The following is a 56,686-nucleotide window of genomic DNA, read 5'->3' on the forward strand; positions in this document are numbered from 1 at the left end:
TCTAACTGTACAGGATGGGGTGATGACACACCCCTGAACTTGAGCGTTGTCCAAAACGGAAACGGATTGCGGACGCTAACGACTCAAGAATCCCATTCGGCTTCAGCCATAGGAGTGTCAATCTCCTTATGTATTCGTTTTGTGGGGATTAGCCGATAGAGTAGTGCTCCCAATAAAGCCCCTATAGTATTGAGTCCAATGTCATCCACATCAAAACTGCGGTAGTTGGTGTGGACAGATAATGTGATGGTTAGTTGAAGAAATTCGATACCAAGAGCGATCCCAAATGATAGAAGAATGGTGCGGGGTAAGTGATTCCACCAGGGTGAGATCCAAGGAAGCATAAATCCAAAGGGAAGAAAGAGTGCTAGATTTCCTCCAACTTGAGTGAGAGCGAACTTGGGACTAGCGTAACGGAGTATGTCCTTCGTACTATGAAAGGGAACCCATGAGTTTTTAGTAATATTGTAAGAGGAGCCCGAATGATCCAGTGGGATCGGAAAAAAGGTTAATGCTACAATGACAATAAGATAAAGAATGAAACTTAGATGGAGAAGATGACCTCCAAGTGAGTGGCGTTTTCCCCACTTCGTTAAGAACGCGAAGGATAGATAGATTAATAGGATTGGTATTGAAAATAATGGATTAAAAGTGAGCTCCATATCTGTGTCATTCCTACCTTATCTATAATTAATGTTTATATCATTATAAAGATCTTACTTTCGGATGTCCAATGGAACATTTTTTCATCTCTTTATATGAAAACCTTTCAATGGCAGGAAATGCTGGTTTAGAGACTGAATATGTAAGAGGGAAGGGGATGTCCATAAGATTGGGGAAGGCGGGTGGGTATATTTGATCCTGACAAAGGGTTTGCTGACCTCTGCGCACAACCGAGCCTCACAGGCTGCCGTCTTCGATGGAGAATTTACTCTCACCTATCAGGAGCTTCATGATCGGGTCAGCCAGTTAAAAGGCGCACTACGGGATTGCGAGATTGGCAAAGGAGACCGAATAGCGTTATTAATGTTGAATGATTTTCGTTATTTGGAGCTTTTTTATGCTGTTACCGCCTTGGGAGCGATTGTTGTCCCATTAAATGTTCGCCTTTCAATTCCTGAGTGGACGCTAATTTTACAGGATTCGGAACCGAAAATGGTGTTTATCTCCCGGGAGTTTCTACCCGTAGTTACAATTTTACAAAGTAAAGTGGATTCCATTCGGCGCTTTGTCCTTGCGGAAGATCGGGGTGAGGAGACAGGGAATACGCTTCCCTATGAACACTTGATTCAATCTCACATTAGAGAACCTCTTACCTATGAAGGGGTGGAAGAGAGAGATACAGCGGGTCTTTTCTACACTGGAGGAACAACAGGGCGTCCCAAGGGGGTAATGCTCTCTCATCGTAATCTAGTATCCAACGCATGGCATATATTGCTAGCCTCCGGTTATGACAGTAACACCCATTATCTTCACGCCGGGCCGATGTTCCATTTAGCTGATGGGGCGTCGACCTTCGCTGTGACACTTGTTGGAGGGACCCATTCCCACCTAAGAGTTTTTCGGCCACGTGAATTTATGCAGGTGGTACAAAGAGATCGTCCCAACACGGTGTTGTTGGTGCCAACCATGATTCACTCTCTTCTCCAATCACTGGAGTCTTCAAACTACGATCTATCCTCTATACAAAGGATTCTTTATGGTGCTTCTCCGATGCCTGTAGAAGTGCTGAAAAAAGCATTTCAAATGTTACCTGATGTGGAATTTCAGCAAGCGTATGGAATGTCCGAGGCCTCTCCAGTGCTTACCACGTTAGCACCAAAGGATCATCAGGTATTAGGTACGGATCGTGAGGGCTTACTTGCTTCCTGTGGGAAGGCAATTACCGGTGTAGAAATGAAGATTGTGGATTCGGAAAGAAAGGAAGTGCCCGTAGGCGTAGTAGGGGAGATCGCGGCGCGTGGTCCCAATATCATGAAAGGGTATTGGAACATGCCAGATGAGACGGATCGTGTCTTACAAGATGGTTGGTATTTCACAGGAGATATGGCAAGGCGGGATGAAGAAAACTATTACTATATTGTCGACCGCAAAAAGGATATCATTATTTCAGGTGGAGAAAACATCTATTCGGTGGAAGTAGAAAATGTACTCTATACCCACCCTGATGTGCTAGAGGCCGCTGTCGTGGGCATTCCTGATCAGGAATGGGGAGAACGTGTTCTTGCGGTGATTGTGAAACGAGAGGGTTCACCTCTGAATGAAAAAAAATTGATCCAATTTTGTCGCCCTTCTTTAGCTGGTTATAAGGTGCCTAAATCCGTTGAATTTGTCACTAATTTGCCTAAATCGGGAGCTGGGAAGATCTTAAAACGAAGCCTACGCTAAAAATATTGGGCAGGACAGACTCGGAGAGTGCACTAAGGAACCTCATTTTTTTGCAAGCGCTTACGCAAGTGATATATGTCCGAATAATGTGTCACATAGACGCAGGATCAACGGTATTTAAAGGAGGAGTAGGATGGAACGGGGGTTATTCACCCAAGAGCATCAGATCCTTCGACAGGCCTTTCGCCGCTTCTTGGAGCGGGAGGCAGTCCCCTATATGGATGAGTGGGAGGCCAATCGCTTAATCCCACGGGAGTTTTGGCAGAAGCTTGGGGAAGAAGGATATCTTTGTCCATCCGTAGAGGAGAAGTATGGTGGGATGGGTGCTGATTTTGCTTTTTCCGTTGTGATTCAAGAGGAATTGGAAAAGGTAGCCTCCGGTTTGATGGGTGTGGGCCTACACAGTGATATCGTAGTTCCCTATATTGAGCGGTATGCAACCGAAGAGCAGAAAGAGCGATGGCTCCCCGGTTGTCTGACAGGGGAGACGATTACCGCCGTGGCGATGACCGAGCCGGGGACAGGGTCTGACTTGGCAGCCATCACAACAACAGCCAAACGCGAAGGGGATCACTATCTTTTAAATGGTCAGAAGACCTTTATCTCCAATGGTATTCATGCAGACCTCATTATTGTTGCTTGTAAAACTGACCTTAGCGCGGAGCCTGCTCATCACGGGGTAAGTCTACTTATAGTGGAAAAGGATACTCCTGGCTTTTCCCGTGGAAGAAAGTTAGATAAGATCGGTCTTCATAGCCAAGATACAGCAGAATTAATTTTTGAAGATTGTCAGGTGCCTGCAACCAATTTGCTCGGGCAAGAGGGTGCAGGATTTCGTTATCTGATGCAACAATTGCAGCAAGAGCGTCTGGTTGTGGCAATTACCGCTCAAGTGGCAGCAGAAGAGATGTTTCGCATGACGGCGGAATATGTAGGTAGTCGCAAGGTTTTTGGTCGTCCACTTGTACATTTTCAAAACACCCAGTTCTTATTGGCTGAGATGGCAACGGAGATCCAGTTGGGACGTACCTTTGTAGACACGCTGATCAAAGAGCATATGGCTGGGCAGTCCATCGAACAAAAGGTGTCCATGGCCAAATGGTGGATTAGCGAAAAAGCAAAGGAAATTGCTGCGAAGTGTATGCAGCTTCATGGGGGATATGGTTACATGGAGGAGTACCCCATCGCCCGTCGCTATCGGGATATCGCAGTTACTTCGATTTACGCAGGAACTACCGAAGTGATGAAGGGGATTATCGCTAAGGGTTTGCAAAAAGGTATCCCATTGTTTGAATGAGCATTCACTCATGAAAAGGAGAGATCCATGTGAATATTCGACGTATAGCCGTGGTTGGTGCTGGGTTGATGGGCAGTGGGATTGCGCAGGCGCTTGCTACTCCTGGATATGAGATTCATCTTTGTGACGTGGCAGAGGAAGCCTTGAACAAAGGCTTTGCTGGGATTGAAAAGAGCCTTTCCCGTTTTGTGAAAGCAAAGCATCTTACAGAAAAAGAAGCTGAAGAAGTGCGGAGCAGGATTACCGGTTTCACGGATATGGAAACGGCCCTTCGTGAAGTTGATCTTGTAGTGGAAGCAGCCCCTGAGAATATGGAGTTGAAAAAGCAGATTTTCCATGACCTCGATCGTTTTACCAGACCCGATGCTATCTTAGCAACCAATACATCTGAGCTATCTGTAACGGCCATCGCCTCTGCCACGACTCGTCCAGAAAGAGTTGTGGGGATGCATTGGTTTAACCCTCCTCCTGTCATGCGCTTAGTTGAAATTGTACGGGGTACAGATACCTCGCAGGAAACCATCGAGATGATTATGCAAGTTTCAGAGCAAGCGGGTAAAGAGACCGTTGTGGTGAAGGATGTCCAAGGTTTTGTCACCTCCCGGGCGATCTCCGCCCATATGCTGGAGTGTATGCGGATATTAGAAGAAGGTGTTGCTTCTGCGGAGGATATCGATAAAGCGGTTCGACTTGGACTTAATTATCCAATGGGTCCCTTTGAATTAGCAGACTACGTTGGGCTCGATACCATGTTATTTGCTAGCGATGGAATGGTAGAAGCCTATGGAGATCGATTCCGTGCCCCTCAAACCCTTCGAAAGTTAGTAGAAGCTGGCCATTTGGGTCGGAAGACGGGGAAAGGATTTTATGATTATACAAAGAAGCCGGAAACGGTCTCGGCTAAAAAATAAGCATCAACCTAGAGAAAGGGGTCGTACACCATGAGAGAAGTGGTCATCGTAGGAGCTGTTCGTACAGCTGTAGGAAGAAGAAAAGGATGTTTTCGCAATGTGCATCCCGTAGAATTGGGTGCACAGGCTTTGGAAGAAGTTATCCGGCGAGCAGGAGTAGAAAAGGGTGATGTTGAGGATATCGTGATGGGGTGTGTCTCTCCATTAAAAGAACAAGGGTACAATATTGGTCGATTATCCGCTCTTCGGGCTGGCTTTCCTATCGAAGTTCCCGCGGTTCAAATCAATCGGATGTGCGGCTCAGGGCAACAAGCGATCCATTTTGCTGCCCAGGAGATTCGCTCTGGGGATATGGATATTACCATTGGTGCAGGTGTAGAAAATATGACCCTTGTCCCCATAGGGAGTGATGGAGATGGAAGCACCATCCCTGGAACACTTGCGGAACAATACGAATTCATCCATCAAGGGTTATCCGCAGAACGGATCGCGGAGAAGTATGGCATGACTCGGGAAGAAGTTGATGCGTATTCCTTCGAGAGTCATCAGCGGGCATTGACCGCTATTCGCACAGGGCGGTTTGAAGATGAAGTAATGCCGGTGATGGGTGAAGATCAAGATGGTCAATCTATCAAGATCACCCAGGATGAAGGGCCGCGCGCCGATACATCCCTAGAAAAGCTGGCAACATTGAAACCTGTGTTTAAAGAAGATGGCCTCATCACTGCAGGAAATGCCAGTCAGATGAGCGATGGAGCCGCGGCTGTACTACTCATGGATCGAGAGCGAGCGGAAGGGATGGGTATCCGTCCGCGGGCTCGGATTCTTAAGCAAGTGGTCATCGGTTCAGATCCGACGATGATGCTGGATGGTGTGATTCCTGCTACACGAAAAGTACTTCAAAAAGCAGGACTTACATTGGATCAGATTGATCGGGTAGAGATCAACGAAGCCTTTGCCCCTGTTATCCTTGCATGGCAAAAGGAGCTGGGTGCCGATCTCTCACGGGTCAATGTAAACGGGGGGGCTATTGCTCTTGGCCATCCCCTCGGGGCTACAGGGGCAAAATTGATGACTACCCTTCTGCATGAGTTAGAGCGTATCAAAGGGCGATATGGATTACTTACGATCTGCATTGGTCATGGGATGTCTACAGCGGCAGTGATTGAGCGTTTATAGGCTTATTGAGGAGCAGAGAGTGGTAGGAAAGGAGTAGTTGAGAAATTTCGTAGTCATTGTAGCTGATGCCTTTGTTGGGTGCATAGGTTATGAGTGAGTGACCGATAAGCAATAGTTGCAGGTTAGGAGGGGTCCGTGATGCTACAAGGCATCCGTGTGCTTGATTTTACGCAGAATCTTCCGGGTCCCTTCGCAGGTATGCGCCTGGCTGAGCGTGGTGCGGATGTAGTGAAGGTGGAGCCACCCAGTGGAGATCCTGCACGCTATGCTGGTGAGAAAAAAGGAGAGAATGGTCTCGTTTTTCTTGCCAACAATCGAGGGAAAAAGAGTGTGTGCCTCGATCTGAAAAATATGGCTGGAAGACAGGTCGCTCAACGACTCGCTCAGCAGGCAGATGTGATCTTGGAGAGTTTTCGGCCGGGTGTGATGGATCGGCTTGGATTGGGGTATGAATCCATCATAGCTAGGAACCCGACAGTGATTTACGCTTCCTTGACTGGGTATGATCCAGAAGGTGAGGTGGGTCACTTGGGGAGCCATGATCTAAATTACATGGCGCTAAGTGGTATGCTGGCCCAGTTTAAGGAGCAGGGAAAACCAATCCACCCGACGATCCTACTTGCGGACTTGGTTGGTGGAGTGACCGCTACGGAATCCATTTTGGCTGCACTTTATCAGCGGCGGGCTCACGGAAGAGGTGCGCATCTTCACCTAAGTTTGACGCATGCGATGCTAGGATTGATGGGTACCCATGACATGATCTGGAGAGAGACCGGCCAACAAAATGGGGTGGCGCTGTTAGGTGGAAGCCTTCTCTCCTATGGTCTCTATCAGACGAAGGATGATAAGTGGATAGCAATAGCTGCTCTGGAGCCAAAATTTTGGCGTAACTTTTGTGAGGGCTTGGATCAGCCTCACTGGATCGATGCACAGTATACATCGCCTCATGAGGAAAATGAAATCTATCGTGAGGTGTGTCGCACCTTCGCTAGTCGTACACGAAAGGAATGGACGCAGTTTGGCCTGTTGACGGATTGTTGTCTCACTCCTGTATTGGAAGTAGGCGAACGGCAGGAGCATCCAGGAATCCCTTCCTTCTCAGAAGGCATCGATGCACCTACTGTGTTGGGACAGGATACTGAAGGTGTTTTAACAGAATGGCTGAATACTTCTGACTCTCAGATGCAAGAGTGGCAAAAAGGTGGAGCCTTTCGTTAATTTAAAGATCCACCCCATTCCGGGTATAGCTTCCGGGAGGGTGGATCTCTTGGTGCTAGCGAAGCTTACGAATATTGAAGTTGTCGGTAAGTAGGGTCCAATTTTGCGGGAATTCTCTGCCAAGGAGCCAGTAGCTGATCCCACGAAGACGATACTCTCGGATGAGGTCGAACTTGGCCTGGATGCTGCGTGCATCTTCAAACCAGACGACGTGTTCTTTCTTTTGCCCGTCGTAATAATGGAAGTAAGGCGCTTCTGCGTTTTGATCATAATGAATCTCAGCTCCTTTCACACGAGCGAGATTGACAGCTCCTTGAGGGCTAAGGGTTTTGGCAAAGGGGCCGCCTTTTACATAGGGGAGGGTCCAATCATATCCGTATATGGAACCTCCCATCAAAATTTTATTGGGAGGGATGACCTGAGTTGCGTAATCTAGCACCTTACGCATTTGGGGAATAGGGGAGACTGCCATCGGAGCTCCTCCCGACCAGCCCCATTCGTAGGTCATTAAAATGACGAAATCAACGATTCGTCCATGAGCTGGATAATCGTGAGCCGTATACCACGCTCCTTTTTGTTCAGCACTTGTTTTGGGAGCAAGAGCAGTGGAGACGAGATAAGAACTCCGTGCTCGCTTTACCCGCTGAGTAATAAGTTGAATGAACTGGGTATAGGCGTCTCGATCATCTTCACGTAGATTTTCAAAATCGATGTTTAATGCTTGATACCCCTTGATTCGCATCAAGTTAATAACATTGGCAATCAATCGCTCTCGTACTTGGCGTTTGGTAAAGATACTGTGTGCTACCTCGGGGGAGAAGTTGCCCTCGGTAAAGTTGGTGATAGAAACCATCGGTGTCGACTTGGTCTTATTGATCGCCTTGAGTGTAGGCGAATCTTTGAGGGGTTTAAAGTGACCATTGGGCTGTACCTGATAACTAAATAATGTGAAATAAGTGAGATCCATGTTTGTCTCTCGAACAATCTGTTGATCCCGATCGACAGTGCTGGGTTGTAAGTAACCATTGGACTCGATTGTTCGTTTAATACGTTGGGGAAGATAAATGCGCGTTCCCGGGGAGAGCATTTGTGGGTTGACGGTGTAGTTCAATTTTTGTAGAGCTTCTACTGTTACATGATATTGCTGAGCAATGGACCAAAAGGTGTCCCCTGATTGGACGACGTGTACTCCAGAGAGGGTGGGAACGACTAGGGATTGGCCAATGACAAGATCAGCTTTTTCATTGAGTCCGTTAACCCGGATCACATCGGCGGGACGAACTCCAAAGCGATTGGCAATTTCCCAGACGGTATCCCCTTTGTGTACCGTTACGATTTGCATCGTTATCCTCCGTTCCCAGACAGATTCCAGATAAAATATTCACTGGGTGGGCGCAAGGTGAATATAGGGGAACAGCTTGAACCGATAGTGATGAATGTTCTTTGTTGAAGTTGAGATTTAGTGAGGTGAGGAGTGAATCCATCATGGAACAATTAAAAAAGCACGTTACAGAAAAGCTTCAACTACTTGATTGCACCATTCACTCAGAATCCTATGGAGAAGGTGAGACGATCGTGTTTCTCCATGGGGGACCGGGAGATGAACATCGCTATTTTCTTCCCCACGTTCTTCCCTTGGCAGAAACCCATGAGATCTTCTTCTACGATCAACGAGGATGCGGCCAATCTCAGCAAGTGAATGATCCATCTCTTTATACCATGATGCGTGAAGTAGAAACGTTAGAGGCCTTACGGAGAGAAAAGGGCTGGGATAAGATGAATTTGCTCGGCCAATCCTGGGGGACGATGCTTGGCCTACTCTACGCTAGCCAATACCCAGAGCGAGTGCGTAGATTATTATTGGTATCGGCAGTGGGAGTTCAAGGAAAGGATCTTCATCGGTTTATCGTGAATCTCCAACAACGGATGTCGCCAGAGGAGCAGAAGGTAATGGCTCGCCTCGAATCCGAGAAAGATGCGCTAGGATTAGAAAGATACCATGAACTGGAGAAAGAGATTATTTTTCCATGGTATGTCTATGAACGTAGTAATCTAACTCGATTGACTGAGTCAAAGGTGAATGAAAAGGTTCATGATAGAATGTGGACCGATATTTCTACCCATTTTGATCTTAGGGAAAAGCTCCATGGATTAAAGGGGCTCCCCCTGCGAGTAATCCAAGGGAAATGGGATCTCATCACACCTGAGGACTTAACTGAGACCTTATTTCCCTATTTGCCAAGTAAAGATTTAGTCGTTTTTGAACAATCAGGTCATTGGCCCTTTCTAGAGGAGCCAAAGCACTTTATAGAAGCAGTACGAGAGTTCTTTCCTGCATAACACAGAGGAGTGAAAACCGATGGATAACATGCGAGTTACGGATACGTTAATGGAGACACTGGGAATTGAATCAGTTGAATTGGAAAAAGATCGTGTAGTAATGACCATGCCTGTGGAAAGTCGCCATCACCAACCCTATGGTATCTTACATGGAGGAGCATCGGTTGCTTTAGCAGAAACCGCAGCAAGTATCGGTGCTTGGCTCAACTGTGATCAAGAGAACGAACTAGCAGTTGGATTGGAGATCAACGCCAATCATCTCCGACCCAAACGTGATGGCATTGTTACCGCCGAAGCCACTCCATTACATAAAGGCAAAAAAACGATGGTGTGGGATGTTAAAATCCGCGATGAGCAAGAGAAACTGATCTGCATTTCCCGCTGCACGATGGCCATCGTGCCGAATTCGAAATAATCAATAGGGGACAAAACGCACCTAACTAAAATAGCGGAGAAGGGGCTGAAAACGCTCTGCCCTTCTCCGCTATTTTATTGACTCTCGATCAGCATTACATCAATTAATCTTGAGGTGTATCTCCATCAATCATGGGTCGAAGCTCTTTTCTAATGTGTTTACTTTGTGGTTCGGCTTTACGTACTGCTTTTCGGATCTCTTCGATGGATTTCCCTTTCGTGTCGATGCCCAATCTTTTTGCGTCATTATAGAGTTGTTTGGTGCGGACGGCTTTGTGAATCTCTTTGATCGTTTTCCCTTTGGTATCAATCCCTAGTTTTTTAGCCTGATCGTGAAGGTATTGATTACGAATCGCATTGCGTAAATCGTTGATGGATTTTCCCTTGGTGTCAATCCCTAGTCTCTTTGCTTCTTGTTCTAGGTATTTGAAATGTACTTCTTTACGAATTTCTTTGTAGGATTTTCCATCGGTTTGGATGTTTAGGCGTTTTGCTTCTTTAAGAAGTAATGCGTGAAAAACTTCTTTGCGGAGTTGATCCGTGGATTTCCCCTTTGTGCTAATGCCTAGTTCGTTTGCCTTCTTTTTGAGCTCATCGGGTGAAAAGGCACAGGGACGGTGCTTATATCCTTGGTATTGAGGTTTACTTATCCCTTCTTTGATGGTGGCAGGTGAATCGGCGAAGGCGATGTAGTTCCCTAAAGCACCAGCAAGGGCTAGGGCACCTACTAGAGATAGTGCTATGATCTTCTTTTTCATCTTGAAACCCTCCTACGAAAATAGTGATGGTGAAACACATCGATATCGTACGAATCGCACGTGCACTCAAGATGTACTAAACGTAAATGAGCAAGCAAAGCCCCCTACCCTTACAAGTGAGTGGGATTTAAATAGCTGGTGATGCAAAGAGTCGGTAAGATAATTGGGAAGGATGGTCCGTGTTTACTAGATGGTAGGGTCGAGGGTTCGTTTTATTGTGTGCTCAATAAAGAAAAAACAAACACCCTCTAATTATTTTTTGAGATGAGGGTGTTTGTTGATAAGGATCTGATTTTTAGAATGGTCCTTGATGATTCAATATTGGAATTCTGATATGTAAAAAAGATAAGTTTTGGGAGTCCTAGTAGGTTGCTTTATTGGATAGAGGAGAGAATTTATGCCTTAGCTGGCCACAGGTTTTTTTCATTGACCGCACGCTTTAAGCCATTGATAAATCCATGGTGGTATCCCTCATGCCAAGTAGCAAAGGCTACCATGTGACCGAAAGTCTCGATGGTATATGATTTAACCGTGAAGGGTTTCGGTAGAGGTTTTTCTAATTGATCATTAAAAGCATTGGTGATCCGATCTTTCTGGGAATCTAGAAGAGTGTGTAGTTCTTTTAAAGAGGGTACTCCACCTGTTTCTTTCCAATTGGAGGGGCTAGTATCTCTCCCGAAAAGGGCAATGTAATGCTCGGGAATTCCAGAGTTTTCTTGTAATTTACCGAATAAAAGTTGATCTTGGGTGACAAGGATATGGCCGAGGTGCCAACGGATATTGTTGGTTGAAGTTTTAGGGATGACGTCTGCAATTTCTTCACTTGTACTGGCTAAAGTAGCTATGGTGATATCACGTGTAAATAGTAAATGTTGAATGAGGAACGATTGGCTCATGAAGATCACTCCTTCATAAAATGGGTAAGGATTTTGAGAAAAAAGTTTGTCTGTGTTCTTTAATAGTATATAGCAATTTTAGTTTGGGTGGTAGAAGGTATCATTTTTAAAATTAATTATTGTGCACAGAGCGGAATGATCGTGTATGCTGATTTTGAAACATTGAGTGGGGTGAGAATGGAGGGAGAAAGATGTCTCAAGCGGAAAACGAATCACAGATAGAAAACCAATCAGAGAAAAGGAAGCCGGTGGATGCTGGAATTCATACGAATTTTAAGAATGATATGACCTATGGAGATTATCTTGGGTTAGATAGCATCTTGTCGAGTCAAAAACGACTATCGGAGCATCATGATGAGATGCTGTTCATTGTCATTCACCAGACGAGCGAACTATGGATGAAATTGATCCTTCATGAATTGGAAGCGGCCACTGCTAGTATTGCTGGTGGGGAGTTGGAGCCTGCCTTTAAGATGTTGGCTCGTGTTGCCCGAGTACAGGAACAACTCATTCAATCCTGGGATGTTTTATCCACCTTGACACCTACTGAATATATGGAATTTCGTGATCATTTGGGTCACTCCTCCGGGTTTCAATCCTGGCAGAATCGATTGATCGAGTTTTGCTTGGGTCATAAAAATCAAAAAGTGCTAAGTGTATACGCGCATCAACCAGAGTTACATAGTCGATTAAAGAAAGCGCTTTATCAACCAAGCTTGTACGATGTTTCGATAAAAGTGTTAGCTGAGCGAGGGCTTCCTATCGATCCAGCGCGTCTACAAAGAGACTTCTCTGAAGATACTACGGCAGATGCGAGTGTCGAGGCGGCGTGGCTGACAGTCTATCGCAATGTGGACAAATATTGGGATCTTTATGAGCTGGCGGAGAAGCTCGTTGATGTGGAAGATCGGCAACAACGATGGCGATACAATCATCTGAAGACGGTCGAGAGGATCATTGGCTATAAAAGGGGTACGGGCGGTTCTTCAGGGGTGATGTATCTAAAGCGGGTACTAGATCATCGCTTCTTCCCAGAGTTGTGGAATTTGCGTACCCAGTTATGAGGGGGAGGGGTAAATAGGGTGAAACATGACATCAAGCCTACACGTGCATGGGCAGAAGAGATGGATCAAAGAGATGGCTTAGCTCGATTTCGTGAAGAGTTTTATTTAAAAAAGGGATCGATCTACCTAGATGGCAATTCTTTGGGTTTATTATCACGGCGAGCGGAGAATTCGTTACTAGAAATGTTATCCTCCTGGCGTGAGCGTGGGATTGATGGATGGACTGATGGAAAGCACCCCTGGTTTCATCTCTCTGAACAATTGGGAGCTCAACTTGCTCCCCTGGTGGGTGCCACACCAAAGGAAGTGATTGCTACAGGTTCAACAACGGTCAATTTGCACCAGCTCCTAGCTACGTTTTATCAGCCAGAGGGGAAACGGATCAAGATTGTGGCGGATGCGTTGACGTTTCCCTCGGATATCTATGCGATGAAGAGCCATGTGAAGCTCCATGGATTGGAGTTAGCAGAAGGGTTGATTCAAGTTGAGAGCAAAGATGGTCAGGTAGTAGAGGAGGAAGCGCTGATCGAGGCTATGACGGATGAGGTAGCGATCATTGTGTTGCCCTCGGTCCTTTACCGGAGTGGACAGATTCTTAATATGGAACGCTTGACAAAGGCGGCACATGAGCGTGGAATTTTGATCGGTTTTGATTTATGTCATTCCATTGGGGCGATTCCCCATCACTTATCGGAGTGGGGCGTGGATTTTGCTTTTTGGTGCAATTACAAGTACGTAAATGCTGGTCCAGGTAGTGTAGGGGGCTTATATGTAAATCAGCGCCATCATGGACAGTTCCCAGGATTGGCGGGTTGGTTTGGTTCTGCGAAGGATGTTCAATTTGACATGGATCACACTTTGCAACCCGCTTCCCATGCAGGGGCATTTCAAATCGGCACACCCCATGTACTTAGTCTAGCGCCTTTACTTGGTTCGCTAGAGATATTCCATGAGGCGGGGATCGATGAATTGAGGAAAAAGTCACTCTTGTTGACCCGCTATCTGATGAACCTCGTAGACACTCAGTTGGCGGATATGGACTTTTCCTTTGGAAACCCACTAGAGGATACGCGCCGGGGTGGTCATATTTGCCTGATCCATAAAGAGGCTGTGCGGATTTGTAAAGCATTAAAAGCTCGTGGGGTAATTCCTGATTATCGAGCACCCAATGTGATTCGTCTTGCACCGATGGCCTTATATACTTCCTACATCGAGGTGTGGGAAGCTGTAGAGCGGTTGAAGGCAATCATGGAAAATAAGGAATACGAAGGATATAAAAAGGAGAGAGGAGTAGTCGCATGACGAAGTGGATCGATATTTCGCAACCTTTAACGAAGGATATTCCAATCTGGCCTGGGGATACGGGCTTTATTTGTGAAACAGCCCATCATAAATCGGTGACGGGATCTGTCAATGTAGGGAGCCTGACCATGAGTCTCCATACAGGAACCCATATTGATGCTCCCTATCACTTTGATGATGATGGCAAGCGGGTTTCAGATTTGGATATTTCCGTATATGGGGGACGAGCAAAAGTGATACGTCTGCCAGAAGGGACAAAGGTGATCAGTCCTGAAGCATTAGCCAATGAAAAGGTAGAAGGGGCGGAGCGTTTACTTCTCCACACAAAGGCTTGGCCAGACCGGGGAGGATTTCCTGAGTGGATACCCCCTGTAGCTCCAGAGCTTGCTCCATGGTTGCAGGAGCGGGGTATTTGTCTTTTGGGCATAGATATTCCTTCGGTAGATTCATTGGATAGCAAAGATTTACCCGCTCACCATGCGCTTGCCTACTATGGGGTTTATATTTTGGAGGGTGTGGTGTTGGATCATGTGGAGCCAGGGGAATACGAACTCTTTGCCTTTCCCCTCGCATTAGAAGGTGCTGATGGGAGCCCTGTGCGAGCCGTCTTGCGTCAAATTTAAACGTCTTCGTTAGCGATATATTCTGGAAACTCTTCGAGGAAGGTGCGGGCGATATTTTCATAGTCTACCTCTGGGATATCTCGCAATTCATCTTCTGCTAACTCAAAAAAGTAGGTCCCTGTGCTACTATCCCGGTCATAGAAGAGACCATATAGTTTTGTTTGTATCCGAAGGGTTGCACCAAGAACGGCGGATAACGTGTCATCGCCCGTCACCAATCGCTGAAAAAAATAAGGTTCCACCTGGGCGAGTACCATCTCTTCATACGTTTCTCCAGGGTGGGTGAGAAGGAGTAGGTCCTCTCCTTGCTCTTCAGCGATAAAAAGTTGCCGTTTATTCTCCTTCGGCCACAGGAGGAAAAGGTGCTTTACATTTTCGTGAATAAAGACGTATTGGTGCTGAGTAGAGAAATGAAGGTTCATTATAGGTCTCCTTTCATGTTCCAAGTTGTTTGTACTATACCATGGAAAAAAGGACGCGAACATAAGAAAACCCCTCTCCGTCTTGAAGAGGGGGAAGAGAGGATCTCGTGTCCCGATACTTTATTCTCCTGAAGGGAAGCTTGAGGCGGCATTTGTCCTGGGGAATATGCCCGTTCTTAGGTACGGCAAGCTATCGATTATTTTTTAACTGAATCCAATACAGTGATGTAGGCCGTCATCGGCCCATTGGATGTGGGGGTTTGATGATTGTGGCAGACCAATGCAAAGGTGCCCACCTTGTTTGCTGTAAAAGAGACTTCTGAGGTTTTCCCCTTATGGATCGTTCCTGAACGGTTAAAATCCTGGAGAGACCATTGATGTTCCTTCCCATGGATGCCATGAAGGACCAACTTTACTTGGTCCCCTTTATGGACGATGATCGTGTCAGGATTCCAGCGGTATACTTCAAGTTTCTTCCCATTTACTTTGGTGGTGTATTCCGTTGTGATCAGGTGAAAGGTTTGTGTTGTTCCTGATGGAGGGGAGAATTGTTGTAGAACGGTCTTTCCTTCAAACCAGGGTACGGGAAGAAGTGTAGAGGTAACAATCAAAACAAGGGCGAAAGCGATGCTGAGAATCAGCCATTGCCGTGATATCGTCATTGAACATCTTCCTTTTCTTTTTTTGTGTTCAGTTTCGCCGGATTAGGAGGATATTAACCCTTTTTAATTTTGATCCAGAGGGTGACATGATGCTCCTCTTTCTGCATAATATAAGAACAAACGTTCTTATATAAGGGGGCAACCATGACGGATCTCTTATTAAAATGGGCTGTTCGTGATGAGAGGGATATTCGCCTCATTTATTTAGATGATGAGGGTAAGATAACAGTACGGAAAGTTCGTATCTTACATCTGACAGATTATGATCTCTTGGCTTGGTGTAGAGAGCGAAGAGCTTGTCGCCGTTTTCTGAGGAGTGGAATTTTGGCTGCTGAAGCATGAGAATAAGGTAGTAGCAGGAATGTGGTATTTTCGTCCAATCGAAAGAGTGCTATACTGAAAAATGACATCAAGAAGTTCGTTCGATATGGTCGACCGTACAGCGTACAGAGCAGGAGGGTTTATACAATGTCCCAATCAAAAGGTACTAAACTAGAGGAAACCCACGACAACGATTTATTGGACATGATGAAGGGAACCATGATTTTTACTGGCTTATTTATGGGAATCGCTCTAGTGGGCGGTATTTTGGCTTACTTCTATCAATAAGGGGTAAGTAGCAAGTTAAGGGGGCTTACAAGAGTAGCCCTCTGTTTTTTTGTGTCAATGAGAACGATGGAATTCTCCAAAGATGGCATAGAATGCTTGGCAAACCTTCGATGCAGAGTTATACTTTCAAGGGGTTACCTGACCTCATTGATTGTAGGGTGATGAGGGATTTTGGGGACACCAATTATTCTTTTAAATATCCCTTTCCCGCATCGTGACTTCTGTAAGATGTGAAGGTACGGGTAGCGGATTGCAAAAGATTAGTCCTGCCGCAGAGCGGCGAGGACGCTCAACCAGGCAACCATTTGATGGATAGGAGGATGGGCATGAACGTACATGAGTATCAAGGAAAAGAACTCTTGAAGCAGTACGGGGCTGTAGTACCCCGGGGTCAGGTGGCCTTCACTGCGGACGAGGCTGTGGATGCCGCAAAAAACCTCGGCGGTGAGCTATGGGTGGTTAAAGCTCAAATTCACGCTGGAGGTCGCGGGAAAGCTGGTGGTGTGAAACTAGCAAAAAACCTCGACGAGGTGAAGGCTTATGCCGGCGAGTTGCTCGGTAAAACCCTGGTTACCCATCAAACAGGTCCTGAGGGTAAAGAAGTAAAACGTCTTCTCATTGAAGAAGGCTGCCCGATCGACAAAGAATATTACTTAGGTGTTGTCATCGACCGTGCAACGAATCGCGTTACCTTGATGGCATCTTCTGAGGGTGGTACGGAGATTGAGGAAGTTGCAGAAAAAACTCCTGAGCTGATCCATAAGGTGGTTGTCGATCCAGCTGTGGGTCTACAAGTTTTCCAAGCGCGCGAGTTGGCTTATGCAATCGGTATTGAAGACAAAAAGCTAGTAAATCAAGCGGTGAATTTTATGCTCGGTTTGTATCAAGCTTTTGTTGACAAAGACTGCTCCTTGGCTGAGATCAATCCACTGATCACCACCAAAGATGGTCGTGTCATGGCGTTGGATGCTAAATTGAACTTTGACTCCAATGCGCTCTACCGTCATAAAGACATCGTCGAGTATCGTGATTTAGACGAAGAAGATCCGAAAGAGATTCAAGCTTCTAAGTTTGACCTTAGCTACATCGCTCTAGATGGGAACATCGGTTGCATGGTAAACGGTGCTGGACTTGCTATGGCAACGATGGATATCATCAAACACTACGGTGGCGATCCTGCTAACTTCCTAGACGTTGGAGGCGGGGCTACTGCTGAAAAAGTAACGGAAGCCTTTAAGATCATCCTGGATGATCCAAACGTAAAAGGGATTCTCGTTAACATTTTCGGCGGTATCATGAAGTGCGATATTATTGCGGATGGTGTCGTTCAAGCGGCTAAAGAGGTAGGTCTCGACCGGCCCCTAGTGGTACGTCTTGAAGGAACCAACGTCGAGCGAGGTAAAGAGATCCTCAATCAATCCGATCTCAAAATTACCGCAGCTGACTCGATGGCTGATGCAGCAGAAAAAATCGTCGCGTTGGTGAAATAAGAACCAACTTCAATTCACAGGGAAAGGCGGGTTCAACCTTGAGCATCTTCGTCAATAAAGATACGAAAGTGATCACCCAGGGGATCACAGGTAAAAATGGCCTGTTCCATACGACACAAGCCATCGAATACGGTACCAATATCGTTGGTGGCACTTCCCCTGGTAAAGGTGGCACGGAAGTAGAAGGAGTGCCAGTATTTAATACGGTGAAAGAGGCTGTTGCAGCAACGGGTGCAAATGCTTCGGCTGTCTATATCCCAGCTCCCTTCGCGGCTGACGCGATTATGGAAGCGGTGGATGCTGGCATTGAGCTAGTCATCTGTATCACCGAAGGGATTCCTGTACTAGACATGGTGAAAGTACGCCGCTATCTTGAAGGCAAAAAGACCCGCCTCATCGGGCCGAACTGCCCTGGAGTTATCACACCTGGCGAGTGCAAAATCGGTATTATGCCTGGTTATATCCATACTCCTGGTAAAGTGGGTATCGTCTCTCGCAGTGGAACCCTTACGTATGAAGCAGTCCATCAATTGACCACCCGCAACATTGGTCAATCCACTGCTGTAGGTATCGGTGGCGATCCTGTTAACGGAACCGACTTTATCGATGTACTCAAAGCTTTCCAAGAAGATCCCGACACCGAAGCGGTGATCATGATTGGTGAGATCGGTGGTACCGCAGAGGAAGAAGCTGCTGAATGGATCAAAGCCAACATGACAAAACCAGTCGTTGGCTTCATCGGTGGCCAAACCGCTCCTCCCGGAAAACGCATGGGTCACGCAGGTGCTATCATATCTGGTGGTAAAGGGACCGCTGCAGAGAAGATTGCTAAGTTGGAAGAGTGCGGCGTAACGGTCGCTTCTACCCCTGCAGTTATGGGTGAAACCCTGGCTCGCGTTCTCGAAGAAAAAGGCCTTTTGGAAGTCTGCAGTACGAAAAAGTAATATAATAATTTTTAAAGGGACCTCATGTGAGGTTCCTTTTTTTGTACATATGAAGATTATTTTTACTTTTGCCAAAATACGTAAATCCGTGTGACAAACCATATGGGTCAATCGTTTAAAAAAGTAAGGAGGGAGAAAATGAGCGCACAGTGGTCAAAGCGGGATGGATTAATCGCACTTCATCAGATTCAGGGAGTAGGTTGGCACACGCTGGATCAATTACTTCAGGCTGGTTGGGATCCAGGGGTTCCCTTGGAAAATTACACAAAGGTTTTCGATCAAATACCCTGGAGGAGAAAAGATTTACCCGATAAGATTCGGCAAAAATGGACGGCTCGTTTTATCCTCAAGGTACGTGAAGAACTGCTCTCACGCCAGATTCAAGCCCTAACGGTTTGGGATGATGATTACCCGGAATTGCTTCGAGAGCTGCCACAACCACCATGGATTCTTTACCTAAAAGGGAATGGATCGTTGGTAAAGGGGACATGCTTGGCAGTGGTAGGGACACGTAAACCGACCAGCTATGGTAAAAAGGCAACGGGTATGCTTATCAAAGAGACCATTTCCCAGGGATGGACGATTGTGAGTGGAATGGCAACAGGGATCGATGGCGAAGCCCATCGTGCCGTGTTAAATGATGGAGGAAAGACGATAGCTGTTTTAGGGTGCGGTGTCGATGTGATCTATCCCAAACATCATCGCCTTCTTTATGAGCGGATAGTCAAGGAGGGGCTCGTACTCTCAGAAATGCCGCCGGGTACTAAGCCTCACCCGGGTCTTTTCCCCCAGCGTAATCGAATAATCAGTGGCCTGTCTCATGGTGTACTATTGATTGAAGCAGCGGAGCGAAGTGGATCACTGATCACTGCAGATTGTGCGATTGAACAAGGGCGGGATGTATTTGCAATCCCAGGTCCAATCACTTCGGAACAAAGCATAGGGACTAACCGACTGATTCAACAGGGGGCAAAGTGCATTCTCTCAGGGAAGGATATTTTGGAGGAATTTCCCCACCTACCGGGATTATCGTCACAGGATGAAGAGGACAGGATAGACGAAGAATTATTAAAAGAGGAACAAACACTACTCCAACACCTCACCGATCAACCACTACATTTTGAAGAAATAAGTACACGCTCAGGAATCTCCATCGGAGAACTTTATCGATTGCTTCTCACATTGCAAGTGAAGGGAAAGGTCAGACAGCTTCCTGGTGGACGTTATGAAAAAGGATAAATAATATCCTATCGCATATCTATTGCCTAAGAATCAACACGCTAAGTTCCCTCAGAAAGATCTCTGTTGAAAAAAAGGAATGATTGTGATTTGGTAATTAATAATTAATGTAAGTGTGATTATTTCATTTATAAAGGATAATAATATATAACATTGCTGTTTATTATTTTAATGAGAATAGTAGGTCATAAAAATAATAAAGGGAGGGTTTTTGATTGAAAGGAAGAATATGAATGGGGGATAATTTTCATCCATCCTGGATTCCGCCTTAAAAGCATGATATCTTACAGAGGCGAGGATTTCGCCAATCACTAGATGAGATTGCCACCATGACCATAAATTTGGTATGGTACACATTAAGATCGTGTGAATGATTAATTAGAACAATGCAAAGTAGCAATGTAGCAACCAATATGGACTGAAATGCAGTTAGTTAAAAGAGAGGTGAGGGCACGAGATGGCTGATTCTCTCGTCATCGTCGAGTCTCCCGCTAAGGCAAAAACCATCGGCAAATACCTTGGCAAAAAGTACATTGTCAAAGCATCGATGGGTCATGTGCGGGATCTGCCTAAAAGTCAGCTAGGCGTAGACACGAAAAATCGTTTTGAACCGAAATATATAACGATTCGTGGTAAAGGGGATATCCTGAAGGAATTGCGTGATGCTCGTAAGAAAGTGAAACGAGTCTATCTAGCTGCTGACCCGGATCGTGAAGGGGAGGCGATTGCCTTCCACCTTGCACACAGTCTCAACCTAGAGGTTGATGAAGAGTGCCGTGTTGTGTTCAATGAAATTACGAAGCAGGCTGTGAAGGATGCTTTTAAAAAGCCACGAAAGATAAATATGGATCTGGTAGAGGCCCAACAGGCCCGACGGATTCTTGATCGATTAGTTGGCTATTCGATTAGTCCGGTCTTGTGGAAAAAGGTGAAAAAAGGACTTTCCGCTGGTCGTGTACAATCTGTTGCCGTTAAATTGATCATCGATCGTGAACATGAAATTCGTAACTTCATTCCAGAAGAATACTGGACGGTAACGGCAATCCTCGACGCCATGGGTGAGACTTTTGAAGCTAAATTCCATGGGTATGGAAAGAAGAAGGAAGAACTAAAAAGTGAAGAGGATGTTCACAAACTCCTTGAAGCGATCAAAGGCAAACGCTATATCGTTGAAGATGTGAAAAAAAGTGACCGTCGTCGTAATCCTGCACCTCCTTTTATTACGAGCTCCCTGCAACAGGAAGCGGCACGGAAATTAAATTTTCGAGCAGCAAAAACGATGGCAGTGGCACAACAACTGTACGAAGGTGTGGACTTAGGGAAAAAAGAAGGTACTGTCGGCCTTATCACTTATATGCGTACGGATTCGACGCGGATTTCTCCCACGGCTCAAGAAGAGGTACGGGAGTATGTTGTCAACACATATGGCGAGAGTTATCTTCCTTCCTCTCCTCGTACTTATAAATCGAAGGCAGGTGCCCAGGACGCTCATGAAGGAATCCGACCCACATCGACGCTGCGCACCCCTCGTGAGATGAAGCCCTTTTTATCCCGGGATCAGAATCGCTTATACAAGTTGATTTGGGAGCGTTTTGTGGCCAGTCAGATGGCGTCGGCAGTAATGGATGCGATCTCCGCTGATATCCTGGTAGGTGATGCTCTTTTCCGCGCAACCGGTTCAAAAGTAAAATTCCCTGGATTTATGAAAGTGTATGTAGAGGGAAATGACGACAACAAAAAGGAAGAAGATAAATATCTACCCGCTCTAGAAGCAGGGCAGAAATTAAAAAAGAAAAAGTTGGACCCCAAGCAGCATTTCACCCAGCCACCACCACGTTATACCGAAGCACGCTTGGTAAAAACATTAGAGGAAAAGGGAATTGGGCGTCCTAGCACCTATGCTCCTACCTTGGATACGATTCAAAGACGGGGCTATGTGATGCTTGAAGATAAGCGATTTGTCCCCTCAGAGTTGGGGGAAATCGTGATCTCTTTGATGCAGGAATTTTTCCCAGAGATCCTTAACGTGGAATTTACAGTTCATATGGAAGAGAACCTGGATCATGTTGAAGAAGGAAAACTGGATGGCGTGGAGATCCTGGAACGTTTCTATGTGGACTTTGAAAAGCGATTAGAAGTTGCTGAAGAGCAGATGAAGGAAGTAGAGATCAAAGACGAGGTCTCTGATGAAGTTTGCGAAAAATGTGGGCGAGTGATGGTTTATAAATTTGGCCGTTATGGAAAATTCCTTGCCTGTTCAGGTTTCCCGGACTGTCGCAATGCAAAGCCGATCGTCAAATCGACCGATGTAACCTGTCCAAAATGTAAACAGGGAGAGATTGTCGAGCGCAAAAGCAAAAAGCAACGGACATTCTACGGGTGCGATCGTTATCCGGCGTGTGATTTTGTTTCATGGGATAAGCCGATACCACGAACATGCCCAAAATGCACCAATATGTTAGTGGAGAAGAAACGGAAAAAAGGTACATGGATTCAATGTACAGCGTGTGATTTTGAAGAGGAGAAAAACTGATTAGGAGAGATTGATGTGATGAAGCCGGTAACAGTAATTGGAGCGGGGCTTGCTGGGAGTGAAGCTGCCTGGCAATTAGTGAAACAAGGTGTACCCGTGCGTCTTGTGGAGATGAGACCGAAAAAACAGACGCCTGCTCACCATACTCCTCATTATGCGGAGTTGGTGTGTACCAACTCCCTTCGCTCCAATGATTGGGCCCATGCAGTGGGTATCTTGAAAGAAGAGATGCGTCGCATGGACTCGTTGATCCTCGATTGTGCAGATCGACACGCTGTTCCAGCAGGAGGAGCCCTTGCCGTAGACCGGGAGGGCTTCTCCGGTTCTGTGACAGAACGACTGCAAAACCATCCCTTAGTAGAAGTGGTAGAGGATGAGCTTACCGAAATCCCAGAGGGGATTACTGTTGTGGCTACTGGTCCACTAACTTCAGAGTCTCTTTCGGAAAAGATTAGTCAGCTAACGGGGGAGGATCATCTCTACTTTTATGATGCCGCAGCTCCCATTATTGAGCGTGACTCCATTGATATGGAAAAAGCATTTGTCGCTTCGCGATATGACAAAGGGGAAGCGGCTTATATCAACTGTCCGATGACTGATGAAGAATTTGACCATTTTTATGAGGCGCTCATCACAGCAGAAACAACACCGCTCAAAACCTTCGAGAAAGAGATTTATTTTGAAGGGTGTATGCCAATTGAAGTGATGGCCAGAAGAGGGAAAGAGACGATCCTTTATGGCCCGATGAAACCGGTGGGATTAGTAGATCCTCGGAAAGGGCAACGATCCCGGGCAGTTGTGCAGTTACGCCAAGATGATGGAGCAGGATCTCTTTATAATTTGGTTGGTTTTCAAACGCACTTAAAGTGGGGTGAACAAAAGCGGATTCTCCGCATGATTCCTGGGCTGGAAAATGCAGAGATTGTCCGCTATGGTGTGATGCATCGCAACACCTTTATTAATTCTCCCCGGGCGTTACATCCTACGTATCAGTTTAAAAATCGAGAGGATCTCTTCTTTGCTGGGCAGATGACCGGAGTAGAGGGCTACGTAGAATCTGCGGCAGCGGGGTTGATTGCCGGGATGAATGCAGCTCGATATGCCTTGGGAAAAGAGCTCCTTATTTTTCCGGGAGAAACCACTCTGGGTAGCCTTGCACGGTATATCACAACAGCGAATCCAGATAACTTCCAACCGATGAATGCAAACTTTGGACTTTTTCCTCGGCTACCACGTAAGATAAAAGATAAGCGCGAGCGTAATCGCCAATATGGGGAACGGGCGCTGGAAACCCTGCACCAGTTTGCTAAGGAATCTGTCCTGGCTAGAGGATGAATCATAAAGAAATCCGGATGCAAATAAGCCGGATTTCTATTTAGAAGGTAAAATTTTGAATATTTCGCTATATAGCACAATTTTCCTTGCGACTAGGAGGTTGATATGGTACCATAAGGTAGACTTTGGCAGGTAATTACCATTATGAGTTACATATGTATTGGTTTGGAAAACCCGAAACAGCTGTGGCGTTAAATTGTCTCGCTGTTTTTTTCTTCTGAAAAAAGGGTATATCGCTGTTGGTGCATCCTGTGTTAGAAGCGAGGAAGCGAAGCAAGGAGGAAACGGATTGGAAACCTTTCACGCAACCACAATCTTTGCCTTTCAAAAAGATGGAACTGGCGCGATTGCTGGGGATGGTCAAGTGACTTTTGGTAATCAGGTTGTTATGAAACACACAGCAAAAAAAGTACGACGTCTCTATCGTGGTCAAGTAGTTGCTGGTTTTGCTGGTTCGGTGGCAGATGCAGTTACGTTATTTGAGAAGTTTGAAGGTAAATTAGAAGAATTTCACGGTAACTTACCCCGGGCAGCGGTGGAATTAGCGAAGGAATGGCGCGCTGATAAAATTCTCCGCAAACTGGAAGCCATGTTGATTGTGATGGATAAAGATGATTTACTGTTAGTTTCCGGCGGTGGAGAGGTTATAGAACCGGATGATGGCATATTAGCAATTGGCTCAGGTGGTAATTATGCTCTTGCTGCTGGTCGTGCCCTTGCCCGTCATGCAACGGAGATGTCCGCAAGGCAGATCGCCGAAGCGGCTTTACGCGTAGCAGGTGAAATTTGTGTCTTTACCAATGACCAATTGGTGGTAGAGGAGGTATAACGCGTGACCGACAACTATGCAAAATCAAGTAGTAAGTGGACGCCGCGAAGGATTGTGACGGAGCTTGACAAATACATCGTGGGACAAGATTCTGCTAAGCGGGCAGTCGCAGTGGCTTTACGCAATCGTCATCGGAGAACCTTTCTTCCTGAAGAACTCAGGGAAGAAGTGGTCCCTAAAAATATTCTGATGATTGGTCCTACCGGGGTGGGTAAAACAGAGATTGCACGTCGCTTAGCGAAGCTAGTCGGTGCTCCCTTCGTCAAAGTAGAAGCAACGAAGTTTACCGAAGTCGGTTACGTGGGAAGAGATGTGGAATCGATGGTCCGTGATTTAGTGGAGACTGCGATTCGAATCATCAAGGCTGAGAAAATCGAAGAAGTAAAGGAACGAGCAGAAGAGCTAGCAGATGAACGGATTATCGCGATTATGGTGCCGGAAAAAAGCAGCTCGCAAGGATTTAAGAATCCCCTGGAGATGTTTTTCAACCAGAGTGGAAACTCCAATCGTTCGGATGGTCCTGAGGATGCAGAGAAAAGTCGCCAATTGGAACAGCGGCGCCGTCAGGTCAGTTTTCAGCTGAAAAGCGGCCAGTTGGAAGAGGAGACCGTCGAGATTGAGGTAGAAGATACCTTACCTATGCTGGATATGTTTGGCGGCGGTTCCGGGATGGAGCAGATGGGGATCAACATGCAGGAAATGCTCGGTCAGCTCATGCCAAAGAAAACAAAGAAACGCCGCCTCTCTGTCAAGGAAGCCCGCAAGGTTTTGACTCAAGAAGAAGGACAAAAATTGATTGACATGGATCATGTACAACAGGAAGCTCTTCATCGGGTAGAGGATTCAGGGATCATTTTTATCGATGAAGTCGATAAAATTGCTGGCAAGGACCAACGGGGTGGACCTGATGTTTCCCGAGAAGGTGTGCAACGGGATATCCTGCCGATTGTAGAAGGTTCTACGGTGATGACTAAATATGGCCCCGTAAAGACGGATCATATCTTGTTTATCGCAGCCGGTGCCTTCCATACAGCAAAACCTTCCGATATGATTCCTGAATTACAAGGACGCTTCCCAATCCGTGTAGAATTAAACGATTTGACCGCTGAGGATTTTGTAAGGATCTTGACTGAACCCAAGGCGGCGCTTCTTAAGCAATACGCTGCTTTGCTTGCGACAGAGGATATCCGGGTGACCTTCACTCCTGAAGGAATTCGCGAAATTGCTCGTTTAGCTGCCGAGGTGAATCGTGATACAGAGAACATTGGTGCTCGGCGTCTTCATACCATGTTGGAGCGTTTGTTAGAGGAACTCTCCTTTGAAGCACCTGATATTCAATTAGAAGAGATCCGAATTACACCCGAATATGTGCAAGAACGGCTGGCTAGTATCGTCGATAATCGAGATCTCTCCCAATACATTCTATAATTGGGATAGTAGCCCCCCAACGGATCGTTGAGGGGCTGAGTGTTACGCATGTAACAGTTACCAACAACTGCAAAAAAAATAGAAAAGGGGTCAATGATGGATCTGTTAAGTAAAGCGCGGGAGATTAATCGTCTCCTGCAAAAAACTGCTGGACAAGCTGTGAATTTCACGGAAATGGCTGAAGTGCTTCGAAATGTGATTGTTGCGAATGTATACGTTGTTAGCCGTAAGGGGAAGATCCTTGGTCATGGTATGGTACAAGAAGATGATCGGGATCAATTGCACAAGGCGATCCTTAAAGAAGGGCGTCTGCCTGACGAATACAATACCCTGATCAAATCGGTACATGAACCCATTACGAATATGGATGAAGAGAGTGAATATAGCTTCAATCATCAAGTACAGGGGCATAGTCATGGCTACACAACGATTGTGCCCATCATTGGGGGAGGAGATCGTTTAGGAAGCCTCCTTCTCACACGTTTTGATGAGCCTTTTGTGGCTGATGATCTGATTCTCACTGAATATGGAGCTACTGTAGTAGGGATGGAGATTTTGCAAATGAAAGCGGAGGAAGCGGAAGAAGAAGCGCGCAATCGCGCAGTGGTTCAATTGGCTGTGGACTCCCTTTCCTATAGTGAACTTGAGGCGATGGAGCATATCTTCGAGGAATTGGATGGGAAAGAAGGTATCCTGGTAGCTAGTAAAATCGCGGATCGGGCAGGTATCACTCGCTCTGTTATTGTGAATGCGCTGCGGAAATTAGAGAGCGCAGGGGTTATTGATTCCCGTTCCCTTGGGATGAAAGGGACTCATATAAAAGTCCTCAATGAAAAATTCCTGCCTGCTCTTGAAAAGTTAAAATCATCCTAGGTACGAACCTTGCGGGGGCTTTAGACTTATGGTATATTTAAAAATGGTGTAAATACACACGTCAGTGGATGGACCAGAGTTGTGCCAATCAATTGGTGTCTGGTACAAAGGAAACTGACGGAGGTAAAACAAAAGGAGGAAACACCACTATGGCAGTCGTTTCTATGAAACAGCTTCTTGAAGCTGGCGTCCACTTCGGGCATCAAACCCGTCGTTGGAACCCGAAGATGTCCAAATACATCTTCACCGAACGGAATGGAATCTACATCATCGACCTTCAAAAGACGGTTAAGATGATGGAGGACACTTACAACTATGTACGCGACCTAGCATCCAAAGGTGGCAACATCTTGTTCGTAGGCACCAAAAAACAAGCACAGGATGCAGTGAAAGAAGAAGCTGCACGCTCTGATATGTTCTATGTAAACCATCGTTGGCTCGGTGGAACCTTGACTAACTTCCAAACCATCCGCAAACGTATTAACCGTTTGCACCAGTTGGAAACGATGGAAGAGGATGGCACCTTTGACGTGCTTCCGAAGAAAGAAGTTGTTATGCTGAAGAAAGAACAATCTCGCCTCGAGAAGTTTCTCGGCGGAATTAAGCATATGAAAAAGCTCCCCGACGCCGTTTTCATTATCGACCCGCGGAAAGAGCGGATCGCTGTGGCGGAAGCTCGGAAGCTTGGGATTCCGATCATCGCCATCGTTGACACCAACTGCGATCCCGATGAGATCGACCACATCATCCCCGGTAATGACGATGCCATCCGTGCAGTACGCCTCTTCACCTCGAAGATGGCAGACGCTGTATTGGAAGGAAAGCAGGGAGAACAAACCGCGTCCTGATTCAAACGCGGAGGGGGGTGGCCACGAATGCGTGACCACCCTTTTTTAACGGAATGAATTAAGCTTGTTTACTCTATTCATTAAAAGGAGGCACCCCTCATGGCAATCACTGCTGCTCAAGTGAAAGAACTGCGCGAGAAAACTGGTGCAGGCATGATGGACTGCAAAAAAGTACTGACTGAAGTAGACGGCGACATGGAAAAAGCAATGGAGTTGCTTCGCGAAAAAGGATTAGCAAAAGCCGATAAAAAAGCGGATCGGGTAGCGGCAGAAGGCGTTGTGGAATCTTACATACACGCTGGTGGACGTATTGGTGTATTGGTAGAAGTGAACTGTGAAACGGACTTCGTAGCAAAAACGGATAGCTTCCGAGCCTTCGTAAAAGATGTTGCGATGCAAATCGCAGCGATGGGACCAAGATACGTCCGTCGTGAAGAAGTATCAGAAGAAGATGTAGAAAAAGAGCGTGAAGTCCTGAAAGCTCAAGCGTTGCAAGAGGGTAAACCAGCTCATATCGTAGATAAAATGGTAGAAGGTCGTCTGGAGAAATTTTATGAGCGTATCTGCCTCTTGGATCAAACATTTATCAAAGATAGTGACAAGAAAATTGGTGAATTGGTAAAAGAACAGATCGCTAAGATTGGTGAAAATGTTTCGATCCGTCGCTTTGCACGTTTTGAACTGGGTGCAGGAATTGAAAAGAAAGAAGACGATTTTGTCTCCGAAGTAATGTCCCAAGTGAAGAAGTAATTAGTTTATCAGTGGGGAACACGCCGTGTTCCCTTTTTTTGCAGGTAGGCAAGAAAGGAAAATCAACCACCTTGTCGAATGGACATAGGGGCCGGAAACGGAGGGAGCAGGATGCAAGGGCCGAAGTATAAAAGAATCATATTAAAACTAAGCGGGGAGGCCCTCGCTGGAGAACTGGGCTATGGGATCGACCCCAATGTGGTTGCCTCTATCTCCCGACAACTGAAAGAAGTTGTTGAACTGGGTGTAGAAGTTGCGATTGTTGTTGGTGGAGGTAATATCTGGCGTGGACTATCGGGTAGCGCGAAGGGAATGGATCGTGCGACAGCTGATTACATGGGTATGCTCGCTACGGTGATGAACTCGCTAGCATTGCAAGACTCTCTGGAGAACATCGCTGTGCCAACGAGGGTGCAAACCTCTATCGAAATGCGACAGGTAGCGGAACCCTATATTCGTCGCCGGGCCATTCGCCATCTGGAAAAAGGACGTGTGGTCATCTTTGCCTCTGGTACGGGTAATCCTTATTTCTCTACAGATACCACTGCTGCTTTACGCGCTGCTGAGGTGGAGGCTGAGGTAATTCTAATGGGCAAAAATAAGGTAGATGGTGTTTACTCCGCAGATCCAAGCCATGATCCCGACGCTGTTAAATATGATTCTTTGACGTATCTTGATGTGTTAAATCAAGGGCTTGGCGTAATGGATTCTACAGCTTCTACTCTTTGCATGGACAATGATATTCCGTTGATTGTGTTTAGTATCGATGGTGAGGCAAATATTCGTCGGGTAATAATGGGCGAACAGATCGGAACCGTGGTTAGGGGGAACGAGTAATGTTAGACACAGTGAAAAAAGATCAGACAGAACGGATGGAAAAGTCGATCCAGACATTGAAGAGGGACTTAGCTTCATTGCGAGCTGGACGTGCTAGTCCAGCACTCCTGGATAAAATAACGGTTGAATATTACGGCAGCGAGATGCCGATTAACCAAATGGCTAACATTTCTACACCTGAACCTCGTCTCTTGTTGATTCAGCCTTGGGATAAGTCTTCGTTAAATGAGATCGAACGGGCGATTCAAAAATCAGACCTTGGCTTAACTCCAAGTAATGATGGAACCCTGATCCGGATTGCTATCCCTGCTCTGACTGAACAACGGCGTGCGGAATTGGTAAAAGTAGCGAAGAAAACCGGTGAAGAGGCAAAAGTAGCGATTCGCAATATTCGCCGGGATGCAAATGACGAAGTGAAAAAGTTAGAAAAAGACGGGGACATCTCTGAGGATGAAGCTCGTCGGGCACAAGAAGAAGTGCAAAAATTGACTGATCGATTTATCAAAGAGGCGGATCAAGCAGTCGAAGCGAAAGAAAAAGAGATCATGGAAGTCTAATCATGATAGGGCATCCCCCCTTCTATACCGAGGGGGGTTCCTTTATATTCCCTCTGCCCCTTCTCCAGAAGATGAGATCGAGTGAGGGCAAAAAGTGGCATTCAACGTGAAAATATTGCATACTATAGATAGGTTTGCGAGGCCTGCCTATCATCCGAAGAAAGTACATACTTCTAACCCAATCCGTTTGCTGTATGGGGATAGGACAGCGGAGGAATGACAATGATTGAACGATTGAAGAGCTGGTTGGTTGGATACCAAAAAGAAAAATCTCTTAAACCAGCAGATGAGGAACGATTGGAACTTCTTAAAAAAGGGCCGATTCCCCGTCATGTAGCCATTATTATGGACGGGAACGGACGTTGGGCGCAAAAGCGCGGCATGCCTCGAATCGCAGGTCATCGAGCTGGAATGAAGACGGTTCGCCATATTACTCGTGCAGCTGATGATTTGGGAATTGAAGCACTTACGCTCTATTCTTTTTCTACGGAAAATTGGAAGCGTCCTCAGGATGAAGTCAATTATTTAATGGGTCTTCCTGAGGAGTTTCTACGTACGGATTTAGATGAATTGGTGAGACGAAACATTCGCGTAGGGATGGTAGGACGTGAGGAGGAGCTTCCTGAGCATACGTTGCGTGCCATTGAAGGGTTTAAAGCGGGAACTGAAGGTAACACGGGGATGATGCTCTCCTTTGCTTTAAATTATGGGGCCCGATCAGAAATGATCCAAGCAGTAAAGTGGATTATCGACGATGTTGAATCAGGTAAGGTGGATAAAGGAGAAGTGGACGAAGGTCTTTTCGACCAATACTTGTACACCTCCAACTTACCCGATCCTGATTTAATGATCCGAACGAGTGGGGAAGTGCGGATTTCAAACTTTATGTTGTGGCAATTAGCTTATAGTGAGTTATGGTTTACGGACGGGCTGTGGCCGGACTTTTCCCGAGAGTTGTTCTACAAAGCAATTGAAGACTTTCAACGTCGTTCCCGCCGTTATGGGGCGGTGTGACGAGAACAGGTGAGGTGCGGATGAAACAGCGAATCGTAACGGGGGTGTTAGGCGGAGCCGGTTTCTTCCTCTTCTTGTGGCTGGGAGGCTGGTGGTATACAGCCATTATTATTGTCCTTGCTATTCTCAGTTACCGCGAGTACTGCCGAATGAAAGAGATTCAACTCTCCAGCCCCCAGGGGATAGTAGGTCTTATATTGGTAGGCCTACTCTTAGGGACGAGTATGGCGGAGCAGGGTTTAATTAATAGGACCCTCTTGCTTCAGGCGCCAGATAATATCCTAACCGGACTTGTTTTACTTCTTCTTTTGACCGTGGTAAGTCGCAATCGCGTTCAAACAGAAGAAATCTCCTATTTATTTTTAGGGTCATTATACATAGGTTTTGGCTTTTCTTATATGCTTCAGGCGAGGATGTTATCCGAAGGGTTGAGTTGGTCTTTACTCGTTATTGTGATGACCTTTGCCAATGACAGTGGTGCATATTTCATTGGGAGGAAATGGGGCAGTTCAAAATTATGGCCGTCTATCAGCCCGAATAAAACAGTAGAGGGAGCTTTAGGTGGCCTTCTCTGTTCGATAATTGCTAGTGGAATTTTTGTTTTACTAAGACCGGAGTTGGGAAATTTCTTAGAGATCCTAGCGGTTGGTTTATTGATAAGCATTGTAGGACAAATAGGAGATCTCGTAGAGTCGGCAATGAAACGCTCGACAGGCACGAAGGATTCTGGGACGATATTGCCCGGACACGGAGGGGTGTTGGATCGGTTTGATAGTTTATTGCTGATCTTTCCTGTTTTACACTTGCTCCATTTTATATAGAGAGATAGAAAGCGGCTCATAAGGGGGACATCTGATGAAACGGATCGTAATCTTAGGTTCCACAGGATCCATTGGAATCAACACCTTGGAAGTAATCCGGCAACACCCAGATCGCTTTAACGTGGTGGGGCTTGCAGCCGGGAGTAACGTCGAGGAGATGATCCGGCAGGCAGAAGAGTTTCGCCCTCGTATCATCTCGATGGAAGAAGAGTCAGCAGCAGAGACTGTGCGCCAAGGAGTCTCCTACCCTGTTGAGGTGGTCTGGGGAGGTGAAGGTTTACTTGTTTTGGCTTCTCTAAAGGAATCGGATTATGTGGTATCTGCTATTGTGGGTAGCCGTGGATTACCACCGACGCTAGCGGCTATCCAAGCAGGAAAAACGATTGGACTTGCGAATAAGGAATCATTAGTGATGGGTGGTTCCTTGGTGATGGAAGCGAGCCGCAAGGCAGGTGTTTCGATTTTACCCATTGACAGTGAACACTCTGCGTTGTTTCAATCAATGAATGGGGAGCCACGGGAACGAATTCGTCGTATTCTTGTGACTGCCTCAGGTGGATCCTTTCGGGACTGGCCCCGAGAACGCTTAGTAACAGCGACAAAGGAAGAAGCTCTTCAACATCCTAATTGGTCAATGGGTGCAAAAGTAACCATTGACTCGGCTACATTAATGAATAAGGGATTGGAAGTAATCGAGGCCCGGTGGCTGTTTGACCTTCCCTATGATCAGATTGATGTACTTATTCACCCTGAGAGCATTATCCACTCATTGGTTGAGTATGAAGATGGGGCGATGATGGCTCAGTTGGGGACACCCGATATGAAGGTGCCGATTCAGTACGCTCTCTCTTATCCTGAGAGGCTTCCTCTCAAAGGGGAGCCGCTCGATTTAGTGGCTATTGGTGAACTTCATTTTCGGGCTCCTGACCTTGATCGCTTCCCTTGTTTGAAGATTGCCTATACATGCGGACGTCAGGGCGGAACACTGCCTACGGTGATGAATGCTGCGAATGAAATTGCAGTGGAACGATTCCTGGCAGGGCAACTCTCCTTCCTCGGAATCGAAGAGGTATTAGAAGAAGTATTGTCCCGTCACACGTTAGTTCCTCATCCTACAATCGACGATCTATTTGAGGCGGATCGATGGGCACGGGAAATGGCACGACAATGCGACGCGCGGGTGGGTTGATCCCTCCCGTGATCAACCAAGGCGGTGATGGAGCATGCAGACGATAATCTCCTTTATATTAGTGTTGAGTGTATTGGTGTTTATTCACGAGCTTGGCCATTTCTTGTTCGCAAAACGAGCAGGTATCTTGGTGCGTGAATTTGCTATCGGTTTTGGTCCTAAATTGATCTCTGTATTTCGTGGAGAGACCCTTTATTCGATCCGGATCTTACCTCTTGGTGGATTTGTCCGGATGGCTGGGGAGGATCCAGAAATTGTAGATTTGAAAACGGGATCTCACTTGATTTTGGATCGAGATAAAGAGGGGCGTGTCGTGCGGATTCGCGCACCGAAGTCCACAGCTGGAGAAGAGAGTATGATGGAGGCGACTGCTCGTGAATACGGGGATATGGATGGGCTTGCAAATAGTGGCCTGCCTAAGCATCTGCCCCAGGTAAAGGATACCGTTAGCGGGAAATTGCTAGAAGCGGATTTAGAAAAAGATCTCTTTGTCCAATTAGAAGGGGACGATGGTGAAGATATTCGTTACTCACTTCATCCGCAAGCAGTGATTCAATATGATGAAAAAAGCATTACCCAAATCGCCCCTTTGGATCGGCAATTCTCTTCCAAAAGTGTGTTGGATAAGGCCCTTACTATTATTGCAGGTCCAGCATTTAATTTCATTTTAACCATAATCGTTTTAGCGGGTTTGGTATACGCCACAGGAATCAATACAAAGGTATCGATTCAGAATACTGTTCCAGGATCTCCTGCTGCAAAGGCTGGGATTAAAGCTGGGGATATTGTTCGTGAAGTTGAAGGAAAAACCATTACAAGCACAGGGGATATCCGAATTCCGCTGCAGGATGCGGGTGGAAAGCCTCTGAAAATGGTTCTTGAACGAGCCAATCAAAAATATACTACGACGGTTAAACCACAGAAAAAAAATGATCAATTTTTGATCGGTATTCAGATGAAACAAGAAACTCGGGAGTCTACCCTTTCCGAGGCGGCTGTAGAAGGGGTTAAAAATACCTGGGATATGACAGTGCTTCTCTTTGATGGCTTTGGTAAATTGATCACTGGAGAAGTGGGTGTAAAGAATCTCGCGGGTCCTGTGGGGATTGCCAGCATTACTGGTCAAGCGGCACAAGCAGGCTGGGTGTCTATTATTCACTTGACGGCACTATTAAGCTTGAACCTGGGGATTCTTAATATCTTGCCATTTCCGGCTTTGGACGGAAGTCGCTTGGTATTTATCCTGCTGGAAGGATTGCGTGGCAAGCCGATTGATCCCAATAAGGAAAGTATGGTCCACTTTGTTGGCTTTGCTTTATTGATGGTGTTGATGTTGTTTGTGACATACAATGATATTTTGCGGATTTTCTTTAAGAGTTAAGTATGAAGTTAGCTCCTATAAAAGGTTCGCATTTGCTTTGATGATCCTGCGGGTTAGATTTGATCGGTTTCCTCTACGGTTGATCGTTGGCAATAAAGCTGTGGCCACGGAAGAGTTGGCTGTTGTATAAATTAATTCAAGAGGTAGATCATACGAATTAGAATAAAAGATAAAAAAGGGTCACAATCTCATGATTGTGACCCTTTTTTGTGATCTGGCGCTTGAGTCTAAGCACAGGGTAGAGTATTATGGGGGTGTCCCTGTGAAGGGATCAGCCGACCTGTTGCCTTCCCGAATTCGGTTTGATGAGGGAGAATGAGAACTTGTTTAAAAAGTTGGTAGACAATTGGAAAAAATATATTAGCCATAATGATCGTCATGGGACTAGCCAAGTCCGTGAAGAGCCTGATGCTCACTCAGGAAGAATCCGGGAATGGAAACGGATGGCGGAAGAGCATATTAATAAGGATCCTGACGCTACCGTTTATAAAGGAGATCAGATGGAACTTGTCCTGAGGGAAGAAGGCTTTGTGATTCGCCCGCAGGAAAAGACACACCAATCGGATGTATGGAAAAAACATAGTACCCACTGGCGCAACTTTTGGCTCTATGACAATGAGAGAGAGATTGAGTTTTCTCTTATTGAAGAAGTGAAATTAAACTGGGATCGTCAAAACCCAGGAGGTTCATTAGAGATTCGTTATCGTGAAGTAGAGGATGGGGAGCTTCCCACAGGAGAGGGAGGATGTATTCCTTTTCACTCCTGGCCGCAATTTTTTGCGATGCGAGAGGCCCGTGATGAATTAGAGAGGCGTACAGGTCGGCTAAAAGAGTAGATAATTTTGCTGGATCGCCGATTCACTATATGGGTCAGAAGAGAGAGAAACGACTGCCAAAGAGGGGCAGTCGTTTCTTTAGGGTAAAGATCTGTAATTGCAACACGCCGTGTAGAAAGTTATGATATACTTTCCATGCAAGAAGTGGAAACTGATCATTGAGGGAGAACTCCTGATGATCGGATTTGGAATAGGGGGATCGTTCATGCCAACACCAAGTATGGAGGATTATTTAGAAAATATATATCAACTTATCGATCAAAAAGGGTATGCTAGGGTTTCTGATATTGCTGAGGCATTGGCTGTACACCCCTCTTCGGTGACAAAAATGGTGCAAAAGCTGGATCAATCCAAGTATCTTATATATGAGAAATATCGCGGTCTAGTTCTTACCCCGAAGGGGAAAAAGATTGGGAAACGATTAGTGGATCGACATCGATTATTAGAGGAATTCTTACGAATTATAGGTGTAGAAGAGAGTTTGATTTACAACGATGTGGAAGGAATTGAACATCACCTTTCTTGGGATTCCATCACAAGCATTGAAGTGTTGGTAGAGTATTTTCAGAAGGATCCCGAACGCATTAAAGAATTACAAGAGATGAAAGAAGCTAATGAAAAGGAAATCGAGGATAAAAAACCCTGAGAAGCCGCTTCACGCGGTTTCCCAGGGTTTTTTTCCTTTTTACTGGCATACACATATTTAAGCGGGAAGAATACTTTGTTTCGTGAACATGGAGGTGGAATTTGTGCAGGCGGATGCAGTGTTGGAAGGTGGCGGTATTAAAGCCTTCGGTTTAGTGGGTGCTCTTAGTGTGGCCGAGGAGAAAGGGTATCGCTGGAAACGTTTAGCGGGGACATCAGCCGGCTCCATTATCGCCTCATTATTAGCAGCTGGGTACCGGGCAGAGGAACTATATCGAATGCTGACGGATCATCCGTTTACTTCGTTTACACCGACATCATGGTATCATCGAATTCCCTTGTTGGGACCTTATGGTGGTGCAAGTATCCGACTATGGATGAAGAAAGGCTTATATCCAGGGGAGCCCTTAGAGGAATGGGTAGGTGAGATGCTAGCTAAGAAGGGGGTCTATACCTTTGCTGATTTGAAGGAGAAGGAATTATCTATCATTGCTTCGGATATTAGTCGTGGAAGCTTATTGGTATTACCTAGAGACCTAGAAGAGTACGGACATCCAGCGGATGAGCTCCTTGTAGCGACGGCTGTACGAATGAGTTGTTCCATTCCTCTTTTCTTTGATCCGGTAAAAATTCAGCATGGCCCCTCACGCAAGACGAGCTACATTGTGGATGGTGGTGTTTTAAGTAACTTTCCTGTGTGGTTATTTGACACAGAACAACCCCGTTGGCCCACTTTTGGCTTTCGTTTTCTTTCTGAAACAGCTGGTAATGCGCGAACGATTGGCAATCCCATTTCATTGGTTAGTGCAATGTTTCATACGATGTTAGACGCACATGATAATCGTCATATCAAAGAGCAAGACAAAATACGAACGATTCAAGTGCCTGCTGTTGGGGTAAAGTTAACGGATTTTGATTTGGATCGAACAAAGAGAGAATCTTTATACAGAGCAGGGGTAGAGGCGGCCAGGGATTTCTTTCGAGATTGGAGTTTTCGGCAGTATCTGGCCAACCGTGGATGTGATGGATCTGGGAGCGTAGTGCTCCGAATGAACAATGTCCGATCGGGGTGAAGAATGATGGTGTCTGGTAGTGATCGTCCTTCTTATCGACTCATCAGCCGAGGGGGAGAGAAACAGTTTCATACCTCGATACTTGAGTGGGTAAGTAGTGCCAAAAAAGAGCGAGGCGTTCATGTGAAGGAATATGAAGGCTTCCATTATCTACTGATTGCCGCGGGAATGAAACCGAACCCAGGCTATCGTCTAGTAATTGAACAGGTGCGGGAGGATACGGTTTACATCCGGGAATTACCTCCATCCGAAGGAATGATGACACCACAGGTAGTAACTTATCCGTACTTATTATTAAGAGGAAAAGGAAGCCCTCCAGAAGTACTGGATTCCATTACAGGAAAACAAATCACCCCTTCTGGTCCTGATCCATAAAAAAACCCAGTGTCTACTGGGTTTTTGTGTTCCGTGATGCATTCCGTAATTTAGGGTCCTTTTTATTACCTTGGATAACGCGGAAGGATCGTTGCCGTTTATTGTATTTCTTTTTAGATGTCTTTTTGGCAAGGTGAGAAACATTACGTGGACCACGAAATTGGACTACACGTTTGCGACGGGGATTGTTGTTGAGTCTAAGTAACCAGCGCGGTGGGTATTTGTACAGATAAGCAATAACACTGACCAAGGCGATTATTCCCATCACCCAAAAGAGGTTTGCGGTAAGAATTCGCACAAGACCGACAGCCATCAGTACAAACAAAACCGAATATCCGATTTTTTGCTTGGGACTCAACATGATATTATCTCCCTTGCTTCGTAATCGTCCCCTGATCGTTAGCCGGAGTGGGCTAGGGAGGAACTAGGATTTTCTACAGGTGTGATTTCCTGCGCATCTAGTTCATACATCCTTTGAAAGGCTGCGATGGCTACTTCAACGTGTTCATCCTTGGGTTGACGCGTGGTGAGTTTTTGTAACCATAATCCTGGATAACCTAGATAGGAAAGAATCGGTACATCGCGAAGCGCATTCGTCACACGGAGGAGTTCATAGGATATGCCGATCACAATCGGCAGAAGCAGTAAGCGAGTTCCAATTCGGTCCCATACATTGTCGTATTGAAAGAAGGAGTAGAGGACCACTCCAGTGAGAACAGTGAGTATGATAAAGCTACTTCCACACCGATAGTGTAGGGGTGATTGTTTTTGAACATTTTCTACTGTCAATTCTTCCCCAGATTCATAGGTATTAATCACTTTATGTTCAGCACCGTGATATTGAAATAATCGTTTTATCAAAGAAGTTTGAGCAATAGCAAGCAAATACGTAAGAAGAAGGAGGGTTTTAATGCCACCTTCGATCAAGTTTTGTAAAATGTTATTGGTCACCGTGCCATCAAAGAAATAACTAGCTAAAAATGCAGGTAATGCAGTGAAAATCATTTTTCCAAAAATGAGGGAGAGTATACCCACAGTTACCACACCAAGGATCGTTTGCATCTTGCTAAGTTTTTGTTCCGTAGGTTGGTTGTTCTCTTCCCCAGGTTCCAAATCATATCGCTCCGTGGCAAACTGTAGATGCTTAGATCCAGAGGCGCTTGCTTGTAGTAAAGCAATCACTCCACGAAGAATGGGGATCTTTTTCAGCCATTGGAGGACAGAGGATGATCGAGAAGTCATGATTTCATAGGTTTCGATCTTCCCATTTTTACGACGAATAGCAGTAACTTGTGATCGCTTACCGCCAAACATTACTCCTTCAACGACCGCTTGGCCGCCGTAGGCAATCGGTTTTTTTGACATCGATGGTCCACTTCCTCTTAAAAGTGTTCATACGTATAGAACATAAGTTGATTAAATTTGAATTATATTTTGTATTATCTATTAAACATTGCGCTGTTTAAATATTATTTAGATTGATCAGATTGATTGCTTCACTTGTTTTAGATCAAGATTAGGAACGAATACTGTTAAGATGTGGTACTTTCCATTGTAGCATATTCGTTGTTGAAGGGATATCGATCCTTTGGTTGGTAACCCTTTTTTTTCCATAAAGGGATGATAAGGCGGGAAGGTTTTACTTGTGAATCGAAGGGCTCTATCTCAGGTATGTGTGGGTGTTTTGTGATACAATAACGGAGGATGAAGGGGGGGTGAAACCTTGCCGAATATCTTGGTGATCCATGGCCCCAATTTGAACCGATTGGGCAAACGCGAACCTGATGTTTATGGAAGCGGAACCTTAGAACAATTAAACGAAAGTCTCATTACTCTAGGCTCGCAGTTGGATGCGGAAGTAGAGACATTTCAGTCCAATCATGAAGGCCATCTTATTGATTGCATTCATGATGCTGAAGAGAGAGTAAATGCCTTAATAATCAATCCGGGGGCACTGACTCACTATAGTTATGCACTTCGCGATGCCTTGGCATCGGTTGATCTCCCCGCTATTGAAGTACATATCTCTAATATTCATCGTCGAGAACCCTTTCGTGAGCATTCTGTTACAGCCCCCGTTACGCAAGGACAGATCGTAGGTTTGGGTTTTTATGGCTATGAGCTGGCTTTGAGAGCGGTGTTGGAACTATTGAAAGAGAAGCCTTGAGGGGTTCCGATTGAGACAGGAGGAAGCGCGTTGGAACAACGTCTCATTAAACTAAGGGAGCAGATGGTGATAGATGGTTTGGATGCAGTATTTCTGTCTAATCCAATTAGTCGTCTCTATCTAACTGGATTTACCGGATCAGCAGGATGGGTATTGATCACTCGAGATGCCCAGTTTTTGATATCTGACTTCCGTTATGTAGGACAAGCGATGGAGGAAGCTCCAAGCTTTACCTTTATCAAACATGAAGGGCAACCGTTCCGTGATGTGAAAGATATCTTAGGGAAGACAAATGTCAAAGAGATCGCCTTTGAACAGGATCATCTCACCTTTCAACAGTATGATAAATTGGCCTCTGTCTTAGAGGGCTTTGTACTTCTTCCTAAGAGTGGATTGATCGAAAAATTGCGTGAAGTTAAGGATGATGAAGAGGTTGCCTTGATACGAGAGGCAGCGGCAATCGCTGACCGTGCCTTCCTGTCGATCCTCGAAGAAGTTCGCCCAGGGTTAACAGAGAGTGCTATCGATCTTCGTCTGGAAATTTTGATGCGAGAACAAGGGGCAACGTCCTCTTCCTTTGAAACGATCGTCGCCTCAGGACCACGTTCTGCGTTACCCCATGGAAGGGCAAGTGACCGGGTATTACAAAAAGGAGACCTTGTAACCCTCGACTTTGGGGCACTATATAAGGGTTATTGCTCGGATATGACCCGTACGTTCATGATCGGTACACCCAGCTCTCTACAAAAGGAAATTTATCAGATTGTGTTAGTAGCGGAGCAAAAAGCAGTGGCTGCGATACGACCTGGAATCCCTGGGAAAGAAGTAGATGAAGTTGCTCGGAATTGGATCACGAAGCATGGCTATGGTGAGCGTTTTGGCCATAGCACAGGTCATGGAGTCGGTTTAGAGGTCCATGAGGGACCCAACCTCTCTTTCCGCGGAGAAACGAAGTTGGCCCCAGGTATGGTAGTCACTGTTGAACCAGGGATCTATCTTCCTGATGTAGGTGGAGTGCGGATTGAAGACGATGTACTGGTGACGGAAGAGGGCTATGAAGTGTTAACACCGAGCTCCAAAGAATTGATAATCATCGACTAGACTTATTACAAGAATTTATTAATAAACAGGAGGTCAATTGATGATTTCAACAAGTGAATTTCGTACTGGATTAACCATCGAACTGGATGGCGGCGTTTGGCAAGTAATCGAGTTTCAGCATGTAAAACCAGGTAAAGGGTCCGCATTTGTCCGTTCTAAACTGCGCAATCTTCGCAACGGAGCCATTTCTGAGCGAACCTTCCGTGCAGGAGAAAAAATGGGTCGAGCCCATGTAGAAAATCGCCAAATGCAGTTCTTGTATGAAGCGGGTGGCGAGTATACCTTTATGGATACCGAGAGCTACGAACAAGTAACCTTGCCAGCAGAACGTTTAGAGCGTGAAGTGAAATTTCTGAAGGAAAACATGAATGTGAACTTGGTTCTTTACCAAGGAGAGACACTCGGTGTAGAGATGCCTAATACCGTTCAGTTGGAAGTTGTGGAAACAGATCCTGGGATCCGTGGCGATACCGCAACTGGTGGAACCAAACCGGCAAAAATGGAAACGGGTCTAGTTGTTCAAGTCCCTCTTTTCATTAACCAAGGGGATCTCTTAAATATCGATACGCGGAAAGAAGAATACCTATCCCGGGCATGATCAGAATGCAAAAAGAGGCTATATCAGGGAGCTCCCTGATATAGCCTCTTTTTTAAACGTTCTAACGCCACATCCAATCTAACAGCTTAACAAGATAAGCAGTAATCCCTGCTGCCATCAGAGGACCTACAGGGATGCCGCGGAGAAAGAGAATGCCGAAGATGGAGCCGATCACTAAGCCAATGATCATTTGAGGGTCCAGTTTTAAAAGATCTAGCCCCTTGCCATTCATATAGGTGGCTAGCGCTCCACCTGCGAGAGCAAGAACCCCTGGTAGCGTTGTAAAGACGGAGACGACCTCTTTCATTGTGATTCGTCCGGAAGCAAAGGGGACAAGAACGGCAATGGTTAGAAAGAGAAGTCCTGTTTCTAGACCACGCCTCTCTACCAATGGAAAGAATCTTTCTAAATGAGTTAGCTTAAGGATTAAGAGCAAACTGGCTGCAGTTGCGATGATGGGTGAGCGTCCAAGTAATCCAATGATGATCAGGATGACAAGCACGAGATCGGGTCTCATATCTATCCCCTGTCCAACGTTGTTTACTCACACTGTATGAGTAGACAAGGGAATTTAGTCTCTACAAAAGTGGGTTATAAGATAATTCGATCCGATTGCCAACAAGGTACGATAGGGAGGCTATCTACCTTAAGGCAGTCGATGACATCTTGTTCTAAGCCCCGACTGATTAGTCGACGACCGGACTGGCTTTGGGAGAGAACCTCCCGTAGTCGATGCTGTGAGGATGTCCAGCTATGTAGAAGAGCGTAACTTAGATCATCTAATTGGAGTGAAGAGTTTAGGTGGCTAAGTTGATGGATAATCATCCCAGCAGCCATCCCATCTTCAAGGGAGAATTGACCGCGGGTTCCCGCACAGAGAAGTAACGTGTCTCGATGTAATTCCTGGATTGAGTTTGCACAGGCTGAAGCATTTAGAAAGCAGCCTATCAGGATACCCTCCGCTTTCGCTGCTTTTAACAGAGATCGCGTACCATTGGTGGTAGTCATGACGATTCCTTTGTCACGAATGAGATCCGTTGTGTATTCTGAGGGGGAGTTACCCAGATTAAAGCCTTCAATTGGCTTTCCAAATCGCTCTCCCCCAGTCAGTTCCCCTTTTTGGACTAATTCCCTGGCCTCTGTAACTGTTTCAGCAGGGCGAATCCAAGCCGCTCCAGCAGAAAATGCAGTAACAATGGAACTGGAGGCACGGAAGACATCGATGATCACGACCGTTTTGTGAGGGAGGATCTTACTATGAAGCTCATCTACACTGGATAGCACACAAATTTTCATCGCACAAGATCCTTTTCTAGGGGGGTGGTGAAAGTGAAGAAAGTGTCTGAGCGCAATCCTCGACGAAGGGATTCCAAGGAGAGGATCTCGGTGTTGCAGATATTACCCAGATTGGCGTTCACTCCAAGTAAACGAAGGAGTATGATTTGTTGTGGTGTTTTGGGGCACTCCCACCAGAGGTGTGTGTGATCGACCCGCTCGCATACCTGGTCAACATAGGAGATATTTGGATCTCCGTGGTGATTGTAAATGCCTACATTGTATCCAGATTCTCGCCCTTCGACGATCACAAAATCGGCACCACAAGCACGATCTTGATGGAAGAGATGAACAAGATGATTGATCGGTGTAATCGAGTGCTCCTCTTTTTTTCCGATTTCCGTAATGACACGAAGGGAATGGGAACGAGCTTCTTCTATGAAATAACAACGTTCTTTTTCTGAAAGGTGTATCGTTCCATCAGAGATCTCTACATAAGTAAAACCGATCTGTTTGAGGGTGTGAAAATATTCGGATGTCTTCCCCTGGATAAATGCCACCTCAAAGAAGGTGCCCCCTGGATAAAGGAAGGTATCGTATGAAGAAGCTAGTAGCAGTTTTTCTTGTAAGATGGGGATAGGGGTGATACCTGCTGTTCCGAAGCCGAGCTTAATAAAGTCGATGTACTCACCTGCCAGCTGTAACATGTCCCTGAAGGAATGTAGTCCTATCCCTTTATCTAAAACCATCGTAAGGCCAGTGGTTCGAGGTTTCGATTGTCGGGAATGTGTAGGGTCCTTAAGGGATGCGTTCCAGATTATTCCCATGCAGGAATCCATGCGGCGTTCCTCACTTTCGATCGGACATAGCTGATTTTATGTTATGCCAACTTCGTTAATAGGTGCCAGCCTATGAGAATGAGGAAAAGCCCAGCGGTATATCTGGGCTTTTTGGGTTGACGTGCTGGAATCGATTGGATAGTGGGAAGAAGTTGTGACGGAGACGTTTGTTGGCTATGAAGTTGTAGAGTCAGATGAACGTAAGGAATGGCGCATATAAAGACGGATTTGCCCTCCTTTCCCTCGAATCCCTTCAGGTTGCTTTAGAAACCAAAGACAGAGTAAGACGGTACCACCTGCGAGCGTAGCGGTTCCTAGAAAAAGCCACCATTTATAAGGGGCCAATGCGCTAAAGGTTGGTGGTCCCATCGCTACCCCTAGAAAACGGACACTTCCATAGAGGGAGGTTATTATTCCCCGTTCCTTTGAACCAACGGCAGAGGTGATGAGAATATTTAAGCAGGGAAGAACAAGGCCACTTCCAGCTCCGATGATAATGAGGACCGTGAGCAGTAGATAGGTATTGGAGATCAAAGGAACTAGGCCCATGCCCAGAGCGATCGATGCGAGGCCTATAATAATTAACCGTTTCATCAGGGATGTTTTTTCACGAATATGGCTACCAGAAAAATAAGAAACGCCACTCATTGCAAGTAAGGGAATGGCTAATACCAGGCCTTTAGGAACCCCAGTTAATCCATAACGATTCTCTAGGAAGTTGGACAGGTAAAAAAGGACACCAAAGAGGATAAATAACGTGACTGCGCCTGCTAAAAAGGCAACGAGTAGCCATCCCCCTTGACGTTTCCATGTTTGGGAGAGACTTTTTCCATATTGGGAAAGGGGAGGGGGTTCACGATTCTCTTTTTCATGAATGAAAAACCAGACAGCGAGAGCGATAGCTACACAAAAGATCGGAAATAGAAAAAAGAGTGCATACCATGCGATTAAGGCTAGCAAAGAACCTAGTATCGGGCTGATTACTTTCCCCATGCCGTTTGAGGCTTCGATAATTCCGAGGACGCGACTTCGTTCGTCGTTGTTAAAAAGATCACTAACCAGCGCCATCGCAATGGGAGCAGTCCCAGCAGCTCCGAGTCCTTGTAAGATGCGTCCGGCTAGCATCCAATCATACTGTCCACCATTCCATATTGCAGCAAGACCGGTTAATAGTCCTCCAGCACCATAGATGAAGAGTGCGGGGACAATTACCCATTTTCGACCGAAACGATCAGAGAGGATACCGGCAATGGGAATAATAAGACCAGCTGATATAGAAAAAAGAGTGATCAGTAAACTGACTTGAAAGGAAGAGATGTGTAATTGGCTACTAATCGTGGGTAAAACAGGAATTAACATCGAATTGCCTAGAACCATGATCAAAGGAATACAAGATAAAATCAAAATATCACCTGTACCATGTTGGCTTTCAGAACTTCTGCTCAACCTTCCTCTACCTCCCTTGAAACCCTCCTTGTTAGGATATCCAAATTGGTTAGAACTATCGAGGTATTTCCAGCTCGACAATAGGGCACACTGACACGGAATACAGAGGAAAAGGTGAGAGTCATATGGAAGCCGATACCAATCATCTGCACCGGGATGTGGCTTTTATCCAAGGGTTGATGGCTGGAAGCCAAGGGATAGAGCAGACTCCCCAGGGGACTATCTTACAGCGAATAGTTTCTGTACTGGATGAATTAGTAGAAGAGAATGAGCAAATACAAATAAGATTGACAGAATTAGAGGAATATGCGGAAGCGGTGGATGAGGATCTAAATGAAGTGGAACTTTTAGTCTATGATGAAGACCTATGGGATGATGAGGGGGAAGAGGTAGAGGTAGTGGCTCCTGAAAAGATCGTCACCTTGGATGAGGATGATGCTAGTTAAGAAAGAGTCAATTTAATAGAGAGACCGGCCTTGTTCGATGAGGCCGGTTCTTTTTTATAGTGAGCGTCATAATGATTGTCCGATAGCCATAACTATGAAATAAAACCAGGTTGGACAGGAGGTAGCTAAGATGAATTCTTCTATATGGCAACTACTCCCGCTGTCCATCAAGGGTATGCTAGAAAACTTACCAGATCGCATCCGATCCCAACTAGAAGAGATTCGAGTACGAGAAGGAAGACCCCTTGAGGTGATAACACCGAATGGAGCATGGTTTATCACTGCTGAAGGGCGCACGACGAATCAGTCAGATGAAGGGTATCGTCCCAATCGAGAGACTTGTGGAAAGATGCTTAATTTAATCAGCCACCACTCCCTCTATGCCTTGGAAGAAGAGTTACGTCGAGGGTATGTCACGATTCAAGGGGGGCATCGTGTCGGACTAGCTGGGCGAGTGGTCGTAGAAAGAGGTCAAGTAAAACATTTGCGTGAGGTGACCGGATTTAATATTCGGATCGCTCGACAAGTGAAGGGTGTAGGGGAGCCGCTTATTCCGATGATGATGCCACGGGGGGAATTGGTCAATCTACTACTGATTTCTCCTCCGCAGTGTGGTAAAACCACTTTGCTACGGGATCTTGCTCGTGTAGTGAGCGCGGGAACTCCATCTCTTCTCTCTCGTAAGGTTGGGATTGTGGATGAGCGCTCAGAGATTGCTGGTTGTGTAGGGGGGGTTCCCCAGCATGATGTGGGTCCGCGTACCGATGTATTGGACGGATGTCCAAAGGCGGAAGGAATGATGATGATGATTCGTTCGATGTCCCCTGAGCTCCTTGTCGTGGATGAAATCGGTAGGCAAGAGGATAGTGAGGCTATCTTTGAAGCAATTCATGCAGGGGTACATTTGTATACCACAGCCCATGGTCGTTCGATGGAGGAAGTATGCCGCCGGCCTGCCCTTGCTCGACTCATTGAGGAGGGAGTTTTTGGGCGCTACTTGATTCTGAGTCGAGCACGGGGTCCAGGGACAATCGATGCGCTTTTTGATGGGAGGATGAACCGCCTGCAGGTTAAAGGGGAGAGCCTTTCATGTTGAAATTGATGGGTGCTGCGCTAATCCTCCTCTCAAGTAGTGCCGTAGGGTTTCAAGCTGCTCGTAGCTATGCAGAGCGCCCGCGCCAGATCCGTCAAATGCTGGGAGCCTTTGCCATGCTAGAGACTGAGATCACCTATGGGGCGAGGCGATTGGATGAAATCTGTAATCACCTCGCGCAGAGGGAGAAGGACCCTGTACGATCCCTCTTCGCTCGCTGTGCAGAATACCTCTCGACTCTGGATGGAGTCTCTACCTATGATTGTTGGAAGCGGGCAGTGGAAGAAATCTGGCCTACTACGTTGATGAAGGCACCAGAAAAAGAAGTACTGATCGACTTTGGTAAAACGCTGGGGGTTTCGGATCGTGCGGATCAAATGCAACATATTCAACGGGCCAAGACCAATCTAGGAACAGAAGAATCCCGTGCCTTAGAGGAACAAACACGTTATGAAAAGATGTGCCGTAGTTTGGGGGTTTTGGCTGGGGTGCTGATTGTGATCCTGATCTATTAGGTAGGGGGAGAGGCCGATGCCGTACAACGTCGACGCCATTTTTCAGATCGCAGGTATTGGCATCATCGTAGCAATGCTACACACCGTACTGAAACAGATGGGAAAAGAAGACTATGCCCACTGGACGTCGCTCATGGGATTTGTGGTCGTGCTATTTATGGTCGTTGTCTTACTGCAGGATTTGTTCAGGACGATCAAGAGCGTCTTCTTATTTAATTAGCTAAACGGAGGAGGCGGTCCACTTGGACATTATCCAGGTGGTGGGGCTCGGACTTATCGCTACATTCCTCATTCTAGTCGTCAAAGAACAAAAGCCCATCTTCGCTTTCCTGTTGATGACATTTACAGGTTTATTCATCTTTTTAAGTCTGATCGGTAAAATTTCAGAAGTCCTTCAAGTACTGACACGGCTAGCAGAAAAGGCAAAAGTAAACACGATGTTCCTGGAGACAATTTTAAAAATAATCGGAATCGCATATATTGCTGAGTTTGGTGCTCAAGTGACCCGAGATGCAGGACAAGGTTCTATTGCCTCTAAGATTGAACTGGCAGGGAAAATACTGATCATGGTTATGGCGATCCCAATTATTACGATGATCATCGAGACAGTTGTCCAAATCCTACCCGCGTGAGGATGGTTTCCATGGTGCATTGGTTACGGATCGCTGGACTCCTAATACTCTTTTACATCTCTATTTTGGGGTCACCATTGGGAGCCACCGCAGCAGACGTTGGCAACGGGCTAGAAGAGAAGGTTATCCGTACCCAGTTGGATCAGCTTCATACCGATAAGGTGGAACAGTTTTGGAGTGAGCTGAAGCAAGAATATAGCCGTTTTCTCCCTACAGGGGTAGGCGATGATCTCTTCGACATGATCCTGGCCCAAGCGAAGGGAGGGTGGGATTGGGGAAAATTTTTTCTCACCTTTGGTAAATACCTCTTTCATGAAGTGTTATATAACGGAAAGTTGCTTGGAACCATTATCGTGTTAACCGTGTTTAGTATGTTCCTCTCTACGTTGCAATCGGCCTTTGAGCGAAACCAGGTAAGTAAAATCGCCTATGCCATCTCCTTCTTGGTCATCATCATCTTGGCGATTGACAGCTTTTCAGTAGCCGTGGAAGCGGCCAAAGGTGCGATCGGCCGCATGATTGACTTCATGATGGCACTCGTCCCTTTGGTTTTAACTCTCCTCGCTTCGATGGGGAATTTCGGTTCTGTGGGAATGTTCCATCCGCTGATCGTCTTAATGGTTCATGTTATTGGAACAGTGATCTACAGTGTTGTATTCCCGCTCCTTTTTTTCTCAGCGATTTTGTCCATTGTTAGTTGTCTCTCGGATAAATACAAGGTGAATCAACTCGCCAATTTACTTCGTACGATCAGCATTGGGTTGCTGGGAAGTATGTTGACGATCTTTCTAGGGATCATCTCCGTGCAAGGTGCGACAGCAGCAGTGACGGATGGGGTAACCATCCGGACGGCCAAATATGTAACGGGCAACTTTGTCCCCGTCATTGGGCGTATGTTCTCAGATGCGGCGGATACCGTAGTCGGCGCCTCTCTCTTGGTTAAAAATGCAGTAGGGATCGCTGGTGTCGTTATTCTACTCTTTATTAGTGCCTTTCCAGCACTAAAGATCCTTTCTCTAGCATTCATCTATAGCTTCTCTGCTGCTGTCCTGCAACCTTTGGGCAATAGCCCCATCATTGAATGCCTGAACATCATTTCTAAGACCTTGATCTATATTTTTGCTGCGCTGGCTACGGTGGGACTGATGTTTTTCCTAACGATCACGATCATCGTAGCGGCTGGCAATATCTCGGTCATGATGCGGTAGGTGAATCCTTTGATCGAACTGGTAGCCGATTGGTTAAAACCGATTATCATCCTTGTCATACTGGCAACTTTTATGGATCTTCTCCTCCCCCATAATGGGATGGAACGATATGTAAAATTGGTCATGGGTTTGCTTATCATTATGGCGATTCTTTCTCCGATCCTACAGTTTTTACAAAAGGACATTCAACTATCTGATTTGACACTAGATAATCAGATAAGAAACCAAGAGGGGGCATCCCTTGCCATGATCAAACAAGATGGGAGGGTTATGGAAAAAAAACAGGAGAAGCTGGTTCAGAAGGAAGTAGAAAAAAAGATGGCACTTACCATTCAGCAAAATGTGGAGAGACGGTTCAAGTTGGAGGTGACAGGAGTGACAGTTAAGACAAACACGAAGGCCGAAAAGGAGCCTTCGATCGTGAAGATTATCCTTCACTATCGAAAACAAGAAAAACCTAAAAAATCCACTCAGGTGAAGCAAGTGGACGAAATTAAGCCGGTTCATATAGGTGTCTCTGGTAAAGAACCCAATCAAGAGAAACCGAAGAGATCAAAAGGAACCGATGCTTTGAGTCAAAAGATAGGTCAATACCTGTCCGAGACCTGGAGATTATCACCGGATCAAACAAAGATCGTACCGGAACCAGAGGCCTGAGGAGGGAGTCTCGATGATAAAGCGTCTGGTTGACCGGATAGAGGCGGCACTTGGGGCAGGAGCGAATGGTGAGGGGAAGGTGAGCACCTTTCGTTGGCTTCTTATACTCGGTTGCCTAGGAGTTGGGATCATGATCGTCTCTTCCTTTTTCGCAGATCGCAATCAAGGACTTCCCACGAGTGGTTTACCAGGAAAGGAAAAACAGGAAGCATCTTCTACTGCCCAGTGGGACAAAGGTTCTGGGGAGCTAAGTATGAAGGAATATGAGGCGATGTACGAATCTGAACTCTCTGACATGCTTGCCAATGTGATCGGGGTGAAGGAAGTTACGGTGATGGTAAACCTAGATTCATCCGAGGAAGAAGTTTATCAGCGCGACCGCCAAAGTCAAGAACAGGTGACGAAGGAAACGGATACACGTGGGGGCAATCGGCAGATCCGTCAATCAGATCAGGATGAAAAGGTGGTGTTGCAACGAAAGGGTGATGGAGAAGAGGTTCCAATCGTGGTGAAGAAGGTTAAACCCTATGTCAGAGGTGTGCTGGTTGTTGCCAGGGGTGTAGAAAATCTACAAGTGAAAGCTGCGATCATCGAGGCAGTTCAGCGGGTATTGGATGTTCCTATCCATCGTATTTCTGTGTTACCAAAAGGATAGAGGAGGGATTGTCAGTGAATATGAATAAGCAAACGGTGTGGCTTGTGACGATGTTGACCCTTATGGTGGTTTTATCCGCTTACTATATCGTAACCGGGCCGGTAGAACCGGCAGATAAGACAACAATGAAAGAGAAGGCACTCGATACGCCGAAGGTGGACGTGAAAACAAAAGAACTAGACAATAAGGGCGAGAAAGAACAAAAAACCTCAGGAAAAGGATCTACTTCCAAGGAGAAAAAAGGTACAACAAAAGGTGCAAACGACTACTTTGTTGGCTATCAATTACAACGCAATTCCCTTCGTTCCAAATTGACGGAGGAATACATGAAAACCCTGACGGACCCACAGGTTTCCAAAGGGAAAGCTAGTGAAGCTGAAGCAAAAATCAATGAACTGACGAAGGTGGATAAAAGCGAATCGGTGATGGAAGACTTGATTCGCAACGAAGGATTTCAAGATGCAGTGGTTATTGAAAATGCGAATCGGATAGTGAATGTGATTGTCCAGAGCAATAAATTATCCAACGCTCAGGTTGTTAAGCTGATTGGAATGGTAAAACAACAGATGGATGTGCCTGCGACAAAGGTATCCGTTGCTTATAAACCTTAAAAAAAATAATTTCTCCTCCTATTTTAGGAGGTTTCTTTTTGTGAAAAAGGGGTGGGAGACCGTGGTTCATGGTATATTGGATAAGGGGTACGGCGAAGATTTGCTTCGTCGTGAGGGACAACGTAAAATAAAGTGAGACGATCTGAAAATGGGGAGAGTAATCGAGAACCCGCGAAAATTTGAGCGAAATCTATCCGCTAAGTTAAAATGGGACGGGCCCCGCAAGGATCACGACACATGAGAGGAGTTGTACTCTGCTGATGAAAATGCACGAGATTCGCGAACTAATTCGATTGGTTGATGAATCGGCTATCGAAGAATTTGAATTAGAGAATGATGGTACGAAAGTCTTAATTAAGAAGGCGATATCAGGTTCAAAAGAAACCACAGTTACTCCAGAAGTATTAGAAACTCCATCTGCACCAGCTCCTCAACCACCGATAACGAATTCTGCTCATATGGAGGCTCCTGTAGAGCAACCCGTGAAAAACACACAAGAGACTACGAAGGATGATGTAGACTCTGATGCGGGCCTACATAAGATTGTTTCTCCGATGGTGGGAACCTTCTATAAGTCTCCTTCTCCGGATTCAGATCCCTATACAAATACCGGGGATCAGGTGGAAGAAAAAACAGTGGTATGCATTGTAGAAGCTATGAAACTAATGAATGAAATCGAAGCGGAAGTACGAGGAGAGATCGTCAAGATACTCGTTGAAGACGGGCAACTAGTGGAATACGGCCAGCCGCTGTTTCTGGTGAAAGCCGACTAACAGCGGAGGGGGGAGAAGTCTATGTTTAAAAAAGTACTCATTGCCAACCGCGGAGAAATTGCTGTTCGAATCATTCGTGCCTGTCACGAATTAGGAATCGAAACGGTTGCTGTCTATTCAGAAGCAGATCGTGATGCGCTTCATGTTAAATTGGCAGATGAAGCGTTCTGTGTTGGACCTGCCTCATCTAGAGATAGTTATCTCAACATGACCAATTTGATGAGTGTTGCCACTCTGGTTGAAGTAGACGCGATTCATCCGGGCTATGGCTTTTTGGCGGAGAACGCTGACTTTGCCGAACTCTGTGCAGCTTGTAACATCACCTTTATCGGTCCTACTCCCGAAGCCATTATAAAGATGGGGGATAAGACGACTGCACGCGATACAATGATAGAAGCTGGGGTACCTGTTGTTCCGGGTACAGAAGGGGTTATTGAGGATGAAGATATCGCCCTTCGCACTGCTACGGAAATTGGTTTTCCCGTCATCGTGAAGGCCACAGCCGGTGGTGGTGGAAAAGGTATGCGTGTAGTACATAGCGAAGATGAGTTACGGCGAGCGATCCGTATGGCACAGCAAGAAGCTGCTGCCAACTTCGGTAACTCCGGAGTTTACTTGGAAAAATATTTAGTGGAACCGCGTCATATTGAAATCCAAGTGTTAGCAGATGGGATGGGCAAAACGATTCACCTTGGTGAGCGAGATTGTTCCATTCAACGTCGCTATCAAAAATTGATTGAAGAAGCTCCTTCGCCTGCGCTCGATCCCGAATTGCGAAATCGGATGGGTAAAGCGGCAGTGGCAGCAGCAGAGGCTGTTCATTATACAGGCGCAGGAACAGTTGAATTCCTTCTCGACAAAGAAGGAGATTTCTACTTTATGGAGATGAATACACGAATCCAAGTAGAACATCCCGTGACGGAATTGGTGACAGGGATCGATCTCGTCCAAGAACAGATTCTAGTTGCGGCGGGAGAAGAATTAACCGTAAACCAAGAGGATATTAAGATCGATGGTTGGGCTATTGAGTGCCGGATCAATGCAGAGGACCCTGATCGGAAATTCATGCCTACTCCAGGAACGATCCAGTTCTACCTTCCCCCTGGGGGAGTAGGGGTGCGGGTAGATAGTGCCGCCTATCCTGGATATAAGATTCCACCTTTCTACGATTCGATGATTGCGAAACTGATTGTATGGGGGAAAGATCGGGATGAGGCAATCCGCCGAATGCAACGTGCTCTAGTGGAATTTGCGGTGGATGGCATCAGTACGACGATTCCTTTCCATCTAAAATTGTTGTCCAATCAACGCTTCCGTGATGGTGATTTTCACATCCAGTTCCTTGAAACGGTCAATTTAGAGGAGGAATGAACCGATGGAAAACGAGATCTTTCATCATGAAACTCAGTTGACGGAACTAGGAAAAGTAGAGATTGCTCCTGAGGTGATTCAGATTGTTGCAGGTATTGCGGCTCTTAAGGTGGAGGGTGTTGCAGGAACAAGTGGGGGTGTCGTAGGTGATATCACCCAGTTTCTCGGCCGAAAAAACCCAAAACAAGGGATCAAAGTGGAGCTAACTGAGGATGCAAGCATCTCGGTTTCTATTGTCGTTCACTATGGATACTCCATTCCTGAAATCGGGAAACAAGTCCAAGAAAGCGTGAAGAGTGCCGTTGAATCAATGACTGGACTTGCAGTTTCTTCGATATCGGTCAGAGTTGCTGAAGTGAAGTTCGTTGCAGATCAAGATCGTTCCACGAAGGAAACGGATTCCTCCCAGCGTGTGAAATAATTGATTTTTTACAACTTCACTCTACTACTATTATCGATAATAGGAATCATCGTTTCGTTGAATAAAGTTACGGGCGTGGAGCGATTAGTAAGAAGGCAATACCTCATCTGTGGGTATTGGGTTAAAACTGACGGTAGACGGAGAAACTCCTATACAGACCCTGTCCGAGCAATTAGAATCTACTGTTAAAAAGAATGTTGAAGAGATTTCTGGAGTGGTTGTCAACCAGATTTCCGTCTATTTTGTCCTGAGCGGACGTCAATCTGTGTGGATGGAGGCAGAGGATGAAAAGGTTGAAATCTGGAGAACCTATCGTGGTGCTCTGCAAAATCTCATCTATTTGTTAATCTCCAAGATGACCTGAAGGAGATTCTTGATGGAATAGTACTTCCCGGTCTTTGTGGTCCGGGATTTTTTGTCGAAGGGAGGCACATGATGAGTCGTAGGCTAGCACGTGAACAAACGTTACAGACGCTATATCAATTGGAGATGAATCCAGAAGCTGGTGAAAAAGTTGTATTGGAAAACCGGAGCCGCCTAGCTAAAGGAAATGAAGATAATGAAGACTTGGCCTTCTTTTTGCGCTTGACAGAAGGGGTGCGTCAACATACAGAACTATTGGATCCCATTATTCAAAAGTATCTAAAACAAGATTGGACTTTATCCCGACTTTCTCTAGTCGATCGAACCGTTTTGCGAATGGCTGTATACGAAGTATTATTTGAAGAGGAAATTCCTGTAGGAGTATCGTTGAATGAAGCTGTGGATCTAGCAAAAACCTATAGTACAGAGGAATCTGCTCGATTTATTAACGGTATTTTAGGTAATTTAACAAAAAACTTGGATGATATTCAGCGCACTATAGGGAAAAATTGATCTCTGCATCTCCTCTCAAGCTGAAAAATACGTATATTAGATGTGTAATGACATTTAATGTTCGTATTTATTCTTTACAGCCGTTTCTGCAACGAGTAGAATTGAGGGTAAAGCCAGTCAGTCAGAGAGGAGTTGCGTCGAGTGAAACAGGGACAAATCATCGATGGAAAAGCAATTGCCGCACAAATTAAAGAAGAAATGAGAGTAAAAGTTGATGAATTGGTGAAAAAAGGTATTACCCCGGGGTTAGCCGTTATTTTAGTAGGTAACGATCCAGCTTCAGAAACCTATGTACGTGGAAAGATCCGTGATTGTGGAGAGGTAGGAATCCACTCCGAATTGATTCGTTTAGCTAAAGAGACGAATGAAGAGGAATTACTGGCTGAGGTGGAACGTCTTAACAGGGATGCTTCCATTGATGGTATACTTGTACAATTGCCTTTACCGAATCATATTTCCGAAGACCGCATTATCGCTGCTATTCATCCGGAGAAGGATGTGGACTGCTTTCATCCAGAAAACGTCGGACGGTTGGTCACAGGCTTGCCGACGTTATTGCCATGTACCCCCCATGGCATTATTGAAATGTTGAAACGGACGGAGATCGATATAGCTGGCAAGCATGCGGTCGTTGTAGGACGAAGCAATATTGTTGGCAAACCTGTATCTTTCCTGTTGCAACAACATCATGCTACAGTTACGATGTGTCACTCCCGTTCCCATGACCTTGCCTCATATACCCGGGATGCGGATATTTTGATAGCGGCTGTGGGGAAAACACGGATCATTACTGCGGATTATATAAAGCCAGGTGCTGTGGTGATCGATGTAGGGATGAACCGTGATGAAAATGGAAAGCTTGCGGGTGATGTTGATTTTGCCCAAGCTGAGAAGGTTGCTTCCTATATCACTCCTGTACCAGGTGGTGTAGGTCCGATGACACGTGCCATGTTGTTGTATAACACATGTAAAGCTGCTACAAACAATACGATTAAGGGTTAAACCTGTTTTCTGGGTTGATAAGGGGTGTGAGCATGCTTGGGAGAGAGCGGGAGGAATCCTTTACAATCACGGACCTTGTTCGTTACCTGACCCTGGTGATAGAACAAGACGGGGTACTATCACAGATCAGTGTCCAAGGGGAGATATCCAATTTTAAACGGCATGCCCGCGGCCATCTCTACTTTACTTTGAAAGATGAACAGTCACAGATTCGAGCAGTCATGTTTGCTGGCAATACTCGTCGCCTTCGTTTTAAGCCAAAGGATGGAGACGACGTACTCATTCGTGGTCGTGTTGGCGTATATGAACGAGACGGTCAGGTACAGTTATACGTCACTTCGATGCAACCCCGTGGAGTGGGCGATCTATATGCCGCTTTCCAGGAATTAAAAGAGAAGTTAGAGAAAGAGGGATTATTTTCTCCCCTCTTTAAACAACCTCTTCCCTTTTTCCCCCATCGCGTAGGGGTGATTACCTCCGCTCATGGGGCGGCGGTCCGGGATATCATCACAACCATCCAACGTCGTAATTCAGCGGTAAATATTTTACTCTTGCCCGTTCCTGTACAAGGGCCGGAATCTCCTGCCGCTGTAGCAGAGGCAATTCGTCAGATGAATGATTGTGATGTGGATGTTATGATCGTGGGTAGGGGTGGAGGTTCTCTGGAGGAGCTCTGGGCCTTTAATGAAGAGGTTGTTGTGAGAAGTATCTATGAATCCAAGATCCCTGTCGTCTCTGCTGTAGGTCATGAAACAGATACCTCCCTTACAGACTTTGTTTCTGACGTGCGAGCAGCGACACCAACTGCTGCTGCAGAATTAGTCACCCCTCGTTTGGACGAGCAAATGTACCGTTTCACCACCCTGGAGAGTCGTCTGATCCGTGCACAACGACGTCAGTTGGATGCGATGCAGGAACGCCTTACTCATGCAATGAGTCGCCCCCCTTTTCGTCGTCCGCGAACACGGCTAGATCAAGAGCAACAACGTTTAGATTATCTGACGACGGATTTAGTTCGTACCGTTCGATATCCAATCCTCCGTCAGCATCATCGATTAGAACATCTTCATACCCGTTTACTTGCCCAACGCCCCCATGCTCGTTTGGCAGAGATGTCTGACCGATGGATACGTTTGACAAAGGCATGCAAGGGGGAAATGTCTCGCAGGATTCACGAAGGAAGAGAACAATGGCTCCGCCGGCTAGAGAGGTTGGATGCAATTAGTCCTCTAAAAGTGATGAGTCGTGGGTATTCTCTTGTTTACCGTAGAAACGAAACGGAGTTGGTTCGCTCTGTTAAACAGATCGAGCCCGGTGATCTGATCAAGGTCCGACTCGCGGATGGAAAGTTAAAAGCCCAAGTCTGGGGCTGGGAGGAGAATCCCGATGGCAGAATCAGATAAAACCAGGCAGGAAGTCCTTGAAAACCTGCCCTTTGAAGAAGCGATGGCACAGCTGGAAGAGGTTGTGGATCAATTGGAGAATGGAGAGGTTCCCTTAGAAGAGGCGATTGGTCTCTTTGAGCGTGGGATGCGGCTCTCCCGTTTATGTGGAACCAAGTTAGAACGCCTGGAAAGTCAGGTGGAAATGCTAGTTCAGGAGAATGGCGAGTGGACGAAGAAGCCTTTTTCCCCAGAAGGAGACGGAGAATAAGGTGATAGCTATTCAAGCATATTTACAACAAAAAGCATCACATGTAGAAAAAAGATTGGCTGATATGGTAGATATGCCAAGAGTACCCGATACTCTCCGAGAGGCGATGACTTATTCGCTATTGGCAGGAGGTAAAAGGCTACGCCCGGTGTTGGTACTTGCCACGGCGGAAGCCCTTGGATCTGATGAGGAAACGGCACTTCCCTTTGCCTGCGCAGTGGAAATGATTCATACATATTCCTTAATTCATGACGATTTACCGGCGAT

65 protein-coding genes (1 of these 65 cut by a window edge) are annotated in these 56,686 nt (G+C 46.0%); 53 read left to right on the forward strand and 12 right to left on the reverse strand.

Annotation, left to right across the window (positions count from 1 at the left end; translation table 11 throughout):
- Positions 1–83: 83 nt before the first annotated feature.
- Positions 84–662 (reverse strand): VanZ family protein, encoded by a 579-nt coding sequence (locus BLV90_RS04790; protein WP_091737078.1) that lies wholly within the window; start codon positions 660–662, stop codon positions 84–86.
- A gap of 193 nt (positions 663–855) precedes the next feature.
- On the opposite strand from BLV90_RS04790, the gene BLV90_RS04795 reads away from it, so the two are divergent.
- From BLV90_RS04795 to BLV90_RS04815, 5 genes are all read left to right on the forward strand, one after another.
- Positions 856–2,388, forward strand: a complete 1,533-nt coding sequence (locus BLV90_RS04795) for a long-chain-fatty-acid--CoA ligase (protein ID WP_177167901.1) — start codon at positions 856–858, stop codon at positions 2,386–2,388.
- 133 nt (positions 2,389–2,521) lie between these two features.
- Positions 2,522–3,685: an acyl-CoA dehydrogenase family protein gene (locus BLV90_RS04800; protein ID WP_091737083.1), complete on the forward strand. Its 1,164-nt coding sequence runs from the start codon at positions 2,522–2,524 to the stop codon at positions 3,683–3,685.
- Positions 3,686–3,753: 68 nt separating this feature from the next.
- Positions 3,754–4,596, forward strand: a complete 843-nt coding sequence (locus BLV90_RS04805; RefSeq protein ID WP_245726262.1) for a 3-hydroxyacyl-CoA dehydrogenase family protein — start codon at positions 3,754–3,756, stop codon at positions 4,594–4,596.
- 30 nt (positions 4,597–4,626) lie between these two features.
- On the forward strand, positions 4,627–5,775 hold the full coding sequence (locus tag BLV90_RS04810) for a thiolase family protein (protein ID WP_091737086.1): 1,149 nt from the start codon (positions 4,627–4,629) through the stop codon (positions 5,773–5,775).
- 138 nt (positions 5,776–5,913) lie between these two features.
- On the forward strand, positions 5,914–6,993 hold the full coding sequence (locus BLV90_RS04815) for a CaiB/BaiF CoA transferase family protein (RefSeq protein WP_245726252.1): 1,080 nt from the start codon (positions 5,914–5,916) through the stop codon (positions 6,991–6,993).
- A 55-nt stretch (positions 6,994–7,048) separates the two neighbouring features.
- On the opposite strand, the gene BLV90_RS04820 is transcribed toward BLV90_RS04815, so the two are convergent.
- Entirely contained in the window at positions 7,049–8,335 is a 1,287-nt protein-coding gene (locus BLV90_RS04820; protein ID WP_091737094.1) for a glycoside hydrolase family 18 protein, read from the reverse strand.
- Positions 8,336–8,478: 143 nt separating this feature from the next.
- Between BLV90_RS04820 and BLV90_RS04825 the strand changes: the two genes are divergently transcribed.
- Entirely contained in the window at positions 8,479–9,333 is an 855-nt protein-coding gene (locus BLV90_RS04825; protein ID WP_091737097.1) for an alpha/beta fold hydrolase, read from the forward strand.
- 28 nt (positions 9,334–9,361) lie between these two features.
- Positions 9,362–9,748 (forward strand): PaaI family thioesterase, encoded by a 387-nt coding sequence (locus BLV90_RS04830; protein ID WP_091737750.1) that lies wholly within the window; start codon positions 9,362–9,364, stop codon positions 9,746–9,748.
- A gap of 103 nt (positions 9,749–9,851) precedes the next feature.
- Here the strand turns inward: BLV90_RS04830 and BLV90_RS04835 are convergent, their stop codons facing one another.
- Together BLV90_RS04835 and BLV90_RS04840 are read right to left on the reverse strand one after the other, a co-directional pair.
- The gene (locus BLV90_RS04835) at positions 9,852–10,505 is read right to left on the reverse strand and encodes a hypothetical protein (RefSeq protein ID WP_091737100.1); all 654 of its coding nucleotides are present in this window, start codon (positions 10,503–10,505) and stop codon (positions 9,852–9,854) included.
- A 395-nt stretch (positions 10,506–10,900) separates the two neighbouring features.
- Positions 10,901–11,401 (reverse strand): DinB family protein, encoded by a 501-nt coding sequence (locus BLV90_RS04840; RefSeq protein WP_091737103.1) that lies wholly within the window; start codon positions 11,399–11,401, stop codon positions 10,901–10,903.
- A 191-nt stretch (positions 11,402–11,592) separates the two neighbouring features.
- Between BLV90_RS04840 and kynA the strand changes: the two genes are divergently transcribed.
- The 3 genes from kynA to kynB are packed head-to-tail and all read left to right on the forward strand — an operon-like array spanning position 11,593 to position 14,390.
- The gene (gene kynA / locus BLV90_RS04845) at positions 11,593–12,465 is read left to right on the forward strand and encodes a tryptophan 2,3-dioxygenase (RefSeq protein ID WP_091737106.1); all 873 of its coding nucleotides are present in this window, start codon (positions 11,593–11,595) and stop codon (positions 12,463–12,465) included.
- Positions 12,466–12,525: 60 nt separating this feature from the next.
- Positions 12,526–13,767 (forward strand): kynureninase, encoded by a 1,242-nt coding sequence (gene kynU / locus BLV90_RS04850; protein ID WP_091737753.1) that lies wholly within the window; start codon positions 12,526–12,528, stop codon positions 13,765–13,767.
- On the forward strand, positions 13,764–14,390 hold the full coding sequence (gene kynB, locus BLV90_RS04855) for an arylformamidase (RefSeq protein ID WP_091737108.1): 627 nt from the start codon (positions 13,764–13,766) through the stop codon (positions 14,388–14,390). The genes kynU and kynB overlap by 4 nt, the downstream gene beginning before the upstream one ends.
- Here kynB and BLV90_RS04860 read toward each other — a convergent pair.
- Complete coding sequence (locus tag BLV90_RS04860) at positions 14,387–14,812, reverse strand: hypothetical protein (RefSeq protein WP_091737111.1); 426 nt, start codon at positions 14,810–14,812, stop codon at positions 14,387–14,389. The two genes, kynB and BLV90_RS04860, sit on opposite strands and share 4 nt — an antisense overlap.
- Positions 14,813–15,009: 197 nt before the next feature.
- Complete coding sequence (locus tag BLV90_RS04865; RefSeq protein ID WP_091737114.1) at positions 15,010–15,474, reverse strand: cupredoxin domain-containing protein; 465 nt, start codon at positions 15,472–15,474, stop codon at positions 15,010–15,012.
- A gap of 144 nt (positions 15,475–15,618) precedes the next feature.
- Here BLV90_RS04865 and BLV90_RS04870 point away from each other — a divergent pair, with 144 nt between their 5' ends.
- From BLV90_RS04870 to BLV90_RS04970, 22 genes are all read left to right on the forward strand, one after another.
- Entirely contained in the window at positions 15,619–15,816 is a 198-nt protein-coding gene (locus BLV90_RS04870) for a hypothetical protein (protein WP_091737118.1), read from the forward strand.
- Positions 15,817–15,942: 126 nt separating this feature from the next.
- On the forward strand, positions 15,943–16,083 hold the full coding sequence (locus BLV90_RS16140) for a hypothetical protein (protein WP_177167902.1): 141 nt from the start codon (positions 15,943–15,945) through the stop codon (positions 16,081–16,083).
- Between the two features lie 326 nt (positions 16,084–16,409).
- Positions 16,410–17,573 carry an ADP-forming succinate--CoA ligase subunit beta gene (gene sucC / locus BLV90_RS04875; RefSeq protein WP_091737121.1) on the forward strand — a complete coding sequence of 388 codons (1,164 nt, stop codon included), beginning with the start codon at positions 16,410–16,412 and terminating at the stop codon, positions 17,571–17,573.
- 38 nt (positions 17,574–17,611) lie between these two features.
- Positions 17,612–18,517 (forward strand): succinate--CoA ligase subunit alpha, encoded by a 906-nt coding sequence (sucD, locus tag BLV90_RS04880; protein WP_091737124.1) that lies wholly within the window; start codon positions 17,612–17,614, stop codon positions 18,515–18,517.
- A gap of 138 nt (positions 18,518–18,655) precedes the next feature.
- Entirely contained in the window at positions 18,656–19,756 is a 1,101-nt protein-coding gene (gene dprA, locus BLV90_RS04885; protein ID WP_177167903.1) for a DNA-processing protein DprA, read from the forward strand.
- A 457-nt stretch (positions 19,757–20,213) separates the two neighbouring features.
- Positions 20,214–22,289 (forward strand): type I DNA topoisomerase, encoded by a 2,076-nt coding sequence (gene topA, locus BLV90_RS04890; RefSeq protein WP_091737130.1) that lies wholly within the window; start codon positions 20,214–20,216, stop codon positions 22,287–22,289.
- An 18-nt stretch (positions 22,290–22,307) separates the two neighbouring features.
- Entirely contained in the window at positions 22,308–23,624 is a 1,317-nt protein-coding gene (gene trmFO, locus BLV90_RS04895; protein WP_091737133.1) for an FADH(2)-oxidizing methylenetetrahydrofolate--tRNA-(uracil(54)-C(5))-methyltransferase TrmFO, read from the forward strand.
- Between the two features lie 289 nt (positions 23,625–23,913).
- Positions 23,914–24,453: an ATP-dependent protease subunit HslV gene (gene hslV, locus BLV90_RS04900; protein WP_091737136.1), complete on the forward strand. Its 540-nt coding sequence runs from the start codon at positions 23,914–23,916 to the stop codon at positions 24,451–24,453.
- 3 nt (positions 24,454–24,456) lie between these two features.
- Positions 24,457–25,881, forward strand: coding sequence for an ATP-dependent protease ATPase subunit HslU (gene hslU / locus BLV90_RS04905; protein ID WP_091737139.1), 1,425 nt, complete (start codon positions 24,457–24,459; stop codon positions 25,879–25,881).
- Between the two features lie 96 nt (positions 25,882–25,977).
- Complete coding sequence (gene codY / locus BLV90_RS04910) at positions 25,978–26,754, forward strand: GTP-sensing pleiotropic transcriptional regulator CodY (protein ID WP_091737142.1); 777 nt, start codon at positions 25,978–25,980, stop codon at positions 26,752–26,754.
- 149 nt (positions 26,755–26,903) lie between these two features.
- Complete coding sequence (gene rpsB, locus BLV90_RS04915) at positions 26,904–27,602, forward strand: 30S ribosomal protein S2 (protein ID WP_091737145.1); 699 nt, start codon at positions 26,904–26,906, stop codon at positions 27,600–27,602.
- Between the two features lie 99 nt (positions 27,603–27,701).
- Entirely contained in the window at positions 27,702–28,352 is a 651-nt protein-coding gene (tsf, locus tag BLV90_RS04920) for a translation elongation factor Ts (protein ID WP_091737148.1), read from the forward strand.
- 111 nt (positions 28,353–28,463) lie between these two features.
- Positions 28,464–29,189: a UMP kinase gene (gene pyrH / locus BLV90_RS04925; protein ID WP_091737151.1), complete on the forward strand. Its 726-nt coding sequence runs from the start codon at positions 28,464–28,466 to the stop codon at positions 29,187–29,189.
- Positions 29,189–29,746 (forward strand): ribosome recycling factor, encoded by a 558-nt coding sequence (gene frr, locus BLV90_RS04930; protein ID WP_091737154.1) that lies wholly within the window; start codon positions 29,189–29,191, stop codon positions 29,744–29,746. The genes pyrH and frr overlap by 1 nt, the downstream gene beginning before the upstream one ends.
- A 222-nt stretch (positions 29,747–29,968) precedes the next feature.
- Positions 29,969–30,760 (forward strand): undecaprenyl pyrophosphate synthase, encoded by a 792-nt coding sequence (locus BLV90_RS04935; protein WP_091737157.1) that lies wholly within the window; start codon positions 29,969–29,971, stop codon positions 30,758–30,760.
- Positions 30,761–30,780: 20 nt separating this feature from the next.
- Positions 30,781–31,581, forward strand: coding sequence for a phosphatidate cytidylyltransferase (locus BLV90_RS04940; RefSeq protein ID WP_091737160.1), 801 nt, complete (start codon positions 30,781–30,783; stop codon positions 31,579–31,581).
- A 34-nt stretch (positions 31,582–31,615) separates the two neighbouring features.
- On the forward strand, positions 31,616–32,770 hold the full coding sequence (locus BLV90_RS04945; protein WP_091737163.1) for a 1-deoxy-D-xylulose-5-phosphate reductoisomerase: 1,155 nt from the start codon (positions 31,616–31,618) through the stop codon (positions 32,768–32,770).
- 34 nt (positions 32,771–32,804) lie between these two features.
- Positions 32,805–34,151 (forward strand): RIP metalloprotease RseP, encoded by a 1,347-nt coding sequence (rseP, locus tag BLV90_RS04950; RefSeq protein ID WP_091737166.1) that lies wholly within the window; start codon positions 32,805–32,807, stop codon positions 34,149–34,151.
- A 323-nt stretch (positions 34,152–34,474) separates the two neighbouring features.
- Entirely contained in the window at positions 34,475–34,987 is a 513-nt protein-coding gene (locus BLV90_RS04955) for a hypothetical protein (protein WP_091737169.1), read from the forward strand.
- Positions 34,988–35,192: 205 nt separating this feature from the next.
- Positions 35,193–35,633 carry a transcriptional regulator MntR gene (gene mntR, locus BLV90_RS04960; RefSeq protein ID WP_091737172.1) on the forward strand — a complete coding sequence of 147 codons (441 nt, stop codon included), beginning with the start codon at positions 35,193–35,195 and terminating at the stop codon, positions 35,631–35,633.
- A 103-nt stretch (positions 35,634–35,736) separates the two neighbouring features.
- Entirely contained in the window at positions 35,737–36,705 is a 969-nt protein-coding gene (locus BLV90_RS04965) for a patatin-like phospholipase family protein (RefSeq protein ID WP_177167904.1), read from the forward strand.
- Positions 36,706–36,711: 6 nt separating this feature from the next.
- Positions 36,712–37,080 carry a protease complex subunit PrcB family protein gene (locus tag BLV90_RS04970; RefSeq protein ID WP_177167905.1) on the forward strand — a complete coding sequence of 123 codons (369 nt, stop codon included), beginning with the start codon at positions 36,712–36,714 and terminating at the stop codon, positions 37,078–37,080.
- A 13-nt stretch (positions 37,081–37,093) separates the two neighbouring features.
- On the opposite strand, the gene BLV90_RS04975 is transcribed toward BLV90_RS04970, so the two are convergent.
- Both BLV90_RS04975 and BLV90_RS04980 read right to left on the reverse strand, forming a co-directional pair.
- On the reverse strand, positions 37,094–37,441 hold the full coding sequence (locus BLV90_RS04975; RefSeq protein ID WP_091737181.1) for a hypothetical protein: 348 nt from the start codon (positions 37,439–37,441) through the stop codon (positions 37,094–37,096).
- 38 nt (positions 37,442–37,479) lie between these two features.
- Positions 37,480–38,445: a DUF1385 domain-containing protein gene (locus BLV90_RS04980; protein ID WP_091737184.1), complete on the reverse strand. Its 966-nt coding sequence runs from the start codon at positions 38,443–38,445 to the stop codon at positions 37,480–37,482.
- A gap of 358 nt (positions 38,446–38,803) precedes the next feature.
- On the opposite strand from BLV90_RS04980, the gene aroQ reads away from it, so the two are divergent.
- From aroQ to efp, 3 genes are read left to right on the forward strand one after another with little or no spacing between them, the layout of a single operon-like run.
- Entirely contained in the window at positions 38,804–39,247 is a 444-nt protein-coding gene (gene aroQ / locus BLV90_RS04985; protein WP_091737187.1) for a type II 3-dehydroquinate dehydratase, read from the forward strand.
- Between the two features lie 30 nt (positions 39,248–39,277).
- Positions 39,278–40,348, forward strand: coding sequence for a M24 family metallopeptidase (locus BLV90_RS04990; RefSeq protein ID WP_091737190.1), 1,071 nt, complete (start codon positions 39,278–39,280; stop codon positions 40,346–40,348).
- Positions 40,349–40,388: 40 nt separating this feature from the next.
- Complete coding sequence (efp, locus tag BLV90_RS04995; protein WP_091737193.1) at positions 40,389–40,946, forward strand: elongation factor P; 558 nt, start codon at positions 40,389–40,391, stop codon at positions 40,944–40,946.
- 61 nt (positions 40,947–41,007) lie between these two features.
- On the opposite strand, the gene BLV90_RS05000 is transcribed toward efp, so the two are convergent.
- The 4 genes from BLV90_RS05000 to BLV90_RS05015 all read right to left on the reverse strand — a co-directional run bounded on the left by BLV90_RS05000 (position 41,008) and on the right by BLV90_RS05015 (position 44,506).
- Positions 41,008–41,463 carry a DUF441 domain-containing protein gene (locus BLV90_RS05000; RefSeq protein ID WP_091737196.1) on the reverse strand — a complete coding sequence of 152 codons (456 nt, stop codon included), beginning with the start codon at positions 41,461–41,463 and terminating at the stop codon, positions 41,008–41,010.
- Positions 41,464–41,537: 74 nt separating this feature from the next.
- On the reverse strand, positions 41,538–42,242 hold the full coding sequence (locus tag BLV90_RS05005; RefSeq protein ID WP_091737199.1) for a 2-phosphosulfolactate phosphatase: 705 nt from the start codon (positions 42,240–42,242) through the stop codon (positions 41,538–41,540).
- Complete coding sequence (gene comA, locus BLV90_RS05010) at positions 42,239–43,060, reverse strand: phosphosulfolactate synthase (protein ID WP_091737202.1); 822 nt, start codon at positions 43,058–43,060, stop codon at positions 42,239–42,241. Before comA ends, BLV90_RS05005 begins: the two co-directional genes overlap by 4 nt.
- 174 nt (positions 43,061–43,234) lie before the next feature.
- Positions 43,235–44,506: an MFS transporter gene (locus BLV90_RS05015; protein ID WP_091737205.1), complete on the reverse strand. Its 1,272-nt coding sequence runs from the start codon at positions 44,504–44,506 to the stop codon at positions 43,235–43,237.
- 125 nt (positions 44,507–44,631) lie between these two features.
- Between BLV90_RS05015 and BLV90_RS05020 the strand changes: the two genes are divergently transcribed.
- The 18 genes from BLV90_RS05020 to BLV90_RS05105 all read left to right on the forward strand — a co-directional run.
- The gene (locus tag BLV90_RS05020) at positions 44,632–44,952 is read left to right on the forward strand and encodes a CD1247 N-terminal domain-containing protein (RefSeq protein WP_091737208.1); all 321 of its coding nucleotides are present in this window, start codon (positions 44,632–44,634) and stop codon (positions 44,950–44,952) included.
- 130 nt (positions 44,953–45,082) lie between these two features.
- Entirely contained in the window at positions 45,083–46,048 is a 966-nt protein-coding gene (spoIIIAA, locus tag BLV90_RS05025; RefSeq protein WP_091737211.1) for a stage III sporulation protein AA, read from the forward strand.
- Entirely contained in the window at positions 46,042–46,560 is a 519-nt protein-coding gene (gene spoIIIAB, locus BLV90_RS05030) for a stage III sporulation protein SpoIIIAB (protein ID WP_091737214.1), read from the forward strand. Before spoIIIAA ends, spoIIIAB begins: the two co-directional genes overlap by 7 nt.
- Before the next feature lie 16 nt (positions 46,561–46,576).
- On the forward strand, positions 46,577–46,780 hold the full coding sequence (gene spoIIIAC / locus BLV90_RS05035; protein ID WP_091737217.1) for a stage III sporulation protein AC: 204 nt from the start codon (positions 46,577–46,579) through the stop codon (positions 46,778–46,780).
- A 22-nt stretch (positions 46,781–46,802) separates the two neighbouring features.
- The gene (gene spoIIIAD, locus BLV90_RS05040) at positions 46,803–47,192 is read left to right on the forward strand and encodes a stage III sporulation protein AD (RefSeq protein ID WP_091737220.1); all 390 of its coding nucleotides are present in this window, start codon (positions 46,803–46,805) and stop codon (positions 47,190–47,192) included.
- Positions 47,193–47,203: 11 nt separating this feature from the next.
- The gene (gene spoIIIAE, locus BLV90_RS05045; RefSeq protein WP_091737223.1) at positions 47,204–48,400 is read left to right on the forward strand and encodes a stage III sporulation protein AE; all 1,197 of its coding nucleotides are present in this window, start codon (positions 47,204–47,206) and stop codon (positions 48,398–48,400) included.
- Positions 48,401–49,057: a stage III sporulation protein AF gene (spoIIIAF, locus tag BLV90_RS05050; protein WP_091737226.1), complete on the forward strand. Its 657-nt coding sequence runs from the start codon at positions 48,401–48,403 to the stop codon at positions 49,055–49,057. It abuts the gene before it with no gap.
- A 13-nt stretch (positions 49,058–49,070) separates the two neighbouring features.
- A complete protein-coding gene (spoIIIAG, locus tag BLV90_RS05055) occupies positions 49,071–49,712 on the forward strand; it encodes a stage III sporulation protein AG (protein ID WP_091737228.1) in 642 nt (213 codons plus the stop codon).
- A gap of 20 nt (positions 49,713–49,732) precedes the next feature.
- Positions 49,733–50,323 (forward strand): SpoIIIAH-like family protein, encoded by a 591-nt coding sequence (locus BLV90_RS05060; RefSeq protein WP_245726266.1) that lies wholly within the window; start codon positions 49,733–49,735, stop codon positions 50,321–50,323.
- A gap of 260 nt (positions 50,324–50,583) precedes the next feature.
- Positions 50,584–51,096 (forward strand): acetyl-CoA carboxylase biotin carboxyl carrier protein, encoded by a 513-nt coding sequence (accB, locus tag BLV90_RS05065; RefSeq protein WP_425433862.1) that lies wholly within the window; start codon positions 50,584–50,586, stop codon positions 51,094–51,096.
- Between the two features lie 21 nt (positions 51,097–51,117).
- Positions 51,118–52,467 carry an acetyl-CoA carboxylase biotin carboxylase subunit gene (accC, locus tag BLV90_RS05070; RefSeq protein ID WP_091737237.1) on the forward strand — a complete coding sequence of 450 codons (1,350 nt, stop codon included), beginning with the start codon at positions 51,118–51,120 and terminating at the stop codon, positions 52,465–52,467.
- 4 nt (positions 52,468–52,471) lie between these two features.
- Positions 52,472–52,888: an Asp23/Gls24 family envelope stress response protein gene (locus tag BLV90_RS05075; protein ID WP_091737240.1), complete on the forward strand. Its 417-nt coding sequence runs from the start codon at positions 52,472–52,474 to the stop codon at positions 52,886–52,888.
- Between the two features lie 109 nt (positions 52,889–52,997).
- Positions 52,998–53,252: an Asp23/Gls24 family envelope stress response protein gene (locus BLV90_RS05080; RefSeq protein ID WP_091737243.1), complete on the forward strand. Its 255-nt coding sequence runs from the start codon at positions 52,998–53,000 to the stop codon at positions 53,250–53,252.
- A gap of 71 nt (positions 53,253–53,323) precedes the next feature.
- Positions 53,324–53,764 (forward strand): transcription antitermination factor NusB, encoded by a 441-nt coding sequence (gene nusB, locus BLV90_RS05085; protein ID WP_177167906.1) that lies wholly within the window; start codon positions 53,324–53,326, stop codon positions 53,762–53,764.
- 141 nt (positions 53,765–53,905) lie between these two features.
- Positions 53,906–54,766, forward strand: coding sequence for a bifunctional methylenetetrahydrofolate dehydrogenase/methenyltetrahydrofolate cyclohydrolase FolD (gene folD, locus BLV90_RS05090; RefSeq protein WP_091737249.1), 861 nt, complete (start codon positions 53,906–53,908; stop codon positions 54,764–54,766).
- Between the two features lie 32 nt (positions 54,767–54,798).
- A complete protein-coding gene (gene xseA / locus BLV90_RS05095) occupies positions 54,799–56,169 on the forward strand; it encodes an exodeoxyribonuclease VII large subunit (protein WP_091737252.1) in 1,371 nt (456 codons plus the stop codon).
- Positions 56,153–56,419 (forward strand): exodeoxyribonuclease VII small subunit, encoded by a 267-nt coding sequence (gene xseB / locus BLV90_RS05100; protein WP_091737255.1) that lies wholly within the window; start codon positions 56,153–56,155, stop codon positions 56,417–56,419. The genes xseA and xseB overlap by 17 nt, the downstream gene beginning before the upstream one ends.
- 1 nt (position 56,420) lies before the next feature.
- Positions 56,421–56,686, forward strand: partial view of a polyprenyl synthetase family protein gene (locus tag BLV90_RS05105; RefSeq protein WP_245726253.1) — the 5' end (the start) only. 628 nt of this gene lie beyond the right edge of the window; 266 of the gene's 894 nt are visible here — the first part of the coding sequence; its start codon is at positions 56,421–56,423; its stop codon lies off the right edge, out of view.

The organism is Marininema mesophilum (genome assembly GCF_900106775.1).
GTDB lineage: Bacteria > Bacillota > Bacilli > Thermoactinomycetales > DSM-45169 > Marininema > Marininema mesophilum.

Bases quoted from the DNA above. Each gene is read 5' to 3' on its own strand.
- codY (WP_091737142.1), top strand. From the start codon at position 25,978: ATGGATCTGTTAAGTAAAGCGCGGGAGATTAATCGTCTCCTGCAAAAA.
- spoIIIAE (WP_091737223.1), top strand. From the start codon at position 47,204: ATGGTGCATTGGTTACGGATCGCTGGACTCCTAATACTCTTTTACATC.
- BLV90_RS04840 (WP_091737103.1), bottom strand. From the start codon at position 11,401: ATGAGCCAATCGTTCCTCATTCAACATTTACTATTTACACGTGATATC.
- BLV90_RS04830 (WP_091737750.1), top strand. From the start codon at position 9,362: ATGCGAGTTACGGATACGTTAATGGAGACACTGGGAATTGAATCAGTT.
- BLV90_RS04975 (WP_091737181.1), bottom strand. From the start codon at position 37,441: ATGTTGAGTCCCAAGCAAAAAATCGGATATTCGGTTTTGTTTGTACTG.
- BLV90_RS04940 (WP_091737160.1), top strand. From the start codon at position 30,781: ATGAAACAGCGAATCGTAACGGGGGTGTTAGGCGGAGCCGGTTTCTTC.
- BLV90_RS04805 (WP_245726262.1), top strand. From the start codon at position 3,754: ATGGGCAGTGGGATTGCGCAGGCGCTTGCTACTCCTGGATATGAGATT.
- BLV90_RS04815 (WP_245726252.1), top strand. From the start codon at position 5,914: ATGCTACAAGGCATCCGTGTGCTTGATTTTACGCAGAATCTTCCGGGT.
- spoIIIAA (WP_091737211.1), top strand. From the start codon at position 45,083: ATGAATTCTTCTATATGGCAACTACTCCCGCTGTCCATCAAGGGTATG.
- rpsB (WP_091737145.1), top strand. From the start codon at position 26,904: ATGGCAGTCGTTTCTATGAAACAGCTTCTTGAAGCTGGCGTCCACTTC.
- nusB (WP_177167906.1), top strand. From the start codon at position 53,324: ATGAGTCGTAGGCTAGCACGTGAACAAACGTTACAGACGCTATATCAA.
- kynU (WP_091737753.1), top strand. From the start codon at position 12,526: ATGGATCAAAGAGATGGCTTAGCTCGATTTCGTGAAGAGTTTTATTTA.
- BLV90_RS04945 (WP_091737163.1), top strand. From the start codon at position 31,616: ATGAAACGGATCGTAATCTTAGGTTCCACAGGATCCATTGGAATCAAC.
- kynB (WP_091737108.1), top strand. From the start codon at position 13,764: ATGACGAAGTGGATCGATATTTCGCAACCTTTAACGAAGGATATTCCA.
- BLV90_RS04825 (WP_091737097.1), top strand. From the start codon at position 8,479: ATGGAACAATTAAAAAAGCACGTTACAGAAAAGCTTCAACTACTTGAT.
- spoIIIAC (WP_091737217.1), top strand. From the start codon at position 46,577: ATGCCGTACAACGTCGACGCCATTTTTCAGATCGCAGGTATTGGCATC.
- BLV90_RS04835 (WP_091737100.1), bottom strand. From the start codon at position 10,505: ATGAAAAAGAAGATCATAGCACTATCTCTAGTAGGTGCCCTAGCCCTT.
- comA (WP_091737202.1), bottom strand. From the start codon at position 43,060: ATGGATTCCTGCATGGGAATAATCTGGAACGCATCCCTTAAGGACCCT.
- pyrH (WP_091737151.1), top strand. From the start codon at position 28,464: ATGCAAGGGCCGAAGTATAAAAGAATCATATTAAAACTAAGCGGGGAG.
- rseP (WP_091737166.1), top strand. From the start codon at position 32,805: ATGCAGACGATAATCTCCTTTATATTAGTGTTGAGTGTATTGGTGTTT.
- BLV90_RS16140 (WP_177167902.1), top strand. From the start codon at position 15,943: ATGTCCCAATCAAAAGGTACTAAACTAGAGGAAACCCACGACAACGAT.
- BLV90_RS05075 (WP_091737240.1), top strand. From the start codon at position 52,472: ATGGAAAACGAGATCTTTCATCATGAAACTCAGTTGACGGAACTAGGA.
- mntR (WP_091737172.1), top strand. From the start codon at position 35,193: ATGCCAACACCAAGTATGGAGGATTATTTAGAAAATATATATCAACTT.
- spoIIIAG (WP_091737228.1), top strand. From the start codon at position 49,071: ATGATAAAGCGTCTGGTTGACCGGATAGAGGCGGCACTTGGGGCAGGA.
- BLV90_RS05000 (WP_091737196.1), bottom strand. From the start codon at position 41,463: ATGAGACCCGATCTCGTGCTTGTCATCCTGATCATCATTGGATTACTT.
- trmFO (WP_091737133.1), top strand. From the start codon at position 22,308: ATGAAGCCGGTAACAGTAATTGGAGCGGGGCTTGCTGGGAGTGAAGCT.
- tsf (WP_091737148.1), top strand. From the start codon at position 27,702: ATGGCAATCACTGCTGCTCAAGTGAAAGAACTGCGCGAGAAAACTGGT.
- sucC (WP_091737121.1), top strand. From the start codon at position 16,410: ATGAACGTACATGAGTATCAAGGAAAAGAACTCTTGAAGCAGTACGGG.
- BLV90_RS04980 (WP_091737184.1), bottom strand. From the start codon at position 38,445: ATGTCAAAAAAACCGATTGCCTACGGCGGCCAAGCGGTCGTTGAAGGA.
- BLV90_RS04790 (WP_091737078.1), bottom strand. From the start codon at position 662: ATGGAGCTCACTTTTAATCCATTATTTTCAATACCAATCCTATTAATC.
- xseA (WP_091737252.1), top strand. From the start codon at position 54,799: ATGCTTGGGAGAGAGCGGGAGGAATCCTTTACAATCACGGACCTTGTT.
- BLV90_RS05020 (WP_091737208.1), top strand. From the start codon at position 44,632: ATGGAAGCCGATACCAATCATCTGCACCGGGATGTGGCTTTTATCCAA.
- BLV90_RS04860 (WP_091737111.1), bottom strand. From the start codon at position 14,812: ATGAACCTTCATTTCTCTACTCAGCACCAATACGTCTTTATTCACGAA.
- frr (WP_091737154.1), top strand. From the start codon at position 29,189: ATGTTAGACACAGTGAAAAAAGATCAGACAGAACGGATGGAAAAGTCG.
- BLV90_RS04935 (WP_091737157.1), top strand. From the start codon at position 29,969: ATGATTGAACGATTGAAGAGCTGGTTGGTTGGATACCAAAAAGAAAAA.
- accC (WP_091737237.1), top strand. From the start codon at position 51,118: ATGTTTAAAAAAGTACTCATTGCCAACCGCGGAGAAATTGCTGTTCGA.
- spoIIIAB (WP_091737214.1), top strand. From the start codon at position 46,042: ATGTTGAAATTGATGGGTGCTGCGCTAATCCTCCTCTCAAGTAGTGCC.
- xseB (WP_091737255.1), top strand. From the start codon at position 56,153: ATGGCAGAATCAGATAAAACCAGGCAGGAAGTCCTTGAAAACCTGCCC.
- BLV90_RS04865 (WP_091737114.1), bottom strand. From the start codon at position 15,474: ATGACGATATCACGGCAATGGCTGATTCTCAGCATCGCTTTCGCCCTT.
- kynA (WP_091737106.1), top strand. From the start codon at position 11,593: ATGTCTCAAGCGGAAAACGAATCACAGATAGAAAACCAATCAGAGAAA.
- BLV90_RS04820 (WP_091737094.1), bottom strand. From the start codon at position 8,335: ATGCAAATCGTAACGGTACACAAAGGGGATACCGTCTGGGAAATTGCC.
- dprA (WP_177167903.1), top strand. From the start codon at position 18,656: ATGAGCGCACAGTGGTCAAAGCGGGATGGATTAATCGCACTTCATCAG.
- accB (WP_425433862.1), top strand. From the start codon at position 50,584: ATGAAAATGCACGAGATTCGCGAACTAATTCGATTGGTTGATGAATCG.
- BLV90_RS04810 (WP_091737086.1), top strand. From the start codon at position 4,627: ATGAGAGAAGTGGTCATCGTAGGAGCTGTTCGTACAGCTGTAGGAAGA.
- BLV90_RS04800 (WP_091737083.1), top strand. From the start codon at position 2,522: ATGGAACGGGGGTTATTCACCCAAGAGCATCAGATCCTTCGACAGGCC.
- BLV90_RS04870 (WP_091737118.1), top strand. From the start codon at position 15,619: ATGACGGATCTCTTATTAAAATGGGCTGTTCGTGATGAGAGGGATATT.
- BLV90_RS05060 (WP_245726266.1), top strand. From the start codon at position 49,733: ATGAATAAGCAAACGGTGTGGCTTGTGACGATGTTGACCCTTATGGTG.
- topA (WP_091737130.1), top strand. From the start codon at position 20,214: ATGGCTGATTCTCTCGTCATCGTCGAGTCTCCCGCTAAGGCAAAAACC.
- BLV90_RS05005 (WP_091737199.1), bottom strand. From the start codon at position 42,242: ATGAAAATTTGTGTGCTATCCAGTGTAGATGAGCTTCATAGTAAGATC.
- BLV90_RS04970 (WP_177167905.1), top strand. From the start codon at position 36,712: ATGGTGTCTGGTAGTGATCGTCCTTCTTATCGACTCATCAGCCGAGGG.
- efp (WP_091737193.1), top strand. From the start codon at position 40,389: ATGATTTCAACAAGTGAATTTCGTACTGGATTAACCATCGAACTGGAT.